This is a genomic window from Aeromonas sp. s5 (assembly GCF_040907865.1).
Taxonomy (GTDB): domain Bacteria; phylum Pseudomonadota; class Gammaproteobacteria; order Enterobacterales; family Aeromonadaceae; genus Aeromonas; species Aeromonas dhakensis.
The window spans coordinates 54,144-109,772 of record NZ_JBFOCO010000009.1 but is presented as its reverse complement, the minus strand read 5'-3'; the positions used below and the strand labels follow the sequence as shown (position 1 = coordinate 109,772).

At 60.3% G+C, this 55,629-nt stretch carries 57 protein-coding genes and 1 pseudogene (1 of these 58 cut by a window edge); 43 read left to right on the top strand and 15 right to left on the bottom strand.

What is annotated here, in order from left to right; genetic code table 11:
* The 3 genes from artM to AB5Y94_RS07050 all read left to right on the top strand — a co-directional run.
* A protein-coding gene (gene artM, locus AB5Y94_RS07060; protein WP_010635150.1) for an arginine ABC transporter permease ArtM crosses the window boundary here: on the top strand, positions 1-535 show its 3' portion. It extends 128 nt beyond the left edge of the window; 535 of the gene's 663 nt are visible here — the last part of the coding sequence; the start codon falls outside the window, past its left edge; the stop codon is at positions 533-535.
* Positions 536-756: 221 nt separating this feature from the next.
* The gene (gene mdh, locus AB5Y94_RS07055) at positions 757-1,692 is read left to right on the top strand and encodes a malate dehydrogenase (protein WP_017780273.1); all 936 of its coding nucleotides are present in this window, start codon (positions 757-759) and stop codon (positions 1,690-1,692) included.
* A 467-nt stretch (positions 1,693-2,159) separates the two neighbouring features.
* Positions 2,160-2,753, top strand: coding sequence for a tetratricopeptide repeat protein (locus tag AB5Y94_RS07050; protein WP_005308682.1), 594 nt, complete (start codon positions 2,160-2,162; stop codon positions 2,751-2,753).
* A gap of 102 nt (positions 2,754-2,855) precedes the next feature.
* On the opposite strand, the gene hmpA is transcribed toward AB5Y94_RS07050, so the two are convergent.
* Complete coding sequence (gene hmpA / locus AB5Y94_RS07045; protein ID WP_368205258.1) at positions 2,856-4,049, bottom strand: NO-inducible flavohemoprotein; 1,194 nt, start codon at positions 4,047-4,049, stop codon at positions 2,856-2,858.
* Positions 4,050-4,159: 110 nt separating this feature from the next.
* Here hmpA and AB5Y94_RS07040 point away from each other — a divergent pair, with 110 nt between their 5' ends.
* Complete coding sequence (locus AB5Y94_RS07040) at positions 4,160-4,627, top strand: Rrf2 family transcriptional regulator (protein WP_005308686.1); 468 nt, start codon at positions 4,160-4,162, stop codon at positions 4,625-4,627.
* Positions 4,628-4,681: 54 nt separating this feature from the next.
* On the opposite strand, the gene AB5Y94_RS07035 is transcribed toward AB5Y94_RS07040, so the two are convergent.
* Positions 4,682-5,962, bottom strand: coding sequence for an HlyC/CorC family transporter (locus AB5Y94_RS07035; protein WP_005308688.1), 1,281 nt, complete (start codon positions 5,960-5,962; stop codon positions 4,682-4,684).
* A gap of 43 nt (positions 5,963-6,005) precedes the next feature.
* The gene (ccsA, locus tag AB5Y94_RS07030; RefSeq protein WP_005308690.1) at positions 6,006-6,797 is read right to left on the bottom strand and encodes an inner membrane protein YpjD; all 792 of its coding nucleotides are present in this window, start codon (positions 6,795-6,797) and stop codon (positions 6,006-6,008) included.
* Positions 6,798-7,018: 221 nt separating this feature from the next.
* Here ccsA and ffh point away from each other — a divergent pair, with 221 nt between their 5' ends.
* The 5 genes from ffh to rplS all read left to right on the top strand — a co-directional run bounded on the left by ffh (position 7,019) and on the right by rplS (position 10,536).
* Positions 7,019-8,395: a signal recognition particle protein gene (gene ffh, locus AB5Y94_RS07025; protein ID WP_005308693.1), complete on the top strand. Its 1,377-nt coding sequence runs from the start codon at positions 7,019-7,021 to the stop codon at positions 8,393-8,395.
* Between the two features lie 182 nt (positions 8,396-8,577).
* Positions 8,578-8,826 carry a 30S ribosomal protein S16 gene (rpsP, locus tag AB5Y94_RS07020; RefSeq protein ID WP_005308695.1) on the top strand — a complete coding sequence of 83 codons (249 nt, stop codon included), beginning with the start codon at positions 8,578-8,580 and terminating at the stop codon, positions 8,824-8,826.
* A gap of 24 nt (positions 8,827-8,850) precedes the next feature.
* A complete protein-coding gene (gene rimM, locus AB5Y94_RS07015) occupies positions 8,851-9,372 on the top strand; it encodes a ribosome maturation factor RimM (RefSeq protein WP_005308697.1) in 522 nt (173 codons plus the stop codon).
* A 34-nt stretch (positions 9,373-9,406) separates the two neighbouring features.
* Positions 9,407-10,156 carry a tRNA (guanosine(37)-N1)-methyltransferase TrmD gene (trmD, locus tag AB5Y94_RS07010; protein ID WP_005308699.1) on the top strand — a complete coding sequence of 250 codons (750 nt, stop codon included), beginning with the start codon at positions 9,407-9,409 and terminating at the stop codon, positions 10,154-10,156.
* A gap of 32 nt (positions 10,157-10,188) precedes the next feature.
* Positions 10,189-10,536 carry a 50S ribosomal protein L19 gene (gene rplS, locus AB5Y94_RS07005; protein WP_005308701.1) on the top strand — a complete coding sequence of 116 codons (348 nt, stop codon included), beginning with the start codon at positions 10,189-10,191 and terminating at the stop codon, positions 10,534-10,536.
* 103 nt (positions 10,537-10,639) lie between these two features.
* Here the strand turns inward: rplS and AB5Y94_RS07000 are convergent, their stop codons facing one another.
* Together AB5Y94_RS07000 and mutH are read right to left on the bottom strand one after the other, a co-directional pair.
* Positions 10,640-10,969: an isoamylase early set domain-containing protein gene (locus AB5Y94_RS07000; RefSeq protein ID WP_005308703.1), complete on the bottom strand. Its 330-nt coding sequence runs from the start codon at positions 10,967-10,969 to the stop codon at positions 10,640-10,642.
* A gap of 81 nt (positions 10,970-11,050) precedes the next feature.
* Positions 11,051-11,725, bottom strand: coding sequence for a DNA mismatch repair endonuclease MutH (gene mutH / locus AB5Y94_RS06995; protein ID WP_368205257.1), 675 nt, complete (start codon positions 11,723-11,725; stop codon positions 11,051-11,053).
* A gap of 733 nt (positions 11,726-12,458) precedes the next feature.
* Here mutH and rppH point away from each other — a divergent pair.
* The 8 genes from rppH (at position 12,459) to AB5Y94_RS06955 (ending at position 20,059) form a co-directional block, all read left to right on the top strand.
* On the top strand, positions 12,459-12,986 hold the full coding sequence (gene rppH / locus AB5Y94_RS06990; RefSeq protein ID WP_005308708.1) for an RNA pyrophosphohydrolase: 528 nt from the start codon (positions 12,459-12,461) through the stop codon (positions 12,984-12,986).
* A gap of 14 nt (positions 12,987-13,000) precedes the next feature.
* Entirely contained in the window at positions 13,001-15,280 is a 2,280-nt protein-coding gene (ptsP, locus tag AB5Y94_RS06985; RefSeq protein WP_054544068.1) for a phosphoenolpyruvate--protein phosphotransferase, read from the top strand.
* Positions 15,281-15,347: 67 nt separating this feature from the next.
* Positions 15,348-16,175: a prolipoprotein diacylglyceryl transferase gene (gene lgt / locus AB5Y94_RS06980; protein WP_017765294.1), complete on the top strand. Its 828-nt coding sequence runs from the start codon at positions 15,348-15,350 to the stop codon at positions 16,173-16,175.
* On the top strand, positions 16,172-16,966 hold the full coding sequence (gene thyA / locus AB5Y94_RS06975) for a thymidylate synthase (RefSeq protein WP_368205256.1): 795 nt from the start codon (positions 16,172-16,174) through the stop codon (positions 16,964-16,966). The genes lgt and thyA overlap by 4 nt, the downstream gene beginning before the upstream one ends.
* A gap of 227 nt (positions 16,967-17,193) precedes the next feature.
* The gene (gene nhaA, locus AB5Y94_RS06970; protein WP_017787504.1) at positions 17,194-18,384 is read left to right on the top strand and encodes a Na+/H+ antiporter NhaA; all 1,191 of its coding nucleotides are present in this window, start codon (positions 17,194-17,196) and stop codon (positions 18,382-18,384) included.
* A 20-nt stretch (positions 18,385-18,404) separates the two neighbouring features.
* Positions 18,405-18,788, top strand: coding sequence for a hypothetical protein (locus AB5Y94_RS06965; protein ID WP_174704194.1), 384 nt, complete (start codon positions 18,405-18,407; stop codon positions 18,786-18,788).
* Positions 18,775-19,707, top strand: coding sequence for a transcriptional activator NhaR (gene nhaR / locus AB5Y94_RS06960; protein WP_005308802.1), 933 nt, complete (start codon positions 18,775-18,777; stop codon positions 19,705-19,707). The genes AB5Y94_RS06965 and nhaR overlap by 14 nt, the downstream gene beginning before the upstream one ends.
* 49 nt (positions 19,708-19,756) lie before the next feature.
* Positions 19,757-20,059, top strand: coding sequence for a metalloregulator ArsR/SmtB family transcription factor (locus AB5Y94_RS06955; protein WP_005308804.1), 303 nt, complete (start codon positions 19,757-19,759; stop codon positions 20,057-20,059).
* Between the two features lie 48 nt (positions 20,060-20,107).
* Here AB5Y94_RS06955 and rpsT read toward each other — a convergent pair whose 3' ends face one another.
* Complete coding sequence (gene rpsT, locus AB5Y94_RS06950; RefSeq protein ID WP_005308808.1) at positions 20,108-20,371, bottom strand: 30S ribosomal protein S20; 264 nt, start codon at positions 20,369-20,371, stop codon at positions 20,108-20,110.
* A gap of 191 nt (positions 20,372-20,562) precedes the next feature.
* Between rpsT and murJ the strand changes: the two genes are divergently transcribed.
* The 12 genes from murJ to tppA all read left to right on the top strand — a co-directional run bounded on the left by murJ (position 20,563) and on the right by tppA (position 34,516).
* Entirely contained in the window at positions 20,563-22,128 is a 1,566-nt protein-coding gene (gene murJ, locus AB5Y94_RS06945) for a murein biosynthesis integral membrane protein MurJ (RefSeq protein WP_010635140.1), read from the top strand.
* 142 nt (positions 22,129-22,270) lie between these two features.
* Entirely contained in the window at positions 22,271-23,245 is a 975-nt protein-coding gene (ribF, locus tag AB5Y94_RS06940; RefSeq protein ID WP_005308812.1) for a bifunctional riboflavin kinase/FAD synthetase, read from the top strand.
* Positions 23,245-26,106 (top strand): isoleucine--tRNA ligase, encoded by a 2,862-nt coding sequence (gene ileS, locus AB5Y94_RS06935; RefSeq protein WP_017782215.1) that lies wholly within the window; start codon positions 23,245-23,247, stop codon positions 26,104-26,106. Before ribF ends, ileS begins: the two co-directional genes overlap by 1 nt.
* Entirely contained in the window at positions 26,106-26,609 is a 504-nt protein-coding gene (lspA, locus tag AB5Y94_RS06930) for a signal peptidase II (protein WP_017763995.1), read from the top strand. Before ileS ends, lspA begins: the two co-directional genes overlap by 1 nt.
* The gene (fkpB, locus tag AB5Y94_RS06925) at positions 26,606-27,058 is read left to right on the top strand and encodes an FKBP-type peptidyl-prolyl cis-trans isomerase (protein ID WP_368205255.1); all 453 of its coding nucleotides are present in this window, start codon (positions 26,606-26,608) and stop codon (positions 27,056-27,058) included. Before lspA ends, fkpB begins: the two co-directional genes overlap by 4 nt.
* Positions 27,058-27,993 carry a 4-hydroxy-3-methylbut-2-enyl diphosphate reductase gene (gene ispH, locus AB5Y94_RS06920; RefSeq protein WP_005308820.1) on the top strand — a complete coding sequence of 312 codons (936 nt, stop codon included), beginning with the start codon at positions 27,058-27,060 and terminating at the stop codon, positions 27,991-27,993. Before fkpB ends, ispH begins: the two co-directional genes overlap by 1 nt.
* Before the next feature lie 258 nt (positions 27,994-28,251).
* The gene (gene tppE / locus AB5Y94_RS06915) at positions 28,252-28,755 is read left to right on the top strand and encodes a type IVa pilus pseudopilin TppE (protein WP_005308824.1); all 504 of its coding nucleotides are present in this window, start codon (positions 28,252-28,254) and stop codon (positions 28,753-28,755) included.
* Complete coding sequence (gene tppB / locus AB5Y94_RS06910; RefSeq protein WP_005308826.1) at positions 28,752-29,165, top strand: type IVa pilus pseudopilin TppB; 414 nt, start codon at positions 28,752-28,754, stop codon at positions 29,163-29,165. The genes tppE and tppB overlap by 4 nt, the downstream gene beginning before the upstream one ends.
* Entirely contained in the window at positions 29,162-30,256 is a 1,095-nt protein-coding gene (locus tag AB5Y94_RS06905; RefSeq protein ID WP_043169251.1) for a PilW family protein, read from the top strand. Before tppB ends, AB5Y94_RS06905 begins: the two co-directional genes overlap by 4 nt.
* Before the next feature lie 10 nt (positions 30,257-30,266).
* Positions 30,267-30,743 (top strand): PilX N-terminal domain-containing pilus assembly protein, encoded by a 477-nt coding sequence (locus AB5Y94_RS06900; RefSeq protein WP_005308830.1) that lies wholly within the window; start codon positions 30,267-30,269, stop codon positions 30,741-30,743.
* A gap of 9 nt (positions 30,744-30,752) precedes the next feature.
* The gene (locus AB5Y94_RS06895; RefSeq protein WP_368205254.1) at positions 30,753-34,106 is read left to right on the top strand and encodes a pilus assembly protein; all 3,354 of its coding nucleotides are present in this window, start codon (positions 30,753-30,755) and stop codon (positions 34,104-34,106) included.
* 8 nt (positions 34,107-34,114) lie between these two features.
* Entirely contained in the window at positions 34,115-34,516 is a 402-nt protein-coding gene (gene tppA / locus AB5Y94_RS06890; RefSeq protein ID WP_010635132.1) for a type IVa pilus pseudopilin TppA, read from the top strand.
* Between the two features lie 4 nt (positions 34,517-34,520).
* Here the strand turns inward: tppA and AB5Y94_RS06885 are convergent, their stop codons facing one another.
* Complete coding sequence (locus tag AB5Y94_RS06885; RefSeq protein ID WP_005308836.1) at positions 34,521-34,907, bottom strand: type IV pilin protein; 387 nt, start codon at positions 34,905-34,907, stop codon at positions 34,521-34,523.
* A 93-nt stretch (positions 34,908-35,000) separates the two neighbouring features.
* Here AB5Y94_RS06885 and AB5Y94_RS06880 point away from each other — a divergent pair, with 93 nt between their 5' ends.
* The 8 genes from AB5Y94_RS06880 to luxS all read left to right on the top strand — a co-directional run bounded on the left by AB5Y94_RS06880 (position 35,001) and on the right by luxS (position 42,635).
* A complete protein-coding gene (locus AB5Y94_RS06880) occupies positions 35,001-35,534 on the top strand; it encodes a GspH/FimT family pseudopilin (protein ID WP_005308838.1) in 534 nt (177 codons plus the stop codon).
* Positions 35,535-35,554: 20 nt separating this feature from the next.
* Positions 35,555-36,181 (top strand): PilW family protein, encoded by a 627-nt coding sequence (locus tag AB5Y94_RS06875; protein ID WP_368205253.1) that lies wholly within the window; start codon positions 35,555-35,557, stop codon positions 36,179-36,181.
* A 4-nt stretch (positions 36,182-36,185) separates the two neighbouring features.
* Entirely contained in the window at positions 36,186-37,304 is a 1,119-nt protein-coding gene (locus AB5Y94_RS06870; protein WP_368205252.1) for a hypothetical protein, read from the top strand.
* Positions 37,301-39,409 carry a prepilin-type N-terminal cleavage/methylation domain-containing protein gene (locus AB5Y94_RS06865; protein ID WP_368205251.1) on the top strand — a complete coding sequence of 703 codons (2,109 nt, stop codon included), beginning with the start codon at positions 37,301-37,303 and terminating at the stop codon, positions 39,407-39,409. The genes AB5Y94_RS06870 and AB5Y94_RS06865 overlap by 4 nt, the downstream gene beginning before the upstream one ends.
* 73 nt (positions 39,410-39,482) lie before the next feature.
* Positions 39,483-41,105 carry an NAD+ synthase gene (locus AB5Y94_RS06860; protein WP_010635128.1) on the top strand — a complete coding sequence of 541 codons (1,623 nt, stop codon included), beginning with the start codon at positions 39,483-39,485 and terminating at the stop codon, positions 41,103-41,105.
* Positions 41,106-41,114: 9 nt separating this feature from the next.
* A complete protein-coding gene (gene glnB / locus AB5Y94_RS06855; RefSeq protein ID WP_005308848.1) occupies positions 41,115-41,453 on the top strand; it encodes a nitrogen regulatory protein P-II in 339 nt (112 codons plus the stop codon).
* Positions 41,454-41,513: 60 nt separating this feature from the next.
* On the top strand, positions 41,514-42,107 hold the full coding sequence (locus AB5Y94_RS06850) for a transglycosylase SLT domain-containing protein (RefSeq protein WP_272943021.1): 594 nt from the start codon (positions 41,514-41,516) through the stop codon (positions 42,105-42,107).
* Between the two features lie 18 nt (positions 42,108-42,125).
* The gene (luxS, locus tag AB5Y94_RS06845) at positions 42,126-42,635 is read left to right on the top strand and encodes an S-ribosylhomocysteine lyase (RefSeq protein WP_005308851.1); all 510 of its coding nucleotides are present in this window, start codon (positions 42,126-42,128) and stop codon (positions 42,633-42,635) included.
* A 62-nt stretch (positions 42,636-42,697) separates the two neighbouring features.
* Here luxS and AB5Y94_RS06840 read toward each other — a convergent pair whose 3' ends face one another.
* Complete coding sequence (locus tag AB5Y94_RS06840; protein WP_024942009.1) at positions 42,698-43,720, bottom strand: GGDEF domain-containing protein; 1,023 nt, start codon at positions 43,718-43,720, stop codon at positions 42,698-42,700.
* Between the two features lie 134 nt (positions 43,721-43,854).
* On the opposite strand from AB5Y94_RS06840, the gene rnr reads away from it, so the two are divergent.
* Positions 43,855-46,248 (top strand): ribonuclease R, encoded by a 2,394-nt coding sequence (gene rnr / locus AB5Y94_RS06835; RefSeq protein ID WP_368205250.1) that lies wholly within the window; start codon positions 43,855-43,857, stop codon positions 46,246-46,248.
* Positions 46,249-46,754: 506 nt separating this feature from the next.
* Here rnr and AB5Y94_RS06830 read toward each other — a convergent pair.
* The 3 genes from AB5Y94_RS06830 to AB5Y94_RS06820 all read right to left on the bottom strand — a co-directional run bounded on the left by AB5Y94_RS06830 (position 46,755) and on the right by AB5Y94_RS06820 (position 48,279).
* Positions 46,755-47,081, bottom strand: a complete 327-nt coding sequence (locus AB5Y94_RS06830) for a hypothetical protein (RefSeq protein WP_144406112.1) — start codon at positions 47,079-47,081, stop codon at positions 46,755-46,757.
* On the bottom strand, positions 47,074-47,442 hold the full coding sequence (locus tag AB5Y94_RS06825) for a DUF6864 domain-containing function (protein ID WP_368205249.1): 369 nt from the start codon (positions 47,440-47,442) through the stop codon (positions 47,074-47,076). Before AB5Y94_RS06825 ends, AB5Y94_RS06830 begins: the two co-directional genes overlap by 8 nt.
* A gap of 147 nt (positions 47,443-47,589) precedes the next feature.
* Positions 47,590-48,279, bottom strand: coding sequence for a hypothetical protein (locus AB5Y94_RS06820; protein ID WP_368205248.1), 690 nt, complete (start codon positions 48,277-48,279; stop codon positions 47,590-47,592).
* A gap of 867 nt (positions 48,280-49,146) precedes the next feature.
* Here AB5Y94_RS06820 and rlmB point away from each other — a divergent pair.
* The 5 genes from rlmB to AB5Y94_RS06795 all read left to right on the top strand — a co-directional run bounded on the left by rlmB (position 49,147) and on the right by AB5Y94_RS06795 (position 53,012).
* Entirely contained in the window at positions 49,147-49,896 is a 750-nt protein-coding gene (gene rlmB / locus AB5Y94_RS06815; protein ID WP_368205247.1) for a 23S rRNA (guanosine(2251)-2'-O)-methyltransferase RlmB, read from the top strand.
* 10 nt (positions 49,897-49,906) lie between these two features.
* The gene (locus AB5Y94_RS06810) at positions 49,907-50,473 is read left to right on the top strand and encodes a Crp/Fnr family transcriptional regulator (protein ID WP_368205246.1); all 567 of its coding nucleotides are present in this window, start codon (positions 49,907-49,909) and stop codon (positions 50,471-50,473) included.
* 57 nt (positions 50,474-50,530) lie between these two features.
* Entirely contained in the window at positions 50,531-50,980 is a 450-nt protein-coding gene (locus AB5Y94_RS06805) for a GNAT family N-acetyltransferase (protein WP_368205245.1), read from the top strand.
* A gap of 218 nt (positions 50,981-51,198) precedes the next feature.
* A complete protein-coding gene (locus tag AB5Y94_RS06800; RefSeq protein WP_010635120.1) occupies positions 51,199-52,059 on the top strand; it encodes a DMT family transporter in 861 nt (286 codons plus the stop codon).
* Positions 52,060-52,175: 116 nt separating this feature from the next.
* Positions 52,176-53,012 (top strand): EamA family transporter, encoded by an 837-nt coding sequence (locus AB5Y94_RS06795; protein WP_368205244.1) that lies wholly within the window; start codon positions 52,176-52,178, stop codon positions 53,010-53,012.
* Between the two features lie 58 nt (positions 53,013-53,070).
* Here the strand turns inward: AB5Y94_RS06795 and AB5Y94_RS06790 are convergent, their stop codons facing one another.
* From AB5Y94_RS06790 to AB5Y94_RS06775, 4 genes and pseudogenes are all read right to left on the bottom strand, one after another.
* Positions 53,071-53,922: a glycine betaine ABC transporter substrate-binding protein gene (locus AB5Y94_RS06790; RefSeq protein ID WP_368205301.1), complete on the bottom strand. Its 852-nt coding sequence runs from the start codon at positions 53,920-53,922 to the stop codon at positions 53,071-53,073.
* Positions 53,923-53,953: 31 nt separating this feature from the next.
* Positions 53,954-54,331, bottom strand: coding sequence for a hypothetical protein (locus tag AB5Y94_RS06785; RefSeq protein WP_368205303.1), 378 nt, complete (start codon positions 54,329-54,331; stop codon positions 53,954-53,956).
* Between the two features lie 7 nt (positions 54,332-54,338).
* A pseudogene (locus AB5Y94_RS06780) lies at positions 54,339-54,404 on the bottom strand (hypothetical protein); the annotation flags it as partial.
* A gap of 43 nt (positions 54,405-54,447) precedes the next feature.
* A complete protein-coding gene (locus tag AB5Y94_RS06775) occupies positions 54,448-55,623 on the bottom strand; it encodes an MFS transporter (protein ID WP_201972074.1) in 1,176 nt (391 codons plus the stop codon).
* Positions 55,624-55,629: the final 6 nt, after the last annotated feature.

The window sequence follows — 55,629 nt, the reverse complement described above, 5'->3', positions numbered from 1 at the left end:
GGCGACCCAGCTGGTGCAGCTGTGGGTGCTGATCTTCACCGGCACGCCGCTGCTGATCCAGATCTTCCTCATCTACTACGGGCCGGGCCAGTTTGCCTGGCTCAAAGAGGGGCCGCTCTGGCCGCTGCTCAAGCAGCCCTGGTTCTGCGCCGTGCTGGCGCTCGGCTTCAATACCGCCGCCTACTCCACCCGGCTGTTCAAGGGGGCGCTCGATGCCATCCCGGCCGGTGAGGTAGAGGCCTGCCGCGCGCTCGGCTTCTCCGCCAGCCAGACCCTGTGGATGAAGGTGCGTCACGCCGCCCGGCGACTGGTACCCGCCTACTCCAACGAGGTGATCCTGGTGCTCAAGGGGAGTTCGCTCGCCAGTACCATCACCATCATGGATGTGATGGGGCTGGCCCAGCGCCTCAATGCCCAGACCTATGACACCCTGGCGGTGTTCACCGTGGCCGGTGCCCTCTACCTGACCATGAACGGATTGTTAACAATTGGTTTTCGTTGGTGTGAACGCAGGGCGTTGGCCTTCCAGGGCTGAAGTCGGCAGATCTACCTATTAATGGTGAGGGGAAGTGCAGGAAATCTGTGCTTCCCCTCCAATTTTTTGCATTTTCCCCCATTTTTATTCGCCGCCTGTTTATTGGCTCACAGAACCTGTGATTACAACTGTTATCAGATTGTTTTTTAGGGGGGGATCCTTTAAGGTTGGGCGCACAACAAGAAACAACCTTAAACCTACGCTTAAACATGGAGTTGATCATGAAAGTTGCCGTTCTGGGTGCCGCCGGTGGCATCGGCCAAGCCCTCGCTCTGCTGTTGAAAAACCGTCTGCCTGCTGGTTCCGAATTGAGCCTGTATGACATCGCTCCGGTGACCCCGGGCGTGGCGGTCGATCTGAGCCATATCCCGACTGACGTGAAAGTAAAAGGTTTCTGCGGTGAAGATCCGAGCCCGGCTCTGGTCGGCGCCGATGTCGTACTGATCTCCGCCGGCGTGGCTCGCAAGCCCGGCATGGATCGTTCCGACCTGTTCAACATCAACGCCGGCATCGTCAAGAATCTGGTGGAAAAGTGCGCCGCCTCCTGCCCGAAAGCGCTGATCGGCATCATCACCAACCCGGTCAACACCACGGTCGCCATCGCTGCCGAAGTGCTGAAGAAGGCCGGTGTCTATGACAAGCGTCGCCTGTTCGGCGTCACCACCCTGGACGTGATCCGTGCCGAGACCTTCGTGGCCGACGCCAAGGGTCTGAACGTCGACAAGGTGCGCGTCAACGTGATCGGTGGCCACAGTGGCGTGACCATTCTGCCGCTGCTCTCCCAGATTGAAGGGGCTTCCTTCACCGCTGACGAAGTGGCCGCCATGACCAAGCGTATCCAGAACGCCGGTACCGAAGTGGTGGAAGCCAAGGCCGGTGGCGGTTCCGCCACTCTCTCCATGGGCCAGGCGGCCTGCCGTTTCGGTCTGTCGCTCATCAAGGGTCTGCAGGGTGAAGCCAACGTCATCGAGTGCGCCTACGTGGAAGGCGACGGCAAGCACGCCACCTTCTTCGCGCAGCCCATCCTGCTTGGCAAGAACGGCGTCGAAACCGTGCTGGACTACGGCAAGCTGAGCGCCTTCGAACAAGAGGCGATGGATGGCATGCTGGCCACCCTGAAAGCCGATATCCAGCTGGGTGTCGACTTCGTCAAGTAAGGCGTCCGGATGGACAGCAAGGGGAGCTTCGGCTCCCCTTTGTCGTTATGGGCAGGCGGTGCCGGACTAAGGGGATGCCGCCGGCTGCCGATAACAGGGTGCTGCAGGAGATCCTTATGATGAAACCCATTACCCTTGTCGGCCTGCTCTGTTTGCTGACGCCCCCATTGCTGACGGGCCAAGCGCAGGGGGCCGAGCCTTCCACCTCTGCCGCCGCCGCGACGAGCGGGGCCACGCCGGCGACCAGTGCGCCGGCGCAGCCGGAGGTTGCCGCTCAGCCCTCTGCGGCTGCCCCGTCCTCTGCTGCGGCTCCCGCACCGGCTGCCGTGCAAACTACGGCAACGCCATCCGCCAACCCCTCTGCACCGGTTGCGGCAACGAGTACAACACCCGCCGCTGCGCCAGCGGCAGCCCCCATTCCCGCGCCTGTCGCTGCAGAGGGCGACCGTTCGCCGAACAATCGTCCCATGACCAGCACCCCGGCCAGCGGCCTGACCGTGGACAGCGGCGCGCTGCAGGCGGTGCCGCTCTATCGCCAGGACGAGCTGCTCAACTGGATTGAGCAGGGCCGCCACCTGCAGCAGGTCAAGCAGGACAGGTGCCAGCTCACCCAGGATATCGAGGTGCGGGCCGAGGTGATGAAGATCCCCTCTTATCAGTTTCTGTGGGGGGACATGCTGGCCTGGGGTGTCTGCATCAAGCCCAATGCGGAGCTGGGGGTGAAATTCATGTGGGATGCGGCCAACCAGGGGCTGGCGCCGGCGCTGGAGCAGCTGGGTCGCTACTACTGGAAGGGCACCCTGGTGCAAAAGGACCTGCTCAAGGCCGAGACCCTGATGCGGGAGGCCGCCAGCCTGGGCTTCCAGCGGGCGCAGATCGAGTGGGTGGAGATGCTGTTGCAGGGGATGGGCAGCCCACTCGACTATGAAGAGGCCTACCATTGGCTGCACAGCACGGTGATCGGCGACAAGGCGCTGCACCAGAAGGCGACCGGTCTGTTGAGCCGGCTGGGCAACCGGATGCCGGCCAACGCCATCGCCCGTGCCAAGGCGATGCACTGATCCCAAAAAATGACCCACGGATCTGCATCCGTGGGTCGGGAGGGGCCAGCCGCCGTGCCGTGACAGGCTGGCCCCTCATCAAGTTATAGGGATCCGCCCGCCTTACAGATCTTGGTGGGGACCAAAAACTTCGTAGTGCAGCTGGCCGGCCGGAATACCCGCCGCGATCAGCTGCTGCTTGACCGCCTGCATGAAGCCAAGAGGGCCACAAAAGTAGTAGCGGGCCTGCGGCGTGATGCGCTCCTGCACGGCACTCAGATCCATGGTGCCGGCAAAGTCGTAATCTTTGCCTTGCACGTCACTGGCCTGTGGCTCCCGATACCAGACCCGGCTCAGCAGGTTGGCGTTTTGGCGGGATTTTTGCTGAATATCCTCCCTGAAGGCATGCACTGTGCCCTGTTCGCAGGCGTGCAGCCAGGTGATGTCGGCCTGATGGCTGCTCGCCAGCAGCTGGTTGAGCATGCTCATCATCGGCGTGACACCCACACCGGCCGAGAGCAGTACCACCGGGGTACGGTTATCGGCTTTCAGGTAGAAATCGCCGGTGGGCGGCATCAGCTCCACTTGATCGCCCTCCTGCAGATGATCGTGCAGCAGGTTGGAGACCTGGCCCTGCGGCTCGCGTTTTACGCTGATGCGGTAGTGTTGGCCGTTGGGGGCATCGGAGAGGGAGTACTGGCGGATCTCCTGATACTCGAGCTCGGGATGGACCAGCTTGATACTGAGATACTGACCCGGCTTGAAGTCCAGCACCGGCTTGCCATCCACTGGCGCCAGCAGGAAGGAGGTGATGAGCTCGCTCTCGACCCGCTTCTCCTTGATCAGGAAGGGGCGGGGGCCTTGCCAGCCACCGATCTCGTTCGCCTTCTCCTGATAAATCTCGCTCTCGCGGCCGATGAAGATGCTGGCGAGCACGCCGTAAGCCTTGCCCCAGGCATCCAGAACCTCGTCGGTGACCGCACTTCCACCCAATTCTTTGAGCGTGGCCAAGAGATGACTACCTACAATGTGATATTGTTCTGGCTGGATCAGGAAACCCGTGTGTTTGTGGGCGATGCGTTCCACGGCACCGGCCAGTGCCCCCAGGTTGTCGATGTTCTTGGCGTAGGCCGCCACCGCATTGAACAGCGCCAACGGCTGACCGCCGCTGCGCTGGTGCGCCAGGTTGAAAATGTCCTTCAGCTCCGGATTATGGCTGAACATGCGCTGGTAGAAATGCTGGGTGAGCGCGGGGCCCGCTGATTCGAGCAAAGGGATGGTGCTTTTGATGACGGCGATGGTGGCTTGGTCTAACATAGGGGTTCCTTGCTAATTGAACATCTAGAATGTCACTTAATAAGCTGCATCCTAGATGTTTATTTGATCTGAATCAATAATCAATTTCCGCGTGATGCGACACAGGCACTATGAGACTAACTAGCTATACCGATTTTGGATTGAGAGCCCTGCTCTATCTGGCGACCCTGCCGGAGGGCGAATTGTCTAGCGTGGCCAAGGTCTCCGCCTTGTATGACGTCTCCCGCAACCACATGGTGAAGGTGGTGAACCAGCTGGTGAAACTGGGTTACCTGCAGTCCCAGCGCGGCAAGAATGGCGGCATTCGCATGGCCTGCGCGCCGGAGAGCATCAACATCGGTCAGGTGATCCGGGCGCTGGAAGGGAACCTGGACGGCATCGACTGCAACTCGCCGGCCTGCCACATCGTCTCTGTCTGCCTGCTGAAGAGTGCCCTGAAAGAGGCGATGAATGCGTTTCTGGCGGTGATGGACAGCTACACGCTGCAGGATCTGCTGGCCAATCGCGACGAGCTGCAACAGGTCTTCGGCGAGTTGATCCCGACCCTGGTGCTGGAGCCTGGCGACGAAGATGAGTGAGCCGATCGCCGGCCAATGACGCAATAGAAAAAGGCTGCCATCGGCAGCCTTTTTTCAATCTTCCAGTCCCGACTCGTTTCGGTACAACGCCGGCATGATCCGCGCCATCTTCACCATGTTGTTCTCCACTTCCAGGATCTCGATGGGGTAGCCGGCCAGCCGCAGGCTGATGTTGGGTTGGGGGATCTCCTCCAGATATTCGAGGATGACACCGTTGAGGGTACGGGGTCCGTCGATGGGCAGTTGCCAGTTCATCTCCTTGTTGAGCTCGCGGATGCTGGCCGAGCCCTCCACCAGGAAGGAGCCATCCGGCTGGGGATGGATCTCGTCGCTGGGAGCCGGGGTCATGGAGGTGGTGAAGTCGCCCACTATCTCTTCCAGGATGTCGTCCAGGGTGATCAACCCCTGAATGTCGCCATACTCGTCGACGATGAGACCAATCCGCTCCTTGTTGCGCTGGAACTTGGCCAGTTGCACGTTGAGGGGCGTCCCTTCCGGAATGAAGTAAATCTCGTCCACTTCCCGCAGCAGGCTCGACTTGTTGAACTGATCCTTGGCCATCAGCCGCAGCGCGTCGCGGGCGTGCAGAAAGCCGACCACGTCGTCGATGTTGTCGCGATAGAGCAGGATCTTGGTGTGGGCGCAGTGGGCCAGCTGGCGCAGTATGGTCTTCCAGTCATCGTTGATGTCGATGGCGTAGATCTCGCTGCGCGGCACCATGATGTGCTCCACCGTCATCTTGTCCAGATCCAGGATGCTGAGCAGCATCTCCTGATGGCGCTGGGGGATCAGACTGCCCGCCTCGTTGACGATGGTGCGCAGTTCTTCGGTATTGAGGGAGTCATCCTTATTCGGATTGATCTTCAGCAGTTTGAGCAGGCCGCTGGTGATGCCATTGATCATCCAGACGAAGGGGGCAAGCGGCACCATCAACCCCTTGAGCACCCAGGAGGCGGGATAGGCGACTTTCTCCGGGAACATGGCCGCCAGGGTCTTGGGAGTCACTTCGCCAAACACCAGCACGATCAGGGTCAGGCCGAAGGTGGCGATGGCCACCCCCAGATCCCCGAACAGACGAATACAGACGATGGTGGCGATAGCTGACGCCAGGATGTTGACCAGGTTGTTGCCGATCAGGATCAGCCCCAGCAGGCGGTCTGGTCGGGAGAGCAGTTTCTCCACCCGACGGGCAGCCTTGTGCTTGGTCTGGGCCAGATGCCGCAGCTTGTAGCGGTTGAGCGACATCATGCCGGTTTCAGAACTTGAGAAGAAGGCAGACATGAGGATCAAGATAACGAGAACAATCAGCAATGTACTCGTTGAGATACTGTCCAAGAAGGGCTCCTGTGGGACTGGGTGATGAAGAAGTAGTGGGCGTTCAGCTCAGCAGCACTTCTTTGACGAAGCGGCTGCCGAAGTAGGCCAGGGTCAGAATGAAGCTGCCGATCAGGCTCAGGGTGATCACCTTGCGACCACGCCAGCCACGGGTATGGTGGCCCCACAGCAGCAGCACGTAGACGCACCAGGCCAGGATCGAGAGGATGGCCTTGTGGGATTTGCCCTGGGCGAACATGTCTTCGAGGAAGAAGAGGCCGGAGGCAATGGAGAGGGTCAGCAACAGGACGCCGGCCGAGATGAGCTGGAACAGCCGCTTCTCGACCGTCATCAGGGGCGGCATGGCCGGCAGCTGGCTGATCTTGCGCGTCTTCAGTTGCCGGTCCAGACAGGCAAGTTGCAGCGCAAACAGGCAGGCGATCATCAATACCGAGTAGGCCATCAGCGCAAGACCGATATGCAGCAGCAGCTGGGGATGGGCCTCCAGGTGGGTGATGTAGCGACCGGGAATGAGGGCGCTGGCGGCCAGCAACAGGGCCGAGAAGCTGTAGACCACCGGCAGCAGGATCCAGCCGTTGAAGCGGCGGGTGACGCAGGTCATGAAGCAGCTGATGATGAGGCTGACCAGCGAGGCCACGTTGAGCATGCTCAGATTCTGCCCTGAGTGGGTCACCAGCACCTCGCCGGAGAGGGCGGCGCCATGGGCGATCAGGGCCAGTCCGATGCAGGCAAACAGGGGGGCTTGTCCCACTGGTTTGGCACTGAGCAGCAGGTGCAGAGAGGCGATGATGGCCAGCAGATAGAACGCCAGGGCCAGAACAGAGATCACGATCATAACCGGGTCGTTGTCGAGCAAGCGATTGGGAATAGGAAGGGCAGTATACCTTGCACAAGATGTGCTCGCCAGTTGTGCTGCCGCCGATCTGCCCATATATAGGCAGCATGTTGGGTCAGCCGCACAGGGCTGGCCGCAGCCGAGTGCGGCGAATAATCGTCCTCATCGTGCGAGTGAGGTATAATGCCTCCCATTTGTTACGCCAAGAACCGGAATGCGTCATGTTTGAGAATTTGACTGAACGACTCTCGCGCACCCTGCGCAACGTCAGCGGCCGTGGCCGCCTGACCGAAGAGAACATCAAGGATACCTTGCGCGAAGTTCGCATGGCGCTGCTCGAGGCGGACGTCGCCCTGCCGGTGGTGCGTGACTTCGTCGCTCGTGTCAAGGAGCGGGCGGTGGGCCAGGAAGTGGCCAAGTCCCTGAGCCCGGGCCAGGCCTTCATCAAGATTGTGCACGGCGAACTGGTCTCCGTTATGGGGGAGGCCAACGAGCAGCTCAATCTGGCGGCCCAGCCGCCGGCCATCATCCTGATGGCGGGTCTGCAGGGTGCCGGTAAGACCACTACGGTCGGCAAGCTGGCCAAGCTGCTCAAGGAGCGCAACAAGAAGAAGGTGCTGGTGGTCAGTGCGGACGTCTACCGCCCGGCGGCCATCAAGCAGCTGGAGACCCTGGCCGGCGACATCGGCGTCGATTTCTTCCCGAGCGATGCCAGCCAGAAGCCGGTGGACATCGCCAACGCGGCCATCGATCAGGCGCGCAAGAAGTTCTATGACGTGGTGATCGTCGATACCGCCGGTCGTCTGCACGTCGATGGCGAGATGATGGAGGAGATCAAACACCTTCACGCCACCATCAAGCCGGTGGAGACCCTGTTCGTGGTGGATGCCATGACCGGTCAGGATGCCGCCAATACGGCCAAGGCGTTCAACGAGGCGCTGCCGCTCACCGGCGTGATCCTCACCAAGGCGGACGGCGATGCCCGCGGCGGTGCCGCGCTGTCGGTGCGCCATATCACCGGCAAGCCGGTCAAGTTCATCGGTATGGGCGAGAAGACTGACGCGCTTGAGCCTTTCCACCCGGATCGTCTCGCCTCTCGCATCCTCGGCATGGGCGATGTGCTCTCTCTCATCGAGGAGGTGGAGCGCACCGTCGATAAAGAGAAGGCTGCCAAGCTGGCCAGCAAGGTCAAGAGTGGCAAGGGCTTCGATCTGGAAGACTTCCGCGAGCAACTGGCCCAGATGCGCAACATGGGCGGCATGATGGGGATGCTCGACAAGCTGCCCGGCATGTCCGGCCTGCCGGACAACGTCAAGGATCAGATGGATGACAAGCTCACCGTGCGGATGGAGGCCATCATCAGCTCCATGACACCCAAGGAGCGTGCCCATCCCGACCTCATCAAGGGCTCCCGCAAGCGCCGTATCGCCGCGGGTTCCGGCATGCAGGTGCAGGACGTCAACAAGCTGCTCAAGCAGTTCACCGAGATGCAGCGGATGATGAAGAAGATGTCCGGCAAGGGTGGCATGCGCAAGATGATGAGCCAGATGAAGAACATGCTGCCTCCCGGCTTCGGTGGCGGCCGCGGTCCGTTCTGATTATTCGGGCTGACGTAGCGAGTGAGGGTCTGCCATTGGCAGACCCTTTTCATTGCGGCTCTGCGCAAAAAATGGCTGGCTTGGTTGCAATTATTACGAATCCAAGTAGAATTATGCGGCTTATTTTAAGCTAGGGTCCGCGTGTTTGCGGGCCTTGTTCATTAGATGTTAATGAGGACGATATGGTAACCATTCGTTTACAACGTGGTGGCGCGAAAAAGCGTCCGTTCTACCAGGTAGTAGTTGCTGACAGCCGTAACGCCCGCGACGGTCGTTTCATCGAGCGCGTTGGTTTCTTCAACCCGGTTGCTTCTGGTAACGCTGAAAAGCTGAACCTGGACCTGGCTCGTATCGAGCATTGGGTTGCTACTGGTGCCGCTGTTTCTGACCGCGTTGCCAAGCTGATCAAAGACGCTGCCAAAGCTGCTTAATCAGCCAAACGGTAAGGAGTTAAGGTGGAAAAACCTGTAGTTCTGGGCACCCTGGGTACCGTTTACGGCATCAAGGGCTGGCTTAAAGTGAACTCCTTCACCGATGTTGCCGAAGCGATTTTCGATTACAACCCCTGGCTGATCAATCAGAACGGGGTGTGGCGTGAAATTCAGGTTTCATCCTGGAAGCGTCACAACAAGGGTCTGATCTGCAAACTCGATGGTATCGACGTGCGCGAGGATGCCCTGGCATTGACCAATGTCGAGATTGGCGTAGCCGCCGATCTGTTGCCTGCGTTGCCTGAGGGCGAGTTCTACTGGCGTGACCTGATTGGTTGCTCGGTAGTGACCACCAAGGGATACGACATGGGCAAGGTGACCGAATTGATGGAAACCGGCTCCAACGATGTGTTGGTGGTTGAGGCCAATGTAAAAGATGCCTTTGGTGCAAAGGAGCGGTTGATTCCGTTCCTGGAAGAGCAGGTGATCAAGAATATTGATCTGACTGCTCGAACAATCGAAGTTGATTGGGATCCTGGTTTCTAGTTTCCCGCGGTAACACGAGTGCCGGAGGTTTCTTATGTGGATTGGGGTGATTAGCCTCTTCCCTGAAATGTTCCGAGCCATTACCGAGCACGGGGTAACGGGTCGGGCCGTCAAGAGTGGCCTGCTGCAGATTGAGTGCTGGAACCCCCGGGACTTTACCCACGACAAACACCGTACGGTCGATGATCGTCCTTATGGTGGTGGGCCCGGCATGCTAATGATGGTTCAGCCGCTGCGTGACGCGATTCATGCAGCCAAGCAAGCGGCGGGAGACGGGGCGAAAGTCATCTATCTCTCTCCTCAGGGGCGCAAGCTGACTCAAGCGGGCGTAACCGAGTTGGCGACGAATCAGAAACTGATTCTGGTAGCCGGTCGATACGAAGGTATCGATGAACGCGTGATACAAACCGAAGTCGACGAAGAGTGGTCTATCGGGGATTACGTGTTAAGTGGTGGCGAGTTGCCTGCCATGACCCTGATCGATGCGGTTTCGCGTCTGGTCCCAGGGGTTTTGGGCGATCAGGCCAGTGCCGAGCAGGACTCCTTCACGGACGGTCTGCTGGATCATCCCCACTATACTCGGCCGGAGGTGTTGGATGGGCTGGCGGTGCCCGAGGCGCTGACAAGCGGCAATCACGAAGTGATTCGACGCTGGCGTCTCAAGCAGTCGCTCGGACGAACCTGGCAAAGAAGGCCGGAACTTATTAACAACCTAGCTCTGACTGACGAGCAAGAATCACTTCTTGCCGAGTATGTCCGCGAAGTGCGTGACAGCGTTAAGTAGAGTTTTCAGTTTATCCTAGGTAAGGAAAGACAATGAGCAAGATTATTCAGCAGCTTGAACAAGAGCAAATGCGTACCGACATCCCGGCTTTTGCCCAGGGCGACACCGTACGTGTTCAAGTTCGTGTTAAAGAAGGTGGTAAAGAGCGTCTGCAGGCTTTCGAAGGCATCGTGATTGCCAAGCGTAACCGCGGTCTGCACTCTGCTTTCACCGTTCGCAAGATCTCCAACGGCGAAGGTGTTGAGCGTGTATTCCAGACTCACTCTCCGCTGATCCACAGTGTAGAACTGAAGCGTCGTGGTGATGTTCGCCGCGCCAAACTGTACTACCTGCGCAACCTGTCCGGTAAAGCTGCTCGTATCAAAGAGAAGCTCAACTAATTCGATTCGAATTGGTGTCGATATGTCGGCGAAATGCTCGACAGGTAGTGAAAAGGCTCGCCAATGGCGAGCCTTTTTTGTATCCACTTTCGGGTGTGCCGGCTCAACCTGGCTGGCTGACCCGCACCACAGAGTTGTCTCGCCCGAAGGGGCCGGGTACGTAGTCATCCGCCGCCCAGTCGTTGTCGTAGCGGGTCTCCCCGTTCGGCTGAACCAGCTGATAGCAGTATTCGAAATGGCTGGGGCCATCGGTCGGCAGGTTGAGGGTGGTCTTGAACTCACCGCTCTTCATCCGCTTGAGCTCGATGGGTTGCCACTGGCTGAACTCTCCCAGCAACAACACCTGCTCGGCTTCCCCCGCGGCCTCTCTTTCCACGGCAAAGGTCACCTTGACCTCGGGGCGAGACTTGAGAAATTGCTTGTTGATCGGCATGACGCCTCCTTGTCCTGATTGCGAAAAATAGCGACTGTCTATTTTTATATCACTTTATGACAAGGATGTTGATAACAGAGATCAAGCGGGCAGGGCAAAGTGGCGCTGCAGCAGGCCGTGGGTGAAACCTATCTTGAGGTAAAAGCCGCGGGGCAGGGTCAGGATCGGCTGGCCGTTGCGGCCGATGGCCCGGGTCAGCGCCTTGTTGTTGGCCGCCTTGGGGCGCAGTTGCAGCACCTGGCCGTGGCGGGCGCTGATCTGCTCCACCTCTCCCAGCACTATCATGTCCATCAGCTCTTCCCAGTCCTGGCGCAGCAGCATCTCCTCCTCTTCATTCGGACTCCACAGCAGCGGCATGCCGATCCGGCGCTCGCCGATGGGGATCTCTCGGCTGCCCTCCACCGGGATCCAGAGCACGCGGGAGAGCTTGTTGCGCACGTTGGACTCCTCCCAGCGCTGGCCGCTGACACCGATCAGCGGTGCCACGCAGACGAAGGTGGTTTCCAGCGGCTTGCCCTGAGGATCGATGGGGATCGTCTTGAGCTCGATGCCGAGATCCGGGAAGTCCTGCTCCGGCTTGCTGCCGGCGCTCGCTCCCAGCTGCCACTCGAGCAGCTGACCGACCCAGCCCTTGTCCCGACGCAGATCCGCCGGCACGGCGATGTTGGCGTCGGCGGCCAGCTGGGCCAGGGTGAAGCCGGCCATGGCGTAGGCGCGGGCCAGCAGTTCCTGTTCTGAGCGGGGATTGGCGGGCATGAGTGACTCCTGCAAAGAGGGATTATTCTAGCAACTCTGATCCTCCCTGAGGATCGCTGTTTTTATAACCGATCCTGGCAGGGGTATGCACAGGGGGGGGTGTTTTGTGTGTAAATGTTTATCTTAATGATTTAAAAGGAATTTGTCTCCAATTTATCGATGGGCGTAACGCTGGATCCTGCCTTGAAATAGTTGTCCAAGGGTTTGCTCGCGCTGTTTCACACAGTTATCCACAGAAATCTTGGATAACTGCTTAAAAGTAGGAATAGTCACCCTGTTGTTACAAAAAAATGTGAAACGGCACCGATTTTTGCGGCGATATCGGGGCAGATAGTGTGCCACTCCTGTGGATAAAATAGCCGTGGTGGATCTTTGAACAGTCGAACTTGTTCACAATCCGGATCCCGGATCGCCGGCGGTAAAAGACATGGATCTTGATCCAGCATTCTTTGTTTAACACCATGTATTTAAATACATATTTTGTTTTATATTGCATCCTGTATGCTGTGGGGCAGTTTGGAGCAGATAAATAAAACTACTGTATATACCCGCTTGCTCACAGGCTTATGCACAGTCTGGGTGGGCAACTTGCAGGATCTGATCCTTTAATTTGTTTATAAGTTTGCTTGAAATCGAAAGTTATTCATGAATGGGGGATTGCAGTCCTTGTTTGCTGCCACGAGGTGAATGTGGAACAATCCCCTTATAGATTCAGCCTTTATAAGGTGATCACGTGATAGATGGCGACGGGTTTCGTCCCAATGTCGGAATCGTGATCTGTAACCGTGACGGACAAGTATTGTGGGCCAAGCGTTATGGGCAGCACTCCTGGCAGTTTCCGCAGGGAGGAGTTGATGACGGTGAGACGCCAGAGCAGGCCATGTATCGTGAGCTGTATGAGGAGATAGGCCTCAAGCCCGAGGATGTGACTATCATGGCGACCAGTCGCAACTGGTTGAAGTATCGCTTGCCAAAACGCCTCGTTCGTTGGGACAGTTCACCGGTCTGTATTGGCCAAAAACAAAAATGGTTTCTGCTGCAGCTGGATCCGGGCAGGGAGTCCAGGATCCAGTTCGGTTGTCATGGTCATCCGGAGTTTGATGACTGGCGTTGGGTCAGCTTCTGGTACCCGGTGCGTCAGGTGGTTTCCTTCAAGCGGGAAGTCTATCGACGGGTGATGAAGGAGTTTGCCCCGCTGGCGATGCCGGTGCCGGCAGTGCAGGTCAACAAGAAGGATGGGCGGCGTAATCGCGCCCGCTAAGGAGCACAGATTAGTTGTTAACGGAACTCAGACGCATCGTCGAAAGCATGGCCGAAGCCAATACCCTCGAGCTGGCCTTGCAGGCACTGGTCAGCCAGACCCGGCTGGCCATGTCGGTAGACTGCTGTTCCGTTTACGTCTCTGAACCTGAAATGCGCCGCTACCGGCTGGCTGCGACCGACGGTCTGGCCGAGTCGGCGGTGGGCAAGGCCACCCTGCCGTTCGAGCAGGGTATCGTCGGCCTGGTGGGTCAGCGTGAAGAGCTGATCAACCTGGCCGATGCCCCCTCCCATCCCAGTTTCAAATTCCTGCCCGATGTGGCCGAAGAGGCGTTTCGCTCCTTCCTCGGCGCCCCCATCATGCATCAGCGCCAGGTGGTGGGTATTCTGGTGGTGCAGCAGAAGGAGAGCCGTCTCTTCGATGAGGGGGAGGAGTCCTTCATGGTCACCCTGGCGGCCCAGTTGGCGGCGCGCATCGCCCAGGCTCAGGCCAAGGGGTGGCTGCAGAAGACCGACTGGAGCAAGCCGCTGCGCGGCATTGCCGGGGCCAGCGGCATCGCCATGGCCAAGGCCTGGGTGTGGCGGCCACGCAAGGAGCTGCGCTCCATCACCCCGCGCAAGGATGAGGATCACGCCAGCCAGCTGGCGCGGCTGAACGTGGCGGTGGAAGAGGTGCGTCACGATCTGGAGAGCCTGGCCCTGCGTTTTCGCGAGAGCTACAGCCAGGACTCGGTGGCCATCTTCGACATCTATCTGCATCTGCTGGACGATCCCGGCTACATCAAGCCGATCCGCAACAAGGTGAGCAAGGAGCACTGGACGGCGGTCTCGGCGGTCAAGCTCATCAGCGATCGTCTCATCGAGCAGTTCAAGGGGATGAAGGATCCCTATCTGCAGGAACGCTCCACCGATGTGAAGGACATCGCTCAGCGGCTCATCAGTCGGCTGGTGCAAAACGAGCCCGAGCACATCGCCATCGGCGAGCCTGTGGTGCTGGTTGCCGACGAGGTGACGGCCACCATCCTCGCCGAGGTGCCCCGCGAGTTCCTGACCGGGGTGGTGTCCCTCAAGGGGGGCACCAACTCCCACGCCGCCATCCTGGCCCGCGCCATGGGGGTGGCGGCCATCATGGGGGTGGATCTGCCGCTCGGCGACATCGGTGGTCGCATGTTGGTGGTCGATGGCTACAGCGGCGATCTCTTCATCGAGCCTAATCAGGTGATCCTGACCGAGTATCGCCAGCTGCTCAATGAGGAGCGGGCCCTCGATACTCTGGTGCGCAGCGTCGACAACCAGCCGTCAGAAACCGCCGATGGCACCCCCGTTTCCCTGTTGCTCAACGCCGGCCTCAGCGCCGATACCGAGATAGCCCTCAATCATCTGGCGGACGGGGTCGGTCTCTATCGCACCGAGATCCCCTTCATGCTGCAGGACAGCTTCCCGTCAGAGTGGGAGCAGACTGCCCGCTATCGCGGCATTCTGGAGACTTACCGTAATCGCCCCGTCTGCATGCGGACTCTGGACGTGGGGGGTGACAAGCAACTGCCCTATTTCCCCATCGTCGAGGAAAATCCCTTCCTTGGCTGGCGGGGGATCCGGCTCACCCTGGATCACCCCGAACTGTTCCTGGTGCAGCTCAAGGCAATGCTGCGGGCCAGCGAAGGGCTGGACAATCTGGCCATCATGCTGCCGATGATCAGCAGCGTCAGCGAAATCAAGGCTTCCCGCCGCCTGCTGGATCAGGCCTGGCGCGAGGTGTCGGAAGAGGCGGCCAGCCGTGAGGCGGTGATCCGCTACCCGAGCCTCGGGGTGATGATCGAGGTGCCTTCCGCCCTCTACATCCTGCCTGAGATGGCGCCGCTCATCGACTTCTGGTCGGTGGGCAGCAACGACCTGACCCAGTACCTGCTGGCGGTGGATCGCAACAACGCCCGGGTCGCCAACATCTACGACGCCTTCCATCCGGCGGTGATCCGCGCCCTGCAGCTGCTGGTCGATGCCTCCCATCGCTACCACAAACCGGTCTCGGTCTGTGGCGAGCTGGCCGGTGATCCGGTCGGGGTGTTGCTGCTGCTGGCCATGGGCTATCGTCGCTTCAGCATGAACACCCACAACATCGCCCGCATCAAGTACGTACTGCGCCAGGCCAACCTGAGCGAGCTGACGGTGCTGCTGACCGACGGCCTCAAGCACGACAATCCCCATGTGCTGCGTGGCCTGTTTGCCCGCTATCTGGAAGAGCACGGTCTGGGCGGTTTGCTGCGCGCCGGTCACAAAGCGAAACAGATTGATTGATAATCATGCCTTGTCCCTGCTGACGAATGATCGGAAAATGCGGCTTTTCTTATGACTGGGGCCGCTTATGCAGCACGATGGATATTGGGTTTTCTCGCAGATTGATCCCGTAGCATTCAGTTTGGGACCACTATCGGTACGCTGGTATGGTCTCATGTATCTGTTTGGTTTCGCCTTTGCCATGTGGCTGGCGGGGCGCCGCGCCGATGCGCCGAACAGCGGCTGGACCCGCAACGAGGTCTCGGACCTGCTGTTTTACGGCTTCCTCGGGGTGATCCTGGGTGGTCGGGTTGGTTACGTGCTGTTCTACAACTTCGACATGTTCCTGGCCGATCCCCTCTACCTGTTCAAGATCTGGACCGGTGGCATGTCGTTCCACGGCGGCCTGATCGGGGTCATCACCGCCATGGTCTGGTTTGCCCACAAGACTAAGCGCCACTTCTTTACCGTGGCCGATTTCGTGGCACCGCTCATTCCGTTTGGCCTCGGCGTCGGCCGCATCGGCAACTTCCTCAACGGCGAGCTGTGGGGTCGGGTCACCGATGTGCCCTGGGCCATCATCTTCCCGGAGGCGGGCCCCGAGCCGCGCCACCCCTCCCAGCTCTACCAGTTCGCACTGGAAGGGGTGGTACTGTTCATCATCCTCAACCTGTTCTGGCGCAAGAACCCGCCCCGTGGCGCCATCTCCGGCATGTTCCTGCTGTTCTACGGCCTGTTCCGCTTCCTGGTGGAGTTCGTACGCCAGCCTGACAGCCAGCTGGGGCTCTACTTCAACGAGATCAGCATGGGCCAGATCCTCTCTACTCCGATGATCCTCATCGGTGCCCTGATGATCTGGGCCGCCTACAAGCGCCCGCAGCTGTTCGGCAACGCCGTGAAGGAGGCAAAACAATGAGAGCCTATCTCGACCTGATGCAGAAGATCCTGGATGAGGGGACCGTCAAGTCCGACCGTACCGGCACCGGCACTGTCTCCCTGTTCGGCCATCAGATGCGCTTCAACCTGGCCGAAGGCTTTCCGCTGGTGACCACCAAGAAGTGCCACCTGCGCTCCATCATTCACGAGCTGCTCTGGTTCCTCAACGGCGACACCAATACCGCCTATCTGAAAAAAAATGGTGTCAGTATCTGGGACGAGTGGGCCGACGAGAACGGCGATCTTGGCCCGGTCTACGGCGCCCAGTGGCGCTCCTGGCCGGCGGCTGACGGGTCTGTCATCGACCAGATCCAGAAGGCGGTGGACGACATCAAGCACAACCCGGATTCCCGTCGCATCATCGTCTCTGCCTGGAATGTGGGCGAGCTGGACAAGATGGCGCTGGCCCCCTGCCACGCCTTTTTCCAGTTCTACGTGGCGGACGGCAAACTCTCCTGCCAGCTCTATCAGCGCAGCTGTGACGTCTTCCTCGGCCTGCCGTTCAACATCGCCAGCTACGCTTTGCTGACCCACATGATGGCCCAGCAGTGCGACCTGGAGGTGGGGGACTTCGTCTGGACCGGTGGTGACGTGCACCTCTACTCCAACCACATGGAGCAGACCGCGCTGCAGCTCTCCCGCGAGCCGCGCCCGCTGCCGACCCTGCTGATCAAACGCAAGCCGGGCTCCATCTTCGACTACCAGTTCGAGGATTTCGAGATCGAGGGTTACGACCCCCATCCCGGCATCAAGGCGCCCGTCGCCATCTGATGTGAAAGGCGCCCATGGGGCGCCTTTTTTATGCATAAAAGCCACAGAATATTCATTCTTATGGGGGAGTTTCGAGTGATATCTGCCCGAGAGAAAACCTGCTTATAGTAGGCATGTTTGATTTTTGCCTTCGGTTTTTTCGTTGTATTTCGCAGTAAGAAACGATTTTTCACGGATTGTTATCGGATATAGACTCAAATCAAAGTAAGACTGTGGATATTTTAACCATGAGCGACGTAATCAAGAAGTTCCTCAAGCTGGAGGCCGCCTCCGGAATAATTCTGATCATGGCAGCCATGCTGGCCATGATCCTGGCCAACAGCGGCCTGGCCGGCAGCTATCAGGCTTTCCTCGATACCCAGGTACAGGTGCGCATTGCCGCCCTCGACATCAACAAGCCACTGCTGCTCTGGATCAACGACGGCTTCATGGCTGTCTTCTTCCTGCTGGTCGGTCTCGAGGTGAAACGCGAGATGCTGGAAGGGGCCCTCTCTTCCCGGGTGCAGGCCACCTTCCCAGCCATCGCGGCGGTGGGTGGCATGCTGGCGCCGGCCCTGATCTATGCCTTCTTCAACTACTCGGACGAAGTGGCGCGTGCCGGTTGGGCCATTCCCGCCGCCACCGACATCGCCTTTGCCCTCGGGGTGATGGCGCTGCTCGGCAAGCGGGTGCCGGTCAGCCTCAAGGTGTTTCTGCTGGCGCTGGCCATCATGGATGACCTGGGGGTCATCATCATCATCGCCCTGTTCTACACCCAGCAGCTGTCACTGACGGCGCTGGCGATCGGCATCCTGGCGACCCTGACCCTGCTGTGGATGAATCGCCGCGGCGAGGATCGGATCAGCCTTTACATGCTGGTCGGGCTGGTGCTCTGGGTGGCGGTGCTGAAGTCGGGCGTCCATGCGACTCTGGCCGGCGTGGTGGTGGGCTTCATGATCCCGCTCAACGGCAAGCGTTATGAGTCGCCACTCAAGCATCTGGAGCATGCCCTGCACCCCTGGAGCGCCTACCTGATCCTGCCGCTGTTCGCCTTTGCCAACGCCGGGGTGTCGCTGGAGGGGATAGGTCTCTCCTCCCTGCTGAGCCCGGTGCCCATGGGCATCATGCTGGGGCTGTTCATCGGCAAGCCGCTCGGGGTGTTCACCATCAGCTGGCTGTCGGTCAAGCTGGGCATTGCCCAACTGCCGCCCGGGGTCAACTTCAGACAGATCTTTGCGGTCAGCATTCTGTGCGGCATCGGCTTTACCATGTCGATGTTCATCGCCTCGCTGGCCTTCGAGCACGGCGGATTGGATTACGGCAGCTACTCTCGCCTCGGGATCCTGGTGGGATCCACCCTGGCGGCGGTAGTCGGTTATCTTGCCCTGCGCATGGCGCTCCCGAACCGGGAGGCCGATCAAAGCACGGAGGGGTTATGAAAAGAGTCGGATGGTTGGTCATGCTGGCGCTGAGCCAGGCGGCCTGGGCCGGCAGTCTGCAGGATTGCCAGCAGGATGCAGCCTCGGCCAGCTGCTCGGCCTACCTCAGCGGCGTGGTCGACAGCGCCCTGCTGTTGGGGGACAAGCAGGCCAAGGCGCAGTTTGGCGAGACCTTTGCCGAGCGGGCGCTGAGCAGCCGGGCCGGCGAGCGGGTCAAGCAGTCCAACAAGCGCTACTGCGGGGAACGGATGCCGGATCCGGTCAGCCTCAAGACCCACCTGCAGGAGCAGTTCGGCGCGAACAAGGTTGACTCGATCAGCGACATGTATGACATTCTGGCGGCTGAACTCAGTTGCTACCGGAGCCCGCGCCAGGCGGGAACCCCATCGGATGTCACACCTTAACTACAACCATCTCTATTATTTTTGGATGACCCAGAAGAAGGGCTCCGTCACGCAAGCGGCGGAAGCCCTCTTTTTGACCCCGCAGACCGTCACCGGCCAGATCAAGCTGCTGGAGCAGCGCCTCGGTGGCAAATTGCTGATAAGAAAGGGACGCTCCCTGGAGGCGACCGAGCTGGGCCAGCTGGTGTTCCGTTATGCCGACAAGATGTTCAGCCTCTCCTACGAGATGCTGGATATTGTCAACTACCGCAAGGAGAGCCAGATCCTGTTCGACGTCGGCATCGCAGACGCCCTCTCCAAACGCCTCGCCAGCCGGGTGCTGCTCTCCGTCATCCCCAATGATGGCTCCATCCACCTGCGCTGCTTCGAATCGACCCACGAGCTGTTGCTGGAGCAGCTGAGCGAACACAAGCTCGACATGATCCTCTCCGACTGCCCGGTGGACTCCAGCCAGCACGCCGGCCTGCTCTCCAAGCGACTTGGTGGTTGCGGGGTCAGCTTCTTCTGCAAGGCGCCGCTGCCATCGCTGCCGTTTCCCGCCTGTCTGGAGGAGCGCAAGCTGCTGATCCCCGGCCGGCGTACCGCCATGGGTCGTCAGCTGACCCAGTGGTTCGAGCAGCAGGGGGTCTCCCCCAGCATTCTCGGCGAGTTTGACGATGCGGCCCTGATGAAGGCGTTCGGCTTCTTCAACCAGGGCATCTTCATGGCACCCACCATCTACCGGGAGGAGATCCTGGAAGGGGAGGGGGTGATGCTGCTGGGCGAGACCCAGGATCTGATGGAGGAGTACTACGTCATCTTCGCCGAGCGGATGATCCAGCACCCGGCGGTAAAACGGGTGTGCGAGAGTGATTTCTCCTTCCTGTTTGCCGGCCAGGAGGACTTTGCCATGATTCAACCGGCAACCCTGTCATTTTAAATTGACGGGCCACAGAGTATGATTCTTGCCTCGAACGAGAGGGAATGAGATGCAACTGGAAGAGATGGAGGCCAATGCGAGCCGGGCGGTGGCACTGCTCAAGGCGCTGGCCAATGAACGGCGGCTGTTTATCCTGTGTCAGCTGCTGGAGCGGGAGCTGTCGGTGGGGGAGCTCAACGAGCGGCTTGGTCTGAGTCAGTCGGCGTTGTCACAACACCTGGCCGTGCTGCGGCGGGATGAACTGGTGGAGACGCGCAAGGAGGCCCAGACGGTCTACTATTCGCTGCGCAGCTACGAGGTGCGCGAGATGATAGGGTTGCTGCACAAGTTGTACTGCAGCGAACAGAAATAAAAAACCGGCACAAAGGCCGGTTTTTTCAGCTTTATCAGCAGACGCTGATTAAGCCATAGCTTTGATCTGGGCAGACAGGCGGCTCTTGTGACGAGCAGCTTTGTTCTTGTGGATCAGGCCTTTGGTCGCCATACGATCCATGATCGGCTGAGCAACAGCGAAAGCGGCAGTCGCAGCAGCCTTGTCGCCGGAGGCGATGGCAGCGATGACTTTCTTCAGGTAGGTACGGGTCATGGAACGACGGCTGGCGTTGTGCTGACGACGTTTCTCTGACTGAAGAGCGCGCTTCTTAGCAGATTTGATGTTAGCCAAGGTAAAACTCCTAAAACTGTCTTAGCGAGTGTATTGAAAAGGCCCGGAAATATGCCTTCTCAACCACATATTGTCAAATGATTTGTGCAAATAAACACCGCCCCCCGGTGGTGTGTCAGGTGGGAGACGGTTAAACTGTCGGCCGATTCTATCAGCATTCTTTTCATTCCGACAGTTCCAGAGGCCTCGTCTTGAGTAAGAAATTGATCAAATCCGGCATGATAGTGTCCGGAATGACGTTGGCGTCCCGCGTGATGGGCTTGGTTCGCGATGTGGTCATCGCCAATCTGCTTGGCGCCGGGGTGGCCGCAGACGTCTTCTTCTTTGCCAACCGCATTCCCAACTTTCTGCGCCGCCTGTTCGCCGAAGGTGCCTTCAACCAGGCCTTTGTTCCCGTGATGACGGAGTACAAGAAAAAGGGCGACGAGAGCGAAGTGCGCGAGTTGTTGGCTGCGGTGGCGGGCACCCTGGGGGGGATCGTTACCGTGGTCACCCTGCTCGGGGTGCTGGGGTCAGGCGTGCTGACCGCCCTGTTTGGTTGGGGCTGGTTCTGGGACTGGCTGCACGGCGGGCCGGCGGCCGAGAAGTTCGAGATGGCCAGCCTGATGCTCAAGATCACCTTCCCCTACCTCTGGTTCATCACCTTCACCGCCATGGCGGGGGCCATTCTCAACACCTTCGGTCGCTTCGGGGTCTCCTCCTTTACCCCTATCTTTCTCAACATCACCATGATTGCCGCCGCCTGGTGGATTTCACCCTGGCTCGACAACCCCGAGCTGGCGCTGGCCATCGGTGTCTTCCTCGGCGGTCTGGTGCAGTTCCTGTTCCAGTTCCCCTTCCTGCGCCAGCTCAACATGCTGGTGTGGCCCAAGTGGGGTTGGCACCACCCGGGGGTGGTGAAGATCCGTACCCTGATGATCCCGGCCCTGTTCGGGGTCTCGGTCAGCCAGATCAACCTGCTGGTCAACACCATGCTCGCCTCCTTCCTGGCGACCGGTGCCATCAGCTACCTCTATTACTCGGATCGGCTGCTGGAGTTCCCGCTCGGCATGTTCGGCGTCGCCATCAGCACCGTCATTCTGCCGGCGCTGGCCAAGAAGCACGTGGATGCCGACCCGGCCGACTTCTCCCGTACCATGGACTGGGGGGTGCGGATGGTGATGCTGCTCGGCCTGCCGGCCATGGTGGGCATCGCCGTGCTGCGCGAGCCCATCCTGCGGGTGCTGTTCATGCGCGGCGAGTTCGGCCTGCACGAAGTGAGCATGTCGAGCGCCAGTTTGCTGGCATCGACCACGGGCTTGCTGTCGCTGATGCTGATCAAGGTGCTGGCGCCGGGCTACTACGCCCGCCAGGATACCCGCACGCCGGTGCGGATCGGGATGATCTCGATGGCGGCCAACATGGTCTGCAACCTGCTCTTCATCTATCCGCTCGGCTACGTGGGGCTGGCCCTCTCGACCGCCTGCTCGGGCACGCTGAACGCGGCTTTGCTGTTCAGGGGGCTCCATCAGCAGAGCGTCTACCGCCCGTCCCGTCACACCGGGGTATTCTGTCTCAAACTGCTGACCGCCAGCCTGCTGATGGGGGGCGTGCTCTTGTACCTCTCGCCGGATCTGGCCCAGTGGGGCGCCTGGCACATGAGCAAGGCGACCATGCAGCTGGCCATGCTGCTGGTCGTGGGGGGGGCCATCTATGCCGGTGTCCTGCTGGCGCTTGGGATCCGGCCAAGAGATCTGAGAGCGGGGCGGGACGACTGAGTCAGCCCCTGCGGCGAGATAGCCCCGCCTGAACCTGTTGTCGGGGCGGAGCGGCTGAAATCGGGTCAGCAACAGGGCTGACCCGGCGTGCCGCCTGATATATAATCCGGCGATTTTCATAGCAGCAAAGCACAAGGCACTGATGGAGCTTATCCGCGGTATTCACAATATCAAGCCCCGTCACCGGGGGTGTGTATTGACCATTGGCAACTTTGATGGGGTCCATCAGGGTCATCATGCCGTGCTGGCTCGCTTGCAGGAAAAGGCCGCCCAGCTCGGCCTGCCGGCCTGCGTCATGCTGTTCGAACCCCAGCCGCTGGAGCTGTTTGCCGGCGCTGCGGCGCCGGCCCGCCTCAGCCGCCTGCGGGAGAAGTACGAGGCGCTCAAGGGGATGCAGATCGATCGCATGCTCTGCGTGCGCTTCAACCACCGCTTTGCCGAGCAGTCCGCCACCACCTTCATCGAGCAGCTGCTGGTGGAGAAACTCGGCGTGCACTATCTGGTGGTCGGCGACGATTTTCGCTTCGGCAAGGGGCGGGAAGGGGACTTCCACCTGCTGGAGGAGGCCGGCCGGCGCTTCGGCTTCGAGGTGATCAGCACCCAGAGCTTCCAGTTGTCCCGTCAGCGGGTGAGTAGCACGCTGGTGCGCGAGGCCCTCGCGGCTGGCCGGATGGCGGAGGTGGAGCTGATGCTCGGCCGTCCCTATACCATCAGCGGTCGGGTGGCTCACGGTGAAAAGCTGGGCCGCACCATAGGTTTTCCCACCGCCAATCTGGCCCTCAAGCGTCAGGTGATCCCGGTCGGTGGCGTGTTCGCGGTGGAAGTGATATGTTCCGGCAAGACCTTCCCCGGTGTCGCCAATGTGGGTGTACGGCCGACCTTGAGCGGTACACAAGCCAGATTGGAAGTACATCTATTTGATTTTTCTGGCGACCTTTATGGTCAACAGGTCAAGGTGCTGCTTCGCCACAAGCTGCGCGAAGAGCAGAAGTTTGCCTCTTTCACCGCCTTGAAAGAGCAGATCGAACGAGATGCCCTGGCGGCCCGAGCCTGGTTCGGGCTGCCACAATTTCATTTACCCAGCACTCTTTTAGAAAAGAAGGGAACCCAGGACTGATGAGCGACTATAAACACACCCTGAATCTTCCGGAAACCGAGTTTCCGATGCGTGGCGATCTGGCCAAGCGCGAACCCAACATGCTGAAACGTTGGTACGATCAGGATCTTTACGGCGCCATTCGCCGCGCCAAAGCGGGCAAGCCTTCGTTCATTCTGCACGATGGCCCCCCCTATGCGAACGGCAGCATTCACATCGGTCACTCGGTCAACAAGATCCTCAAAGACATCATCATCAAGTCCAAGGGCCTCTCCGGCTTCGACTCCCCCTATGTGCCGGGCTGGGATTGCCACGGTCTGCCCATCGAACTGAAAGTGGAAGGCATGGTCGGCAAGCCGGGCGAGAAGGTTTCCGCCGCCGAGTTCCGCGCCGAGTGCCGCAAATACGCCAAGACCCAGATCGAAGCGCAGAAGACCGACTTCATCCGTCTGGGCGTGCTGGGTGACTGGGAACACCCCTACCTGACCATGGATTTTGGCACCGAAGCCAACATCATCCGCTCCATGGCCAAGATCGTTGAAAACGGCCACCTGCACAAAGGCTCCAAGCCGGTGCACTGGTGTACCGATTGCGGCTCCGCCCTGGCTGAAGCCGAAGTGGAGTACTACGACAAGAACTCCCCCTCCATCGACGTGCGCTTCAAGGCCGTCGACGAGGCTGCCGTGGCCGCCAAATTTGACTGCGCCGAAGGCCATACCGGCAAGGGCCCCCTCTCTGCCGTGATCTGGACCACTACCCCGTGGACCCTGCCGGCCAACCGCGCCATCGCCATGCACGCCGATCTCGACTATGCGCTGGTGCAGGTAGAGGGTGACAATCCCGAGCGTCTGATCCTGGCCGCCGAGCTGGTCAAGGACGTGATGGATCGTGCCGGCATCGAGCACTTCCACAACCTGGGCTACGCCAAGGGCGCGGCGCTCGAGCTGCTGCGCTTCAACCACCCCTTCTACAGCTTCGACGTGCCTGTGGTGCTGGGTGATCACGTCACCCTGGACGCCGGTACCGGCGCGGTGCACACCGCCCCTGGCCACGGTCAGGAAGACTTCGTAGTCGGTCAGAAGTACGGTCTGGAAGTGGCCAACCCGGTTGGCAGCAACGGCGTCTATCTGCCGGATACCGAACTGTTTGCCGGCCAGCATGTGTTCAAGGCCAATGCGGCCGTGGTCGAGGTGCTGACCGAGCGTGGCGCCCTGCTGCATCACAAGGTGTTCAACCACTCCTACCCGCACTGCTGGCGTCACAAGACCCCGATCATCTTCCGTGCTACCCCCCAGTGGTTCATCAGCATGGAGCAGAAGGGTCTTCGGCAGCGTGCGCTGGAAGAGATAGAGCGCATCGAGAAAGAGGGCATTGCCCAGCACGGCCAGAGTGGCTGGGTCCCGGCCTGGGGTAAAAACCGCATTCAGGCGATGGTCGAGAACCGTCCTGACTGGTGTATCTCCCGTCAGCGTACCTGGGGCGTGCCCATCTCCCTGTTCGTCCACAAGGATACCCAGGCGCTGCACCCGGATTCCGTGCGTCTGATGGAAGAGGTGGCCAAGCGGGTCGAACAGTCCGGTATCCAGGCCTGGTGGGATCTGGACAAGGCCGAGCTGCTGGGCGCGGACGCCGACAACTACGAGAAGGTGCCCGATACCCTGGACGTCTGGTTTGACTCCGGCTCTACCCACGCCTCCGTGGTCGATGCCCGTCCCGAGTTCAACGGCAAGCCGGCCGACATGTATCTGGAAGGCTCTGACCAGCACCGTGGCTGGTTCATGTCCTCCCTGATGATCGGCGTTGCCATGAAGGACAAGGCACCCTACAACCAGGTACTGACTCACGGCTTTACCGTGGATGGTCAGGGTCGCAAGATGTCCAAGTCCATCGGCAACGTGGTGAGCCCGCAGGACGTGATGAACAAGCTGGGTGCCGACATCCTGCGTCTGTGGGTCGCCAGCACCGACTACACCGGCGAGATGACCGTCTCCGACGAGATCCTCAAGCGCTCCGCCGACGCCTATCGCCGTATCCGCAACACCGCCCGCTTCCTGCTGGCCAACCTGAACGGCTTCAATCCGGCGACCGACATGGTGGCACCGGCCGACATGGTAGTGGTGGATCGCTGGGCCGTGGGCCGTGCCAAGGCGGTACAGGCCGAGATCGTGGCGGCGTTCGACGAGTACAACTTCCACGGTGTGACCCAGAAGCTGATGCAGTTCTGCTCCATCGAGATGGGTTCCTTCTATCTGGACGTCATCAAGGATCGTCAGTACACCGCCAAGGCTGACAGCTTGGCCCGTCGCTCCTGCCAGACCGCTCTCTATCACATCGCCGAGGCCATGGTGCGCTGGATGGCGCCCATCATGAGCTTCACTGCCGACGAGATCTGGGCTCTGCTGCCGGGCGAGCGCGGCGAGTTCGTGTTCACCGAGGAGTGGTACGACGGCCTGTTCGGGCTGGAAGCGGGCGAAGTGCTGAACGACGAGTTCTGGGCCGAGATCCTCACCGTGCGCGGTGAAGTGAACAAGGCGCTGGAAGTGGCCCGTGGCGAGAAGCGCATCGGCGGTTCTCTGCAGGCCGAGCTGACTCTGTTCGCCAAGCCTGAGCTGGCTGCGCGTCTGAACGCCCTGGCCGATGAGCTGCGCTTCGTGCTGCTCACCTCCAAGGCCAAGGTGGTCAGCGTCGATGCCGCACCGGCTGAGGCCGTGGCGACCGAGCGCGATGACCTGTGGCTGAGCGTGGCCCAGTCTGCCGCCGCCAAGTGCGACCGCTGCTGGCACCATGTGGAAGACGTGGGCACCATCGCGGGCCACGAAGAGATCTGTGGCCGCTGCGTCACCAACGTCGAGGGTGACGGCGAAACTCGTCAATTTGCCTGATGAACATGACTCAACATAAAAGCGGCCTGCGTTGGCTGTGGCTGGCGGTGCTGGCCTTCGTACTGGACCAGGCGAGCAAGCTCGCCGTGGTCAAGCTGCTGCCGTTTGGCTATCCGGGGGTGGAGATCACCCCCTTCTTCAACCTGGTCCACGTCTACAACAAGGGGGCGGCTTTCAGCTTCCTGGCGGATCAAGGCGGCTGGCAGCGCTGGTTCTTCGCGGTGCTGGCGTTCGCTATCTGCGGCCTGCTGATCCACTGGTTGCGCAAGCAGTCGGTCACCCAGCGCTGGAGCGGCATCGCCTACAGCCTGATCATCGGCGGGGCGCTCGGCAACGTGTTTGACCGGCTGGTGCTGGGTCATGTGGTCGACTTCCTCGACTTCTACTGGCAGCGAGCCCATTGGCCGGCGTTCAATCTGGCCGACAGCTTCATCTTCATCGGTGCCGCCATGATCGTGCTGGACGGCTTGCGTGGCGAGAAAAAACAGGACGCGAACTCATGAGCCAGCTGATTGCTGCAGACAGCAGCGTACTGTTCCATTTCGCCATCAAGCTGGAAGACGGCTCGGTGGCCGACAGCACGGCGCTGCACGGCAAGCCGGCCCGTCTGCGGATGGGAGACGGCAGTCTGACGCCGAGCTTCGAGCAGTGCCTGCTGGGGCTGCGCGAAGGGGAGAGCAAGAGCTTCACCCTGGCGCCGGAAGAGGCCTTTGGCCTCTCCAACCCCGACAACATTTACCATCTCGACCGCGCCAAGTTCGGCGCCGATGTGGAGCCGAAAGTCGGCACCATCATACTGTTCGACCAGCCCAACGGCAGCGAGCTGCCGGGTATCGTCCGGGCGGTGGCAGGGATATCGGTGACGGTCGATTTCAACCACCCCCTGGCCGGTCACACCGTCACCTTCGAGGTGGAGATCCTGGGGGTTGATGACGAGGAGAAGGTGCACTGATGGATATCCTGCTCGCAAATCCCCGCGGCTTCTGTGCCGGTGTCGACCGCGCCATCAGCATCGTCGAGAGTGCGCTGGAGAAGTTCGGTGCCCCCATCTATGTCCGTCATGAAGTGGTGCACAACCGCTACGTGGTGAACAAGCTCAAGGAGGCGGGGGCCGTCTTCGTCGAGGAGCTGGATGAGGTGCCGGACGACAGCATCGTCATCTTCTCCGCCCACGGCGTCTCCAAGGCGGTGCGCGAGATGGCCAAGTCTCGCGCGCTCAAGGTGTTCGATGCCACCTGTCCGCTGGTGACCAAGGTGCACATGGAGGTCCACCGCGCCAGTCGCAAGGGCTCCGAAGCCGTGCTTATCGGTCATGCCGGTCACCCCGAGGTGATCGGTACCATGGGGCAGTACGAGAATCGCGAGGGCGGCATGTATCTGGTGGAGACGCCGGCAGACGTGGCCAGGCTCAAGGTGAAGAACCCGGACGATCTCTGCTTCGTCACCCAGACCACCCTCAGCGTGGACGAGACCTCGGACGTGATCGATGCGTTGCGGGCGCACTTCCCCAAGATCCAGGGGCCGCGCAAGGATGACATCTGCTACGCCACCCAGAACCGCCAGGATGCGGTGCGGGAGATGGCCGGGCTGGTGGACGCCATGCTGGTGGTGGGATCGCGCAACTCTTCCAACTCCAACCGCCTGCGGGAGCTGGCCGAGAAGGTGGGCGCCAAGGCCTACCTCATCGACGACGCCTCCATGATCGAGGCCGGTTGGCTGGCGGGAGTCAAGGCGATCGGTGTCACCGCCGGTGCCTCCGCCCCCGAGGTGCTGGTGCAGTCCGTCATCACCCGTCTGCGCGAGCTGGGTGGCAAGGTGGTGGCCGAACACCCCGGTCGTGAAGAGAACGTGGTGTTTGAAGTGCCGCCGGAACTGCGCATCCTGTGAGTGATGCGTCCCCTGCGGGACTACACCGTTTCTGATTGAGCCACCTCCTGCGAGGTGGCTTTTTCATGGGTGATTCTTATGGCTCTTGTTGGCCGCTTTGCCGTGAGATCGCAGCGAAATTTGATGATGTATGTCCAAGATTTGAGTAGATTGAATTGCAAGCGAAGGTTCGCGGCCTAGACTGCTGATGAACTTATCACCGGCTTGATGGCAGATGGATGTGCAGCCGGCCCCCCGACAAAATCAGAGCGAAACAGGATGTTTTTGCGTTCAGGTTTTAGCCTCATCGAGCTGATGGTCACCATTGCGCTCGTCTCTATCCTGCTGACGCTGGGAGTCCCCTCCTTCAGCGCGATAATGCGCAACATGACGTTGACCAGCCAGGCCAACAACTTCGTGGCCGCCATCAACCTTGCCCGCTCCGAAGCCATTCGCCGCAATACGGCGGTCACCCTCTCCGCCTCCACCAGCAATCTGACCCAGAACCACTGGGAATCGGGTTGGCAGATCTGGGTCGACAGCAACGGCAACGGCACTCTGGACAACGGCGAGTTGCTGCGACTCTTTCCCGACATGGGGGCAGGCACCCTGGTCAGCAATACCTCGCTGGTACGTTTCAGTGGCAATGGCTTTCTCGATGGTCGCGCCCAGGCGGCGCTGGTGTTTTCCCTGCAGCCGCCCGACTGCGCGCAGGAGGCATCGCGCGACATCACGATCACCCCGGCCGGCCGCCCTTCAATCACGGAGACCAGCTGCATATGAAGCACCAGCAAGGCGTCTCGCTGCTTGAAATCATGATCGCCGTGCTGGTGTTGTCGATCGGCATCCTCGGCATGGCGACCCTGCAGTTGCAGGCACTCAAGAGCAACCAGTCGGCCCTGACCCGGACCGAGGCGACCCAGTTTGCCTACATGATCACCGACATGATGCGGGCCAACCGCAGCGCGGCTCTGCTCGGCCAGTACAACGTCGGCCTGGGGGAGGCGGTCTCCGGCAGCTCGATGGCGATACAGGATGTGCAGTACTGGAAACAGGCGCTCGGCGGCCTGCCCGGCGGTGATGGGGCCATTGCTGTGAGTGCCGGACAGGCGACCATCACCATCCAGTGGGATGCCAGCCGGCTGGCCACCGAGCCTGCGCTGCGCAGCATGACCCTGAGGACGGATCTGTGAACGGGCGGCGCACCTTGCTGCGCCAGGCCGGTGTCGGTCTGGTGGAGGTGATGATCGCCCTGCTGCTGTCGCTGCTGACGGTCGGGATCATCATTCAGGTGCTGCTTGGCAACCACAAAACCTACCTGACCGGTGAGGCCATCGCCCGGGTGCAGGAGGACAGCCGGTTTGCCGTCAACCTGCTGCAACAAGAGCTGCGGATGGTGGGTTACCAGGGCTGCCTCAGCAAGCAGGGGGTCAACATCACCAATACCCTCAACGGGGCGACGGCACTGCCCTACAACTTCACCGTCTATCTGCGCGGCTATGACAATGTCACGGCGACGCTGCCTGCGCCGTTGTCGGCCCTGTTTACCTCGGCAGAGCCCAAACCCAAGCCGGGAACCGACGTGCTGCTGGTGCAGGGGCCTACCGGCAGTGGTGTGCCGGTGACCCGCAACAACAGTGCGGCCCAGCTGTTCGTGCAGCAACTCTCCAGCAAGGCCAACTACTGCGGCACTGGCAAACAGGGCTACAGCGACCTGTGCGAGGGGGACATCGTCATGGTCTCCGACTGCCAGAAGGCGCGGATCTTCCAGATCACCCAGACCCAGGTGGTGGGGGGGGGCAGCGAGGTCAACATCGGCCACTCCAACGACAACAAATACACCCCGGGCAATGCCGTCAGCTCCTGGGGCGGGGCCAGCAGCCCGGTCGAAGAGCGCTTCGGCGCCGGTTCGGTATTGAGCCGAATGGAAACCCGGGTCTATTACATCGCCCGTCCCTCGGCCGGCGCGCCCTATGCCCTCTATCGCAAGAGCGGGCTGGGGGCGGGCATGCCGCTGGTGGACGGGGTCACCGACATCCAGCTGACCTTCGGTGAGGATCAGAACCGGGATCGGGCGGCGGATCGTTACGTGAGTGCCGCCAGCAACCCGAACTGGGACAATGTGCTGGGGATCGGCGTTCAGCTGTTGATGCGCAGCAACCAGGGCAATGTGGTGTCGGATCCGCAGGCCATCAGCTTCGCCGGCGCGACCTTCCAGGCAACCGACAGCCACTGGTACTGGGTGGCCGAAACCACGGTCGCCTTGCGCAACCGGCTGCCATGAGGAGGGAGGCATGATGGGGCGACAAGGGGGAATGGCACTGGTGATCAGCCTGATTTTTCTCGCGGTAGTGAGCCTGCTGGCGATGGCCAGCATGCAGAGCGCCCTGCTGCAGGAGAAGATGGCGGGCAACCAGAAGGAGTCGCAACAGGCGCTGCAGGCGGCAGAGGCGGCACTGCGCGCTGCCGAGCGCTATCTGGAGGCAGGCAACTCAGGCCCCTACGACAACAGCGCCGGCCTCTATGAGTTCGTCAGCGTGGCGGTGGATCCCGCTTCTCCCTCCACGGCCTGGCGTACCTATGCCAATAGCGGGCTGGCGGGACGGGCCCCAGAGTACTTCATCGAGCGGCTGCCCTACACCCAGAGCAGCAACGAGAGCCTGGCGGTGGACGAACCCATCAGCGAGCGCCGTCTTTATCGCATCACGGCTCGGGGATTCGGCCTCTCGGACGAGAGCCGGGTGCTGTTGCAATCGACCTACAGCCGCTAGGAGGGAACCATGCGTGCATCTGGCTACGGATTTTGTGCCCTGTTGCTCTGCACCCAGGTGCAGGCGGCGCTCGACATCGCCCAGGTTCCCCTCTATCTCGGCACCCGGGCCGAACCCAACATCATGTTCAGTCTGGATGACTCCGGCTCGATGCACTTCGAGCTGATGCCGGAGGATTTGATCGAAAACAGCGCTCGCTACGTCTATCCCCGTGCCGACAACGTCTATGGCAGCGAGGACTATGACAACCGGACCGTGACCTTCACCAGCAACAACGATCGCAACGCCTACACCCGCTCGAGCAACAACAACAAGCTCTACTACAACCCCTTGCTGAGCTACCGCCCATGGGCCAAGGCGGACGGTACCCTGATGGCGAATGCCAGCATCAGCTGCGCGCCGCACAACCCCTTCAACACCGCCGCCGGCTGTCGCGACCTGACCAAGAACAACCGCTCGAAGTCGTTGCGCTACTACACCGGGTTCTCCTCCAGCGACTACAACGATGACGAGACCTTCTGGCCCGCCGTCTATTTCGCCTACAAGGGCAGCGGTGACGTGAAGAGGGCAAGCAGTTATACCCGGGTCGAGATAAAGTCGGGCAGCACCTATGGCGGGCGTCCCAATCGCAGCGACTGCAAGAGTGCTCCTGTCTGTACCTATGAGGAGGAGGTTCAGAACTTCGCCAACTGGTACACCTACTATCGCTCCCGGATCCTGGCGGCCCGGGCCGGGGTCGGTCGTGCCTTCGCCAGTCAGGGACAGGCCCTGCGGGTGGGGTTTGCCACCATCAATGCCAGCGGCAGCGTGATCCGCGGGGTGGCGCCCTTCTCCGGCACCGATCGCAGCGCCTTTTTCAGCGACCTCTACAGCCGCGACATTCCGGCCGCCGGCACACCGCTGCGCACCAGCCTGAAGGATGTGGGGGAGTATTTCTCCCGCACCGACAACAATGGCCCCTGGGCGGCCAGCGCCGGCAGCACCTTGCCCCACCTCACCTGCCGGCAGAGCTACAACATCCTGATGACCGATGGCTACTGGAACGGGGATACCCCCTCAGTGGGGGATCTGGACAAGGATGGCTACAGCAATACCCTGGCCGACGTGGCCTACAAGTACTGGAAAACAGACCTGCGTGCCGATCTGGCCGACAAGGTGCCGACCAGCACGGCAGATCCCGCCAACTGGCAGCATCTGGTCAACTTTACCGTGGGGCTCGGGGTCAACGGATCGCTCAATCCGGCCAACGGCATCCCGAACAGCTGGCCCAATCCCCATGATCCGGATGACAAGGAGTACAAGAACGCGACCTACATTCCGGAGTACAAGATAGATGACCTGTGGCACGCGGCGCTCAACAGCAAGGGCAGCTTCTTCAGCGCGGGTGATCCCGACGTCTTTGCCGCGGCTCTGAGCAGCACTCTGGCCCAGATTGCGGCACGCAACAGCTCCGCCAGTTCGGTGACCGCCAACGCCACCCGGCTGGACAGCAATACCCACATCTATCAGGCCCGCTACAACAGTGGCGACTGGTCCGGGCAGCTCATCTCCATTCCGCTCAACAGCGACGGCTCGCTGGGCAACATGGCCTGGGATGCCGCAACCCAGATCCCTGCCCATACCGCCCGCAGCCTCTTCACTCGCCAGAACGGGGTCGGCATTCCCTTCACCTGGGCTGATCTCAACGCCACCAATCGCGCCCTGTTCAACCTCGCCGGTGACAACCAGGGGGAAAACCGGGTCGCCTACTTGCGCGGTGATCGCAGCCGTGAGCAGAGCAATGGCGGCCTGTTTCGCAGCCGCAGCGACCTGCTGGGGGACATCATCAACTCGGATCCCGTCTATGTCGGTAACCGGGATTACGGCTATGGCAGCGCCACCGGCCTGACCCAGGCCGAGCGGGAGGGCTACCAGAGTTTCCTCGGCTCGACGGCCATCAGTCGCCGCACACCCATGCTCTACGTGGGGGCCAATGACGGCATGCTGCACGGTTTTCGGGTCGCCAACGGGGTGGAGACGCTGGGCTACATCCCGGCCAGCCTGCTGGGGGATCTGAGCCTGCTGACCAAGCCGGATTACAGCCACCGCTACTATGTGGACGGTACGCCCAAGGTGGGGGATGCCTATCTTGGCAGCAGCTGGAAAACCGTGCTGCTGGGGTCGACCGGCGCCGGAGGCAAGGCGGTCTTTGCCATCGACGTAACGGCCCCCGACAACTTCACCGCCGACAAGATGTTGTGGGAGTTTACCAACGCCGAGATGGGGGGAGCGCTGGCTGCGCCGACCCTGGTCCGGGTGAAGTCCGGCAACAAATGGGTGGCGCTGGTGGCCAACGGCTACAACAGCACCAGCCAGACCGCCCGGCTGTTTGTGCTGGATCTGGCGACCGGCGCCGTGATCAAGGAAATCGATACCCAGGTGGGCTCGGCCAGCGAACCCAATGGCCTCTCATCCCCCCTGCCGGTAGACGAGGACGGCGATCGGGTGGCGGACTATGTCTATGCCGGCGATCTGCAGGGCAATCTGTGGAAATTCGACCTGACCGACAACAACAGCGCCCAGTGGGGGAGCGCCTTCAAGACCGGCAACAAGCCAAAACCGCTGTTTCAAGCGTGTAACGGGACCTGCTCTGCCAGCACGCGCCAGCCCATCACCATGCGCCCGCTGGCCATCCGCCATCCCAAGGGGGGCATCATGGTGCTGATGGGAACCGGCAGCTATTTCACCAATGACGACAAGCTGTTGCCGGCAACCCCCAGGCTGGAGGCCGTCTACGGCATTTGGGATGCGGGGGCGACCGTGCTCGCCAGCCAGTTGCAGCAGCAGAGCATCACTCACGAATACTCCGCCAATGGCACCACCATCAAGTTCAACGTGAGGGTGGTCTCCAACACGGCGGTCAACTACACCAGTCAGAAAGGGTGGTATCTGGTACTGAAGTCCCCTGCGTTGAGCAAGGGGGTAGGGGAGAGAGCCGTTTCGGAGATGCTCTACCGCAACAAACGGCTGATCTTCAATACCCTGATCCCCTCGGCGGATGCTTGTGACTTTGGTGGACGCTCCTGGCTGATGGAGCTGGATCCTGTCTCGGGGGCGCGTCTGAGCTACTCGGTGTTCGACGTCAATGGCGATGGGGCCGTCAACGATGACGACTATGTGGGGATCAAGGACGGCAGCGGCAACGACATCAAGGTGCCGGTCAGCGGCAAGCAGTTTGACGAGCTCACCACGACGCCGAGCGTGGTGGAGGATGCCGACATGGAGCGCAAGTACATCAGCGGTTCCAGCGGCAATATCTCGGTCACGCTGGAAGAGGGGGCGGGTGACCTTGGGGGTCGCCAGTCCTGGTTGCAACTGGAGTAGAGGTGGAGATGGCGCGTGGATTTTCCCTGCTGGAGCTGATGATTGCTGTAGCCGTGATGGCGATTCTGACCCTGATTGCCTACCCCAGCTACAACAGCTACATGGCATCGGCCAAGCGGGCCGAGGCCAAGGCTGCCCTGCTAGAGGCGGCGCAATACATGGAGCGGCAGTTTACTGCCGATGGCAACTATGATGGCGGCAATCTGGCCTCAGCCGGACTGGCCACCTTGCCCAGGGATGGCGGGGCTGCCTATTACAATCTGGCGCTCAATGCCAGCGGCGCCCGCTATACCCTGACGGCGATCCCGACCGGGGTGATGAACGGCGACCCCTGCGGCTTGCTGACTCTGGATCAGGGGGGGCAGCAGGGGGTGTCGATGGCCAGCATGACGGCCGCCGAGTGCTGGTAATATGTTACCAGCAGGCGGCCGGGGTCTTGATGTCAGCCTTGTTGAGGGTGAGGGTATCGCAGGCGGTGCTGCCGCTCTTGTCACCCACCTGCGCTCCCTTGCTGGTGGCGATCAGGGTGTAGGTGGTTGCGGTAGCCCCGGAGATGGTGAAGTCATAGTAGCTGCTGGTGGGGTTGCCCACCTGGGACGGGGTCGTGCCGTAGCTGGTGTTGGAGACTCTGAACTCTTCCTGTTTCAGCTGCATGCTGAGCAAGCCCTTGAACGCCTCGGCTCGACGGGATTTGCGCAAACCGTCGCTGAAACTGGGGTAGGCGATGGATGCAATGATGGCGACGATGGCGACTGCAACGAGCAGTTCCAGCAGCGTGATTCCGGACTGTTTGGCTTTCATGGGGCGGCATGCTTCGTGAAACAGGTTGATACTATAGGATAGTACTGACGGTGTGCTCTACTGGCATGTGCAAAAAGAAAGGAGTCTTGAACGATGGAAGGCAGAAAGGGCAGATCCGCCGGTTTTACCCTGATAGAGCTGATGGTCGCCCTGTCTCTGGTCGCTCTGCTGCTGACCGTTGCGATTCCCAGTTATCAATCACTGCGCCAGGAGCAGATGGTCAAGGCCGCCACCCAGGCGGTGTATACGGATGTGATGTTGCTGAAGTCCGAGGCCATCAAGCGTAATCGCACCCTGCAATTCATCATCTTCAACAGCGGCACCAGCAATTGGTGTTACCGCATTTTTATCGATGGCAGCTGCAACAGTTGCAGCGATCACTGTTCCAGCATTGAGGGGCGCAAAGGGGGCGATGCCAGTGAATATCCCGGTATCAGCCTGGTTGCCAGCTACAGTGAATCGTCAAGCAACATCAGGCCCCTGAGTATCTCTCCCAGAAGGTCCTCCCTGACGGCGGGGAATATTGCCATCTCATCCGGTACCTATTCCATGCAGGTCAAGACCAACAATGTCGGGCGTGTGCGTACCTGCGGTGTCAGCAATGTCAGTGGGGTGCCTGCATGTTGAGAGCGCCAAGGGGATTCAACGTGGTGGAGCTGATGGTTGCCATGGTCGCAGGCCTGCTGCTGGTCGCCGCGGTGACATCCTTGTTCGCCACCATCCTCAGGGTCAATCAAACCTCCATGCAGGTGAGCCGCCTCAATCAGGAGCTGCAGAGCGTCACCGACATGATTGCCCGTGATGCCCAGCGGGCTGGGTACGATGGTAAGGCAAGCATGCTCCTTGAAACATCCGCATCTAAGTTTACGTTCAGCACGAACACTGATCTGATGAATGAGACAGCGAGTGGATCTCAGGTTTATAGGTGTATTCGTATTCGTTATGACTATGATTCTGATGGCTGTTTAGATAAAGATGCTTCTGTTTGCGGTACTAATTCTGGGGATGTGGAAGAGACAAGAGTCTACAGCTTCAGTAGTACTGATAAGGGTATAAAACTGGCTGAAGGAAACTCGGTAAGCTGCTCGGATGGCTCACTACTTAGTACAGACAATACTATCGAGATCTCGGCTCTCACCTTCTCGCTATTGAGTGGCAGCGTCTCGTCAGGTGCACGGACGGTGCGGCTGACTATATCGGGTCAGTACAAGGCCAACACCGCGCTCAAACTCACTCTGCAGCGTGATATCAAGCTGCGCAACGACGGGTATTGATGTCATGCAACGTCATCTTGGTTTTACCACCTTCACCGTTACTTTGCTGCTTACTGTGATGTTGCTGAGCATCTCGTTGCTGGTGGGCAAGCTGATGGTGTCTGACCGCCGTGTCAGTCTCAACGAAGTGCAGTATCGGCAGGCCTTGGCTTTGGCCGAGTTGGGGCTGGCAGATGGGGTGGGGCGCCTGGCGCAAGATGCGACCTGGCGCACCACCAGTAGCGGCGTTGCCGTGAGCACTTCATCTGGCACTTATGCCCTCATCGCAATCGATGATGATAATGTGGTTGTTGGTGGAACTACCTTGACACCCATTATTGTCAGTGCCGTTGCGACTCTGGCCGATACCACGGCCAATGCTGTCGTCTTGGCAAAAACTCTAAAGAGGAGTGTGCTATCGGGCACTCCAGCGGCCCCCCTGACGGTTGCCGGCGGCATGGCCGTTTCCGGCAACTTTACCGTGGTGGCCAATCCCAACGGGGGCGGGCCTGGGGTGCCACTCTCAATCTGGACCAACGGTAATGTGGATCTGACCAATGGTTCCGGTCAAACCTGCCATCAGGGGGATTACAGCGGAGGGTGCAGTGCCTACATCAGCCAGAAGGGGGACAAGCAGTCGGACATCAAGGACAACGATACCGCCTTCCCAAGCGACCTGGTCTGGTATCTGTTCAACGAGAATGACGATGCAACAGGATGGGCCAATCTGGAGTCGCGGGCAGTGCAGATATTGACCAATTGCGATTCGTTGTCGACCGCCTCCCGTGGGCTCATCATCGTCGATGGGGACTGCAAGCCGGGCGGCTCGATCGGTTCGGTTGCTGCACCTGTGGTGCTTATCGTGCGCAACGGGGATCTGATGGTCAACGGCAATGCCACCCTTTATGGACTGGTGTTCGCCTACTCCTCCACACCCGCCACCGCCACCAACGATATCAGCCTGAAGGGGGGCGCCATCGTCAATGGTGCTGTGGTCGCCAACTACCAACTGGGCAAGACTGCCAACGGGACCTTCGACGCCAAGTACGACCAGGCGGTGCTGAGCAATATCGAGAACGGGGCACCATTCCAATCCATTTCATTGATACCTGGCAGCTGGCGTGACTGGGAGAGTACACCATGAAACCGCACAAGGGATTCGGGCTGTTGGAGATCTTGATCACTCTGGTTTTGCTCGGGGTGGGGGTGGCCGGGTTGGTGGCCATGTCGCGCGGGATCCTCGGGGCCTCCCAAGATGGTCGACGCTATGAGGTGGCGATGCGGCTGGCCGAGTCGAAACTCGATGATTTTCGTACCTTCAACGGCGTAGTGAGTGCCGTCTCTCCGCTCACGGCCTATAACAGCATTGCGGCGGGCTCCAGTACGGTCACCCCCGCCGACGGTGGCGGGACCTATACCCTGAGCTGGACCGTCAACAACCAGTACTGGAATGGTACGATCTGGCAGACGACGGTCCCTACGGGATACCTGCAGTCCTACCCGGGTCGCAAGGTCATCAACGTGACCGTCAGCTGGAGCGACAATGACGGGAATCCGGTCTCGTTGTTATTGGCCGGAGCAGTATCGCCAATAGAGTCATTAGATCTGCAGCAACTTAACGGCGGGCTCGATACCAGTCGCGAACCTCCCCAGGTGGTCTATACCCCGGGGGTGGCGCCGGACGTCATCTCCATCCAGATCGATCAGGAAGGGCGCAAGCAGGAGACCAGCAAGCCGCTGCCGACGGTGACCTCCAAGGATGGCACCGTCGGCAAGCTGGTGCAGTTCGAGACGGTCACCTACAAGCCCGACAACGGCGGCAACACCCAGCAGGTGCTGCAGGATCTGGCCTCGGTCTCCTGCTCTTGCAGTTACGGCTCGAGCGTCAATGCCTACCTGCCGGGCCAGGCGATCCTGACCGACAGCAATCTGCTCTACTGGAGCGTCGGCTCCCAGGTCACCAAGCAGACCGGCATCCTCAACAGCAGCGTCAAGGATCAACCCACCCTCTGCACCAGTTGCTGCAAGAACCACTTCGATGGCAGTGGCAGCAGCTTTGATCAGTTCTACTCCCCGCTGCACACCAACAGGCAGCGCTATAACAGCTCGCTCACCTCGGTCAACAGTGGCGACTATGTGGATGCCTGCCGCTTCGTCCGGCTCGATGGCTATTATCGCCCTCTGCCCGAGTGGAACCTGATCAAGGTGGTGGTGGCCAGCGCCGACTTCCTCGCCAAGACGGCCAATCAGACCAGCTACCAGAATTACATCAAGTACGTGGTCACCACCTACATCACCTGGCAGAAGAACACCCTCAACTGGACCGCGAACCCCACTGCCACGCCACCGACCATCACCGAGTTTGCCGACTGGTTGCCTGCCAACGCGGCGGCGGGGGGGGACACCACGACCAAGGTCACCATGAGCACGGGCACGGCCCAGCTGATCGCGCGTGGCATCTATGTGGATGTGCTCTCTCCCACCTATCTGGCCGCACTCGACCTGACCTCGCAGGATCTGCTGGCTAGGGTGCCATTCCAGGATATCAACCTGACCATGCTGGCCGAGTGGAGTCTGGTACCCTTGAGTGGCCAGCTGACCGGCAGTGTCTCCGACTATGTAGGGGTGACCAACGAGACGGTCAAGACGGTGGTCGATCTCAACAACTACTACTTCGGCAGCTACAGTCGCGGTTACCTGTCTGCCAAGAAGAGCACCAAGGATGCCTCCAACGTGTTGCAGAGCGCGTTGATCAAGGTGACCGCCTATCAAGGCAACTCGGGGATCACTGCCTCGCTCATCTCTCCAGTGGATCAGAGTGAAGCCAAGAGCGCCAGCATGCCAGTGGCGATCGATACCAGCGCCCAAACCGTACCGACCCTGACCGTGTCGGGGCGGATCGAGTGTCTGGAGAAGGTCAGCAACAAGGACCCATCCCCCACGGCGTGCAACAAGAACACCTTCAACGGGTTGAGCGTGACCACCACCACCACGGGGGCCACCTGCCGTATCGACAAGCCCCAGGCCAACAACCAGCCGGCCACCTATGTCTGCACGGCGGCACAAAACAGCAGCCTGGTGGTGAGTTTCTCCTACAGTGCCCAGGGCAACACCACCTATCTGCTGAAGCCGGCGTCGTTGAGTATCGCCATGACACCGCCCGCCAGCGGTCAGGTGATCACCGGGCCCTGTGGCCTGCTGGTGGACAACGGCGTGACCAACGCGAGCAGCCTGACTTGTACCCCCTGAGTCTTGGGCGCTGGCACAGCCAGCGCCTTTTCTTTATCATTCCCCATCATTTTCGAATTCAAGATGCATCGCCATGGCAAAAGCCCTCTCTCTGATGCTTGCCCAGTTGAATCTGACGGTAGGCGCCATCGAAGATAACTGTGACAAGGTGCTGGCGGCAGCCGCCGAAGCCGATCGGCAAGGCGCCGATCTGCTGGTTTGCTCCGAACTGGCCCTGACCGGCTACCCGCCGGAAGATCTGCTGCTGCGCGCCGATCTGATGATCCGAGTGGAGGCCGCGCTGACCCGCATCGCGGCATGGCAGGGGGCTTGCGCCATTCTGGTGGGTCACCCCTGGCGTGAAGGGGAGGCGCTCTACAATGCCGCCTCCCTCTATGAACAGGGGCAGCTGGTCGCACGCTACTTCAAGCAGGATCTGCCCAACTACGGGGTCTTCGACGAGAAGCGCTACTTCACCGCGGCAACCGAGACCTGCGTGGTCCCCTTCCGTGGTCATCAGCTGGGCTTGCTCATCTGCGAAGACCTCTGGCAGCCGGGGCCGGCGCTGGCCGCCAAGGCCGCTGGGGCCGAGCTGCTGCTCACCATCAATGCTTCGCCCTACGATCAGGAAAAACCCTGGATCCGACGCGAGCTGATGGCGGAGCGCTGCGATCAGACCGGTCTGCCGCTCATCTACCTCAACCAGGTATGCGGTCAGGACGAGCTGATCTTCGACGGCTGCTCCAAGGTGTTCAACAGCCAGGGCGAGCTGACTCACAAGCTCGCCCCCTTTGCCGAAGAGCTGGCGCTGGTGCGCTTTGCCGATGGTCAGCCGGTGAAGGAGCGGGAACCCGCCGCACCACTGGAACCCTTGGCCGAGACCTATCAGGCACTGGTACTGGCGGTGCGTGACTACGTCACCAAGAACGGCTTCCACGGTGCCGTGCTGGGCCTCTCCGGCGGCATCGACTCGGCGCTGACCCTGGCCATCGCGGCCGATGCCATCGGCGCCGACAAGGTGCAGGCGGTGATGATGCCGTTCCGCTACACCGCCCAGATGAGCGTGGAAGATGCCAAGGAGCAGGCCGAACGGATGGGGGTGGAGTTCAACATCATTTCCATCGAGCCCATGTTCGAAGGCTTTATGGCCCAGCTGGCGCCGCTGTTTGAAGGGACCGCTCGCGACACCACCGAAGAGAACCTGCAGGCTCGCTGCCGTGGTGTGCTGTTGATGGCGCTCTCCAACAAGCGTCGCCGCATCGTGCTGACCACCGGCAACAAGAGCGAGATGGCGGTGGGCTATGCCACCCTGTACGGCGACATGGCCGGCGGTTTCGACGTGCTCAAGGACGTTCCCAAGACGCTGGTCTTCAAGCTGTGCGAATACCGCAATTCCGTCGATTATGTGATCCCGCAGCGGGTCATCGACCGTCCTCCTTCGGCAGAATTGGCACCGGACCAGGTGGATCAGGACAGCCTGCCCCCCTATGACATCCTGGATGCCATCCTCAAGCGCTATGTGGAAGAAGATGCCTCCGTGGCTGACATGGTGGCGGAAGGCTTCGAGGAGGCGGTGGTGCGCAAGGTGATTCGGCTGGTGGATCTCAACGAATACAAGCGCCGTCAGGCTGCGGTCGGGCCCCGCATCACGGCCCGCAACTTTGGTAAGGATCGCCGTTACCCCATCACGTCCGGGTTTGGCAAACAAAACTGGTAAGGAGTCACCATGAAGAAGATTGAAGCCATCATCAAACCGTTCAAGCTGGACGATGTGCGCGAGGCCCTGGCCGAGATCGGCATCAACGGCATGACGGTATCCGAGGTCAAGGGCTTCGGCCGCCAGAAGGGCCACACCGAGCTCTATCGCGGCGCCGAGTACATGGTCGACTTCCTGCCCAAGGTGAAGGTGGAGCTGGTGGTGCAGGACGAGGATCTCGATGCCTGCCTGGAAGCGATCCAGAACACCGCCCGCACCGGCAAGATTGGTGACGGCAAAATCTTCGTCTGCGAGGTGGAGCGGGTCATCCGCATCCGTACCGGCGAAGAGAACGAAGACGCCATCTGACGGATGGCTGAGCCTTGTGATGAGCCAACGAATGGAGACTCGAGCCCGCTGATGTCCTGGATGCGCCTCGTTGCGGTGGCCGGCCTGTTGGCCGGTCTGACCGCCTGCAGTACCCGGCCGCCGGCCCAGCCGGAAAACCTGTGCCAGATCTTTCGCGAGAAGCCGGACTGGCACAAGGCGGCGCTCAAGATGAACGAGAAGTGGGGAACGCCTGTGCAGGTGGTGATGGCCATGATGTATCAGGAGTCCTCCTTCGTGCACGATGCCCAGCCGCCGATGCAGTATTTCCTCTTCATCCCGACCGGGCGGGCTAGCTCCGCCTACGGCTATGCCCAGGTCAAAGATGAAACCTGGGCCGACTACCAGCGGGAGACCGGCAACAGCTGGAGCGATCGCGATGACTTTGCCGACGCCATCGACTTCATGGGCTGGTACACTCACAAGGCCCAGCGGCTGAACGGCACCTCCAAGTGGGATGCGTATGGCCAGTATCTCAACTATCACGAAGGGTGGGGTGGCTATCGGCGTGGCAGCTACCGCAGCAAGGGATGGCTGATGAAGACATCCCGCAAGGTGGAGGCCCGCGCCCAGCGCTACGGCGCCCAGTATCGACAATGCAAGGACCAGCTCTCCAGCGGGGGCTGGTTCTGGTAACCAAATCAGGAGTCAGAAATGCCGTTATTGGACAGTTTTACCGTTGACCACACCCGCATGGCTGCGCCGGCGGTACGTGTGGCCAAGACCATGCAGACCCCGAACAAGGACACCATTACCGTGTTCGACCTGCGCTTCTGCGTGCCGAACCAGGAGATCCTCTCCGAGCGCGGCATCCACACCCTCGAGCATCTGTTTGCCGGCTTTATGCGTGACCATCTCAATGGGGATGGGGTTGAGATCATCGACATCTCTCCCATGGGCTGCCGCACCGGCTTCTACATGAGCCTGATCGGTGCACCGGACGAGGCACGGGTCGGTGCCGCCTGGCAGGCCGCCATGAGCGACGTGCTGACCGTGCAGGAGCAGGGCAAGATCCCCGAGCTGAACGAATATCAGTGCGGTACCTACAGCATGCACTCGCTGGAAGAGGCCCATGCCATCGCCCGCCACGTGCTGGAGCGCGGTATCGGCGTCAACCGCAATGACGAGCTGGCCCTGCCGGAAGAGAAGCTGAAAAGCCTCTGAACCCGGGATGGCAAACATGAAAAAGGCCGGTCAGTGACCGGCCTTTTTGCATGCTGATGGAATCAGGATGGCAGCGGCATCACCCGGTTGCGGCCCAGCTCCTTGGCCTTGTAGAGCAGCTTGTCGGTGCGCTCGACCAGGCTGTCGCCCGTCTCCTGACCGTTGTACTCGCCAACGCCAAACGAGGCGGTGATGTGGTCGATGCGCCGGCCCGACTTGCGATCCAGGATCGACATTTTCTCGATGGCCCGGCGCAAGCTCTCCGCCATCTGGCGGCTCAGCGCCAGGTTGCGCATGGGGAGTAGTAGTGCAAACTCCTCGCCGCCGAGGCGGTAGGCGGTGACGCCCTCCTTGCAGGTCTCCCGCAGTCGCTTGCTGAAGGCGCGCAGCACCTGATCTCCCAGCAGGTGGCCATATTCGTCGTTGAAACTCTTGAAGCGGTCGATATCGGCGAGGATCAGCGAGAAGGGCTGCTTGCTGCGCAGCAGGCTGTCTATCTCCAGATCGAAGGCGCGCCGGTTGAGCAGGCTGGTGAGGGCATCCTCGTTGGCCAGCTTGCGGGTCTCGTTGAGCGCCTCGCGCAGTTCCTTGATCTCCTTCTCGGCGCTGCTGAGCTGGTTGCGAAAGTGCATGGTCGACATGCGCACGTCCCGCGACTCGCGCACCAGATCTCGCAGGATCCCCATGGTGTCCTCCAGGCTCAGCCCCTCGTCATCGATGAGGCTCAGCCGGTCGAAACTTTTGTCGAGCATCTCCTGGAACATGCCGGTATCCGAGATGGCATCCTGCATGGTGTGGCCGAGCTCGTTGGCCATGGCGGCCAGGTTGAGCTTCATCGCCTCCATCTGCTGCTCATCCTGGGCGGCGAGGTGCTGGTGATAGAGGCGTTCGCAGGTGGTGAGAGAGCAGGTGCCCTGCAGCTTGATGGCCTGATCGATGGCCTGATTGAGCTCGGGCATGCTGGCCGCCACATAGTTATACCAAAGGGTGTAATTATCCGGCGTGGTGGGGATTTGATACTTGATCATCAGGGGAACCGCCTGCTTGAGATAGGCGGCGGATTGGGCGAACGAATCCTTGCTCATGAGTTCCATGTCTCATCATGACTGCAAACTGTGCATAGTATGACAGAGAGATTGGCCAAAAGGCAGTCGATGGATGCCATTCGCCCCCCCCTCCGATATAATGTCGCCGTTACCACCTACCCTAAGGCCTGCTTATGTCTCAAAAAGATCCTTTCCTCGAACGCGAGGCCGAAAAATACGAGAATCCGATCGCCAGTCGCGAGCTGATCCTCGACCTCATCAAGGGCCATGAAAAGCCCATGTCCCGTGAAGAGTTGGCCAAGGTCCTCAAGCTGACCGAAGAAGAGCCGCTGGAAGCCTTGCGTCGTCGTCTGCGCGCCATGGAGCGCGACGGTCAACTGGTCTTCACCCGCAACCAGTGTTACGCCCTGCCGGATCGCCTGAATCTGGTCAAAGGCTATGTGCTCGGCCACAAGGATGGCTTCGGTTTCCTGCGTCCCGAGGGTGGTGGCCCGGATCTGTTCCTGAACAACCGCGAGATGCAGCGCCTGATGCACGGTGACTATGCCCTGGTGCAGCCTACCGAGATCGACCGCAAGGGTCGCCAGGAGGCGCGTCTGGTGCGCCTGCTCAAGGCCCGCGAGGCGGACATCGTCGGTCGCTATTTCGTCGAGAACGGCGTCGGTTTCGTGGTACCCGACGACAGCCGTATCGGCCAGGACATCATCATCCCGGAAGGGGAGAACAAGGGTGCTCGCCAGAGCCAGGTGGTGGTTGTGCGCATCAACCAGCGCGCCACCGCCCGCTTCAACGCGGTCGGCACCGTACTGGAAGTGCTGGGTGAAAACATGGCGCCCGGCATGGAAATCGAGATTGCCCTGCGTACCCACGGCATCCCGCACACTTGGCCCGAGGAGGTGACCAAGGAGGTCGCTGGTCTGGGCGAGCAGGTGCCGGAGAAGGCCAAAGAGGGCCGCATCGATCTGCGCGCCCTGCCGCTGGTCACCATCGACGGGGAAGATGCCCGCGACTTCGACGACGCCGTCTTCTGTGAAGCCAAGCGCGGCGGCGGCTGGCGCCTGTGGGTCGCCATTGCCGACGTCTCCGCCTACGTGAAGCCGGGCACCGCCCTCGACACCGAGGCCTACCAGCGCGGCAACTCGGTCTACTTCCCCGAATTCGTGGTGCCCATGCTGCCGGAGGTGCTCTCCAACGGCCTCTGCTCGCTCAACCCGCAGGTTGACCGCCTCTGCATGGTGTGCGAGATGACCATCTCCGCCGCCGGCCGCATGTCCGGCTACAAGTTCTACGAAGCGGTGATGAACTCCCACGCCCGCATGACCTACACCAAGGTGGCGGCGATCCTGGATGGCGATCCCAAGTTGCGCCAGCAGTACGAGCCGCTGGTGGGCCACATCGAGGAGCTCAACAACCTCTACAAGGCGCTCAAGCATGCCCGCCATCAGCGCGGTGCGGTGGAGTTCGAGAGCGAAGAGACCCGCTTCATCTTCAACGCCCAGCGCAAGATCGACCGCATCGTGCCGCTGGTGCGCAACGACGCCCACAAGATCATCGAAGAGTGCATGATCCAGGCTAACGTGGCTGCGGCCCGTTACATCGAGAAGAACGAGGCTGCCGCCTTGTTCCGGGTGCACGACCGCCCGGGCGAAGAGCGCCTGACCGGCTTCCGTGACTTCCTGGCCGAGCTGGGCCTGGAGCTCAAGGGCGGTCTCGAGCCCGAGCCGAAAGACTTTGCCGACCTGGCCGCCAAGTTTGAAGGGCGCCCGGATGCAGAGCTGCTCTCCACCATGCTGCTGCGCTCCATGCGTCAGGCCATCTATCAGGCCGACAACATCGGCCACTTCGGTCTGGCGCTGAAGTCTTATGCGCACTTCACCTCGCCGATCCGCCGTTATCCCGACCTCATCCTGCACCGGGCGATCAAGTATCAGACCGCCAAGGAGCAGCAGGGCAACCTGCGCCACAAGTGGACGCCGAGCGGTGGCTACCACTACCAGCTGGAAGAAGTGGATCCGATGGGCGAGCACTGCTCCATGACCGAGCGCCGTGCCGATGACGCCACCCGCGACGTGGCCGACTGGCTCAAGTGCGAGTACATGCTGGATCACGTGGGTGACGAGTTCGACGGTGTCATCGCCAGCGTCACCGGCTTTGGCTTCTTCGTGCGTCTGGCCGAGATCCACATCGACGGTCTGGTGCACGTCAGCACCCTCACCAACGACTACTACCAGTTCGACCCGTTGCACCAGCAGCTGATCGGCGAGAACTTCCGCCGCCGCTACCGTCTGGGTGACAAGGTGCGGGTCAAGGTAATGGGCGTGAACCTGGACGATCGCAAGATCGACTTCGTGATGGTGGAAGAGCCCCTCAAGATCACCGGCAAGAACGCCAAGCAGGCGGTGCGCAAGATGGCCGAGATCAAGAAGGAGAAGGCCAAGAGCGCCGAGCGCCACGACAAACGCAAAGAGAAAGATGGCAAGGACCACGGCAAACCCGCCAAGGGTGGCCGTGCCAAACCCAGCAACAGACGACCGAGCAAAAAAGCGCGGGACAAGGCCAAGGGGTAAGCCCTTCGGTCCATGCTTGGAGCTGGTGACCCGGGCTGAGTCTGTAAGGCACTGATGACCTAGGGTTATCTCCTCCAGAGCCCGATAGTCCCGGCGACGAAAAAAATCCGAACCCTGTTACCGGGGTTCGGATTTTTTATGGTCAGCGAAGTGGGGGAGGGACTTAGATTCTGGGCGGATCTCGGCCAAGTTCCGTGCTTTGGCTAGGAGTACAATCCCTGCGGGATTGCCCCTCTATTGGCCGCTACGCGGCGCTTAGAAAGGTGGGTGTCCCATTGTTCCTTGTAAGCTGGTATATCCGAAATGTAAAATGCACAAAATGGAAGCAAACATTAAGTTTCTTCTATAATTTAATGCACTATCTGAAGGTTAAAAAATGTATGCTTCATACTATGTACTTCTAACGTTGCGATAAACGGTGGCTTTTAAGTTGCACTTTTACTATAAAAAGGAGCGAAGCGGAATTGCAAAAATGCAACTTAAAAACCATCCGTTTGATTGCCTTGTTAACTTTCTTTTGACTTCCCTCTACCTATAGCATAGCCGATATATGTGGTTACAACAGGTAAAATTAGCTGCCAAAATTTAAATGTTCCATCAAAGTCAGATTTTTCTTTAGACATGAAGATTAGGCCTGAGATGATTACCAACACCGTTACGATAAAGACCAGGAAATTTGCAGAAAAAAGCTGCTCAGTTAATTTGTCTTTAGATGCGGCATTAACTCTGTTAGTTTCTGAATGAAGTTCCAATAGAGCTTTTATTTGTTCTGAATTACGGGTGTCAATTCCTGTTTCTGGGATCGGAGGCAGATCGATTCCTGTTTTACCCATGAGAAGCCTCCTTCACCAAAAACGTATAAGTGAGATTATAGGCTTGATATTCCCCCATGATTTCCACATGAAATGCAGCATAGAGCTCCTTTCCATCTATATGACCAACCCGTTGTGGGCTGGCATGACTATACCGACCAAGAGGTGGGTTCGTAAAAATAAAAGCCAATGTGAATGGGTTTTCAATTGATTGCGTGAGCAATGCCTCTTGCCCTTCTTTTCTTTCAATTCGAAAAATGACCTCTAGCCTATTTGGTGCTTCAGCCAGAACGAATTTACTTTCCTTTAAGTTAGGAATAAATACAGCACCGGATTTATATACCTCAAATCCATCGTTAAAAACCTTCAATGCAACCTCCAAGATTATTTGGTACTTATGATCAGCTAACACCCTGTTAAGGGGTGAGCAACGCAATACTAAAGCCGCTGCATACCACCTTAAACACTAAAACCAACGCATAGTGAAAATGCCATGCGTTGCGCATCCCTCTTGAACAGTTTGTTAGGGTTATCGAATGAAATACCGTTTTTTCTCTTTATCCCACTCAAATGAAATTAATTCAGTTTCAGTAGTATTTCGAATGTTGCGAATAATCCTATTTACATCCGTTTGCTCAAAACGACGTAGTTTAGACAGTTGATGATAAAAAATGGTCCAAGCTACAGCAGAGTCATCCCAATATGTTATGTCGCGTCCGCCACTACCTTTGGTAACAAAGATAAACTCTGGTGGGATAACTTCCTTATTAATTCGTCTTCGCCTAGATATCTTTTCTGCTTCTTTCTTTTTCTCAATCTCGTCGACTAGCTTTTGGTTACCAGCCCCACATGCTGAGATACTTAATATAACCTCACCATTATAGTCACCCATGTCGTATATCACAGGCTCAAGTGATACATACAAATCTTGCCAATTAATGAAGTCTCTACCAAAAGCTACACCATCAGAATTGCCATGGGCAGCAATATGAATACAAAGAGGCGTTTCCCGCCAAGTTGATGAGTCATGATTAGCATCTATTGAAGATATATAGTCAATAAATTTATCTAGGTCTTGCCTCGAATAGGCTGTCAAGATTGAAACTTCATGACCTATTATTTTACAAATTTGTTCCAATGCTCTTCCTTCGGAGCGTTCTTGAATCAAATCCATTGGATCAACACATTCAATTATGAACAGTCTAATTTTTCTACTCATAGTATTCCACCTAGGTATAGATAACCGTAACAGTGATTAGATGGAAGGCGGTACTAATCCGTTAGCAGAGCATTCCATATAACTCCGTAACATCTTCATTGCCGCCAAGTAAAAATTATCATTAAATCATCATATTACCATCTTACTTCTCGTGCCGAGCGTATTCGCTTGACTTCCTCTTTCTGCGCCACCATTACGACTGTATAAAAAATTACATGGGTGCTTATGGACGGCGCGGCCAAACCACTGCGGCGTGAGCCGCTCAGAAATCAGCATAAGGCCGTCACCATGTTCAGTGATCGCGCCACTCGCTTATCCATTCCATCAGGTAAGGCTACCGCCCCTGAATTTCAGCCTCCAGTCTGCTGCTGTTTACCTGCGTGGTTTCGTTGGCCTGGTTCATGGATGACTCCGACGGACGGTTGCCAAACGGCTATGGTAGCGAGTGCTACCGAGGAGAAAAGAGGGGAGTAATGATTTCCTGAGCAGGATCAACAAATTAATTGGCATGGGGGGACGTAGTGCGCCAATACGGTGAGTTTCAGGTATCAGCAAGTGCATCAGAGGGGCAGGGTATTGGCTCCCCCTGTAATCCGCCGAGGGGAAGGCCTTCTTGGGCCAGCAAGACGTCACTCGCCGCAGCCCGTAGGGCGGGCCAAACCCCGCATAGTGGCAATCCCGCAGGGATTGGGATGCTTGGCACAGGCGAAGGAGTTTGGCTGAACTCCCTAGGGACCGGAGTCTCTGGTATGATGCGCCATCATTTAGCGACCGGTGACGACGCCAGCATCATGGTGGTCAGGCTGCCGGTAGGGCCATTTTTCTTTGGGGCGCACTGGGTGCGACCCGACACCACGGATCTTGAACATGAGCAGTGAACTGATTTACGGCATCCACGCCGTGGCCGCCCTTCTTGAGCGCGAGCCGGAGCGTTTCATCGAAGTGTGGGCCCTCAAGGGCCGCGACGATGAGCGGCTGCAGCCCCTGCTGGCGGAGCTGGATGCGCTCGGCCTCAAGGTGCAGAGCGTGAACCGCAAGACGCTCGACGACAAGGCGGAGGGCAACAATCACCAGGGCATCATGGCCCGGCTGAAGGAGGCGCCCAAGCTGGCCGAGCACGATCTGGCCAGCCTGCTGGACAAGTTGGCCGAGCAACAGACTCAGCCCTTCCTACTGGTGCTGGACGGGGTGACCGATCCGCACAACCTCGGCGCCTGCCTGCGCAGCGCCGATGCGGCCGGGGTGCATGCGGTGATCGTGCCGCGCGACAAGGCCACCGGGCTGACCCCTATCGTGCGCAAGGTCGCCTGTGGCGCCGCCGAAGTGGTGCCGCTTATTCAGGTCACCAACCTGGCTCGCAGCCTGCGCGAGCTGCAGGAGCGTGGCGTCTGGCTGGTCGGCACCGCCGGTGAGGCTGATCACAACCTCTATCAGGCCAAGCTGACCGGCCCGATGGCGCTGGTGATGGGGGCCGAAGGCAAGGGTATGCGTCGCCTCACCCGCGAGCACTGCGACGAGCTGGTGAGCATCCCGATGGCGGGGGCGGTATCCAGCCTCAACGTCTCGGTGGCGACCGGCGTCTGCCTGTTTGAAGCCGTGCGCCAGCGTCGTGCCTGAGGCGAGCTGAATGGACAGACCCCCGTTTTGCCGGGATCGGGTCACGGATGAGCAGGAGGCCGAGCGCCTCCTCTCTTTTGCCCGGCCGCTGGCCCTGAACCCCCGTGCCTGCCTCTGGCATGCTGGCGATCGACCCGATCTGCTGGTGATGGTGGAGCAGGGGCTGCTGCGGGCCAAGGTGGTGCTGGCGGATGGCCGCGAGTACATCAAGGAGTTCTACTGGGAGGGTGACGAGTTTCTCGATTTCCACCATCTGCTCAGCGGCGAGCCGGCCCGCTACAGCGTAGAGGCGCTGGAGCCCTGTCGGCTCTTGCTGTTCAATCTGGCCGACCTGCGCACGCTCTCCTGCTGGCCCGCCTGGTATCAGCATCTGCTGGCGGTGCAGCTGCGCATCAAGGAGGAGAAGGAGCTGCTGCTGCTGACCGAGAGCCCGCAGGCCCGTTATCAGCACTTTTTGCGCAGTTTTCCCGCGCTGGAGGCCAGGGTGCCCGATCACCAGATTGCCGCCTACCTCGGCATCACCCCCATCAGCCTGAGCCGCATTCGCAAACGGCTGAAGGATCTTAACAAAGGTTAATGCCGGCCTGCGTGCGGCTGGCTATGCTGCCCTTCTCATCATGAGCAAGGAATCCCCATGAACTGGTCTCTCAAATCTTTCGAACAACTCGACGTCAACGAACTCTATGAACTGCTCACCCTGAGATCCCGGGTCTTCGTGGTGGAGCAGACCTGCGTCTTTCTCGATCTGGACGGTGTCGACAAGCGCCCCGACGTACTGCACCTGCTCGGCTGGCAGTATGGGGCACTGGTGGCCTATGCCAGGCTGATGGCGCCCGGCGTGGCCAAGGCGCAGCAGGTGGTGATCGGTCGGGTGGTGACGGCGCCCGAGGCGAGAGGCGATGGCCTGGGTCATCGGCTGATGCAGCAGGCGTTGCAGGAGTGTGCCCGGCTGTGGCCCGGGGTCAGCATCTATCTGGGGGCTCAGGCGCACCTGCAGGGCTTCTACGGCCGTCACGGCTTCACCGCCGTGGGTGAACCCTATCTGGAAGATGACATCCCCCACATCGGCATGAGCTCCTCTTAATGCCTTTTAGGCATAACAATGAAATTATTATGTCTTGAGGTAGTAAAGAAAACGGGTGCTCGGCGCCATGTTAGTGGGTACCCTCTGAGTGATTAATCGGCAACAGTTGATGGATAGGTTTTAAAAATGGTCTTTTACCCCATTAATACAGAACAAGATTCAGCGATTGAGCCGTTGAGCCATTTTATTTGCGTTCGTCACACGAGCGGTTGTCGCTGATGGAGTTGTTGCGCAAGCGGTTCGCACTGGACCTGCAAACCTTCGCCATCATCACCCTGGTGCTGGGCAATCTGGCCCAGGCCTTCTCCGACGTGCTGGTCAAGCTGATCGGCCCCGGCTTCAGCCCCTTCCAATACATGTTCCTGCGCCAGCTGCTGACCCTGCTGGTGCTGCTGCCCTTCATGCTGCGGGTGCCGCGCTCGGCCTGGGGGCTGGGTGCCTGGAAGTGGCACCTGCTGCGCGGCCACCTCTGCCTGCTCGGCGGCGGTGGCATGATGCTGGCTCTGACCCAGCTGCCGCTGGCCACGGCCAACGCCATCTTCTATGTCTCCCCGCTGCTGACGTTGCCACTGGCAGCCTGGCTGCTCAAGGAGAAGATCCACCCCAGAGTCTGGCTGCTGAGCGGCATGGGGCTGCTCGGGGTAGTGTTCGTGCTGCGGCCGGGGGATTTCCATCTGGCCGGGCTGGGCGCCCTGGTGACCGCCTTCACCCTGGCGCTGTTCAACATCACGGGACGCAAGTTGCCGGCCGGGATCTCGGTGGTGGCGACCCTGTTCTGGGCCAACCTGCTGGCCATGCCGCTGACCGCGGGTCTGGCGGTGGGTCAGTGGCAGCCGGTGGACTGGCGGCTGCTGGTGCTGATCGGCGGCAGCGGCGTCATGCAGCTGCTCTATCACGCCAGCTGCTTCTATTCCTATCGTCAGGTGGAGGCCAACCGCATCGCGGCGACCGAGTACTCGGGCCTGATGTTCGTGGTGCTGCTGGGGGTCTGGCTGTTTGGCGAGATCCCGGCGTGGAACCTCTGGGTCGGGGTGAGCTTCATCCTGCTGGCCATTCACTGGCAGCGCCGGTTGCGCTGAGGCCAGGCCGGCAGCAGGCTGCCGGATGAGAAAAACAGGCATCTTATGAGTCCGCTCTCTGTCATGGCCGGGCAAACCGGGTATGCTGGGCGGCCTGTTGCTATCGGAACCCTGTCGTGACCCCAACCATCTTTGCCGCCATCCTGCTGGCAGCCCTGCTGCACGCGCTCTGGAATGCGCTGGCCAAGCGCCAGGCCGAGGGGCGCGTCAGCGTCCTGCTGGTCTCCCTCTGCTCCGGTCTGTTTGCCGCCCCCTTTCTCCCCTTGGTGGGCTGGCCGGTGGCGGCCGAATATCCCTGGCTGGCACTCTCCATCCTGCTGCACTGCGGCTACTGCCTGTTTCTCGGTCGGGCCTACCGGCTGGGTGAGTTCGGCCAGATCTACCCGCTGGCCCGGGGCAGTGCCCCGCTGGTGACCCTGCTGTTCGGTGCCTTGCTGCTGGGGGAAGTGCCGGGGATGGTGGCAGTGACGGGAGCCGTGGTGCTGGTGAGCGGTGTGCTGCTGATGGCGTGGCGCGGCGGCCTGCGGCTGGCACCGGCCGCGCTGCAGGCGGTGCTTGTCACGGCGCTCTTTACCGCCTCCTATACCCTGTCCGATGGGGCAGGGGCCCGCTCGGCCGGCGAGCCGGTGCGTTACACCCTCTGGCTGTTCACCCTCACAGCGCTGATGATGCCGCTGCTGATGCTCTGGCAGAGCCGCACCGCCTGGCGCGAGCTGGGGCCTGCGGCGTGGCGCAGCGGCGCCATCGGGGGCGCCCTGTCGCTGTTGGCCTACGGTATCGTCATCTGGGCCATGACCAAGGCACCCATCGGCTTGGTGGCGGCCCTGCGTGAGAGCAGCGTGTTGTTTGCGGTGCTTCTCTCCTGGGGCTGGCTGGGGGAGAAGCTGGGGCGGGTCAGGCTGCTGGCCGCCCTGATTATCTTGGGCGGGATCCTGCTGATCCGCCTCGGCTAAAGGCGTGCCCCCTTGGTGCTGACGGCCGCCCCCGACCTGGATGCCGGCGGCGGCGACATCAGGCTGGTTGCTGCAAGGCGGCAATAGCTTCCCGGGCGACCCGGTCGAGGGGCTCGCCGAGCCGGCTGACCCGATAGTCGAGGCGCTCTATCAGCTCGTTGCCAAAACGCAGCTTGTCCAGCGCTGTGAGGGTGGCGTCGTCCAGTCTGTCCAGGCGATCCTCCCGTATCAGCAGCACGGCCCTGTCAACCCCACCCAGCAGCCCCCCGGGTTCTTTCAACTCACGGATGGGGTGGATGGCGTGCAGGAACTGGGGGCGCCACAGGGGCACTATGACCCAGCGTTGCTCGGCCACGGCTTGCTCAAAGGCGGCCAGACACTGCTCCTGTGTCCCGTTCAGGAAGCGGTAACCCGCCTGCTCGAGCCCGTACACCTTCATGATCTCCCGCGAGAAGCGGCTGATGCCAGCCCCCGGCCCGATCCCCTGGATCTGCGGGGTCATGCGCCGTCTCACCTCGGGGCGCAGCAGGTCGGCGACCTCGGCCACCTGATCGACGGGAACATACTCCGGGACGCCCCACAGGGCATAGGGCTGGTAGTGCAGCCCCAGCTCACGCACGGCCACCCGCTTCTCGACCTCGGCTTTGTAGATGCCGTGGCTGGCAGGCAGCCAGGCGGAGGCCAGCAGATCGATCTCGCCGTTGGCGAGCCGTTCAAAATTGGCCTCATGGGGGGCGTGGCTGCGGGTGACCCGGTAGCCCCGCTGCTCCAGAACGGCAGTCACCAGGGCCCCGGCCATGCGGTGGAATGAGAGATCCGTGATGCCGAGCCTGAGCTGGGTGCCAGCGCCCAGGCCTGAGGGGGAGCGAGGGCTTGCCAAGGCCCGCCCCGCCACTGCCAGGGTGCCCATGGCAATCGCGCTTTTGATGAAATGTCGTCTGTTACTCATCCCTATCTCCCCCGGTCGGCGGGTTGTCGTGCTGGTCTATGTCCGTCTGGGTGAAGAGCAACTCGACCGGCACCCCGTTGTTATCCCTCAGAAAGAGCTGCAGCTCGTTGCGCTCCGGGATGACCCGTCTGACGAAGGGCACCTCCAGTCGCAGCAGGCGAGCCTGCGTCTCTACAGGATCCGAGGCGCTCAGCGAGATGTGATCGATGCAGCCGCTGCCTTGCTCCGTCTCCCGTTTCCCCAGATAGTCGGTCAGTCCCTCGCCCTGGGTGTTGGCGACGATGTGCAGCAGGGGGCGCCCTCCTGCGTAGAGCCAGCAACCCGGAAAAGGAAAGGGGGGGCCGCCCCCCTTCCTGCAGGCCGATGGCATCGCGATAAAACGCTATGGTCTGCTCCAGCTGATCCGTGCGAAGCGTGACGTGGTCGATGGCATGTATGGTCATATGGCCTCCTGTCGGCTCGGAATGCGGGTGAAGGGGTCGTCGCCTAGCAGGCCAGGGCCCTTGGCCGGCCTCTTCGCTCCTGGGTCAGAATGAACAGCAGTCCCAGGGCCGGTACCAGCGCCGCGAAGAAGGGGAGGGCTGCCGGTCCCAGCTGGCTGTCGACAACGGCGCCACCGATCACTCCGCCCAAGGCGTTGGCGATGTTGAACGCCGAGATGTTGGCGGTGGCCGCCAGCTCCGGGGCCTGCCGGCCATATTTCATCACCCGCATCTGCATGGCGGGCAGATTGGCGAAGGTGGCCACACCAAACAGGAAGGTGGCGATCAGGAAAGGCCATGTGTAGTGCTCCACCACGCCGACCAGCAGCAGGGCCAGAATGGTCAGCAGTGGCCACACCAGCAGGGAGCGCCGCAGATTACGGTCGGCGCTGTGCCCGCCGATGTTGTTGCCCAGCACCAGGCCCAGCCCGACGACCACCAGCACGCCTGTGATGGCCGAACGTTCGAAACCAGCCACCTCTTCTGCCAGCGGCGCTATGTAGCCATAGAGGGTCATGAAGCCGGCCCAGCCCAGTACGGTAAAGAGCAGGCTGGCCAGCAGGTTCCAACTGCGGAAGGCGGCAAGCTGCTGGCTGATGGAGGTGGCGTTCTCCCTGGGTTGGCGCTCGATGACGAGGGCGATGGCCAGCATGGAGAGCAGACCCAGCCCGGCGACCACCAGGAAGGTGGTATGCCAGTCGAAGGCGTTGCCTATCCAGGCACCCGCCGGCACGCCCAGCACGTTGGCCAGGGTCAGGCCCGCAAACATCTGGCCGACGGCGCGGCCCGCCATCTTGTCGCTCACCATGCGGGTGGCGACCACGGCACCTATGCCATAGAAGGGGCCCTGGGTCAGGCCGGCCAGGATGCGGCTCACTATCAGGGTGACGTAGTCGGTGCTGAAGGCCGCGATCAGGTTGGCGACCACAAACAGCACCATCAGTGCCAGCAGGACACGGCGTTTCTCGAAGCGGGCCAGCCAGAGGGTGAGCAGCGGGCCGCCAAAGACGATGGCCAGGGCATAGGCGGTGATGAGGTTGCCCGCCTGGCCCGTGGTGACCCCCAGCGATTCAGCCACCTGGGGCAGGATGCCGGCGATCAGGAACTCCGCGGTGCCGATGGCAAAGGCACTCAGGGTCAGGATCCAGATCCGGGCCGGGAGCGTGTTGGGCTCTTTCATGCTCAT

Coding starts and splice junctions, on each gene's coding strand:
- mdh (WP_017780273.1), top strand. CDS start 757: ATGAAAGTTGCCGTTCTGGGTGCCGCCGGTGGCATCGGCCAAGCCCTC.
- AB5Y94_RS07050 (WP_005308682.1), top strand. CDS start 2,160: ATGACCAGCACCCCGGCCAGCGGCCTGACCGTGGACAGCGGCGCGCTG.
- hmpA (WP_368205258.1), bottom strand. CDS start 4,049: ATGTTAGACCAAGCCACCATCGCCGTCATCAAAAGCACCATCCCTTTG.
- AB5Y94_RS07040 (WP_005308686.1), top strand. CDS start 4,160: ATGAGACTAACTAGCTATACCGATTTTGGATTGAGAGCCCTGCTCTAT.
- ccsA (WP_005308690.1), bottom strand. CDS start 6,797: ATGATCGTGATCTCTGTTCTGGCCCTGGCGTTCTATCTGCTGGCCATC.
- ffh (WP_005308693.1), top strand. CDS start 7,019: ATGTTTGAGAATTTGACTGAACGACTCTCGCGCACCCTGCGCAACGTC.
- rpsP (WP_005308695.1), top strand. CDS start 8,578: ATGGTAACCATTCGTTTACAACGTGGTGGCGCGAAAAAGCGTCCGTTC.
- trmD (WP_005308699.1), top strand. CDS start 9,407: ATGTGGATTGGGGTGATTAGCCTCTTCCCTGAAATGTTCCGAGCCATT.
- rplS (WP_005308701.1), top strand. CDS start 10,189: ATGAGCAAGATTATTCAGCAGCTTGAACAAGAGCAAATGCGTACCGAC.
- AB5Y94_RS07000 (WP_005308703.1), bottom strand. CDS start 10,969: ATGCCGATCAACAAGCAATTTCTCAAGTCTCGCCCCGAGGTCAAGGTG.
- mutH (WP_368205257.1), bottom strand. CDS start 11,725: ATGCCCGCCAATCCCCGCTCAGAACAGGAACTGCTGGCCCGCGCCTAC.
- lgt (WP_017765294.1), top strand. CDS start 15,348: ATGCAGCACGATGGATATTGGGTTTTCTCGCAGATTGATCCCGTAGCA.
- thyA (WP_368205256.1), top strand. CDS start 16,172: ATGAGAGCCTATCTCGACCTGATGCAGAAGATCCTGGATGAGGGGACC.
- nhaA (WP_017787504.1), top strand. CDS start 17,194: ATGAGCGACGTAATCAAGAAGTTCCTCAAGCTGGAGGCCGCCTCCGGA.
- AB5Y94_RS06965 (WP_174704194.1), top strand. CDS start 18,405: ATGCTGGCGCTGAGCCAGGCGGCCTGGGCCGGCAGTCTGCAGGATTGC.
- nhaR (WP_005308802.1), top strand. CDS start 18,775: ATGTCACACCTTAACTACAACCATCTCTATTATTTTTGGATGACCCAG.
- AB5Y94_RS06955 (WP_005308804.1), top strand. CDS start 19,757: ATGCAACTGGAAGAGATGGAGGCCAATGCGAGCCGGGCGGTGGCACTG.
- ribF (WP_005308812.1), top strand. CDS start 22,271: ATGGAGCTTATCCGCGGTATTCACAATATCAAGCCCCGTCACCGGGGG.
- ileS (WP_017782215.1), top strand. CDS start 23,245: ATGAGCGACTATAAACACACCCTGAATCTTCCGGAAACCGAGTTTCCG.
- lspA (WP_017763995.1), top strand. CDS start 26,106: ATGAACATGACTCAACATAAAAGCGGCCTGCGTTGGCTGTGGCTGGCG.
- fkpB (WP_368205255.1), top strand. CDS start 26,606: ATGAGCCAGCTGATTGCTGCAGACAGCAGCGTACTGTTCCATTTCGCC.
- ispH (WP_005308820.1), top strand. CDS start 27,058: ATGGATATCCTGCTCGCAAATCCCCGCGGCTTCTGTGCCGGTGTCGAC.
- tppE (WP_005308824.1), top strand. CDS start 28,252: ATGTTTTTGCGTTCAGGTTTTAGCCTCATCGAGCTGATGGTCACCATT.
- tppB (WP_005308826.1), top strand. CDS start 28,752: ATGAAGCACCAGCAAGGCGTCTCGCTGCTTGAAATCATGATCGCCGTG.
- AB5Y94_RS06900 (WP_005308830.1), top strand. CDS start 30,267: ATGATGGGGCGACAAGGGGGAATGGCACTGGTGATCAGCCTGATTTTT.
- AB5Y94_RS06895 (WP_368205254.1), top strand. CDS start 30,753: ATGCGTGCATCTGGCTACGGATTTTGTGCCCTGTTGCTCTGCACCCAG.
- tppA (WP_010635132.1), top strand. CDS start 34,115: ATGGCGCGTGGATTTTCCCTGCTGGAGCTGATGATTGCTGTAGCCGTG.
- AB5Y94_RS06885 (WP_005308836.1), bottom strand. CDS start 34,907: ATGAAAGCCAAACAGTCCGGAATCACGCTGCTGGAACTGCTCGTTGCA.
- AB5Y94_RS06880 (WP_005308838.1), top strand. CDS start 35,001: ATGGAAGGCAGAAAGGGCAGATCCGCCGGTTTTACCCTGATAGAGCTG.
- AB5Y94_RS06870 (WP_368205252.1), top strand. CDS start 36,186: ATGCAACGTCATCTTGGTTTTACCACCTTCACCGTTACTTTGCTGCTT.
- AB5Y94_RS06865 (WP_368205251.1), top strand. CDS start 37,301: ATGAAACCGCACAAGGGATTCGGGCTGTTGGAGATCTTGATCACTCTG.
- AB5Y94_RS06860 (WP_010635128.1), top strand. CDS start 39,483: ATGGCAAAAGCCCTCTCTCTGATGCTTGCCCAGTTGAATCTGACGGTA.
- glnB (WP_005308848.1), top strand. CDS start 41,115: ATGAAGAAGATTGAAGCCATCATCAAACCGTTCAAGCTGGACGATGTG.
- AB5Y94_RS06850 (WP_272943021.1), top strand. CDS start 41,514: ATGCGCCTCGTTGCGGTGGCCGGCCTGTTGGCCGGTCTGACCGCCTGC.
- luxS (WP_005308851.1), top strand. CDS start 42,126: ATGCCGTTATTGGACAGTTTTACCGTTGACCACACCCGCATGGCTGCG.
- AB5Y94_RS06840 (WP_024942009.1), bottom strand. CDS start 43,720: ATGAGCAAGGATTCGTTCGCCCAATCCGCCGCCTATCTCAAGCAGGCG.
- rnr (WP_368205250.1), top strand. CDS start 43,855: ATGTCTCAAAAAGATCCTTTCCTCGAACGCGAGGCCGAAAAATACGAG.
- AB5Y94_RS06830 (WP_144406112.1), bottom strand. CDS start 47,081: ATGGGTAAAACAGGAATCGATCTGCCTCCGATCCCAGAAACAGGAATT.
- AB5Y94_RS06820 (WP_368205248.1), bottom strand. CDS start 48,279: ATGAGTAGAAAAATTAGACTGTTCATAATTGAATGTGTTGATCCAATG.
- rlmB (WP_368205247.1), top strand. CDS start 49,147: ATGAGCAGTGAACTGATTTACGGCATCCACGCCGTGGCCGCCCTTCTT.
- AB5Y94_RS06810 (WP_368205246.1), top strand. CDS start 49,907: ATGGACAGACCCCCGTTTTGCCGGGATCGGGTCACGGATGAGCAGGAG.
- AB5Y94_RS06805 (WP_368205245.1), top strand. CDS start 50,531: ATGAACTGGTCTCTCAAATCTTTCGAACAACTCGACGTCAACGAACTC.
- AB5Y94_RS06800 (WP_010635120.1), top strand. CDS start 51,199: ATGGAGTTGTTGCGCAAGCGGTTCGCACTGGACCTGCAAACCTTCGCC.
- AB5Y94_RS06790 (WP_368205301.1), bottom strand. CDS start 53,922: ATGGGCACCCTGGCAGTGGCGGGGCGGGCCTTGGCAAGCCCTCGCTCC.
- AB5Y94_RS06785 (WP_368205303.1), bottom strand. CDS start 54,331: ATGCCATCGGCCTGCAGGAAGGGGGGCGGCCCCCCCTTTCCTTTTCCG.
- AB5Y94_RS06775 (WP_201972074.1), bottom strand. CDS start 55,623: ATGAAAGAGCCCAACACGCTCCCGGCCCGGATCTGGATCCTGACCCTG.